Here is a 57,376-nt window from a genome sequence, read left to right as displayed (position 1 = left end):
GTCAATAATGCTGGCTATGCTATCTATGATGATTTTGAGAATTTTTCTAGCCAGCAGGTGCAGGCTATGTTTGACATCAATACCTTTGCTCTGATGACCATGTGCCGTTTAGTAGGCAAGCGTATGAAGGCAAGACGGAGCGGGCAGATGATCAATATCGTTTCCATGTCAGGCTTGATCGCTTCAAGTAAATCGTCAGTTTATTCGGCGACCAAGTTTGCGGCCATGGGATTTTCCAATACTATTCGCTTGGAATTAGCCCGGTATGGTGTGACAGTTACTACGGTCAATCCAGGTCCGATTGCGACTGGCTTTTTCGACCAGGCAGATCCTGATGGAAGCTACCAAGAGAGCGTCAAGGCCTTCCTGCTGCAACCGGACTATGTGGCTCGTAAAATTGTCGCAGCCATGGGAACTAGGAAGCGGGACATCAACCTGCCCTGGACTTTGGCAGTTGCCCATAAACTCTATACGCTTTTTCCAAGACTGGCGGACAATCTAGCCAGAACGGTTTTTAATTATAAGTAGCAGAAAATCTAGGTTAGTCTAGATTTTTTTGAAAATTCCTTGTATAATAATTGAAATTAACTATCATTGGAGGAGATATGAATAAACTTTGGAGATTGATTTATAGTCGAACCTTTATCGTACTGAGTTTAATCGTTCTGACGGTAGTAGCTATATTCTGGGCGGTAGGTTCATTAGCTGTTTATGTTCCGGCTATGTTGACCGTCCTGCAGATTTTTTCTATTATCGTAGCCGTTTCTATCATCAACCGTCCTATGAATGCTAGTTTCAAGCTAACTTGGATTATTTTTGTTGTCGGCTTCCCCATTTTTGGAGCCTTATTCTACTTTATCCTGCAGTCCAATATCGAGACCCGTCGTTATCGAAAAACCTTTCAGCGTCAGGCAGAGATTTTGAGGCAGTATGGTAAGACCTCGGAAAAGGTGATGAAAGGTCTGGCAAAAGAAGACAGGGAGCAGTTGAAGTTGGCTCACTACATGAGCGAGTATGTCGGCTATCCTCTTCATACCAATACCGATGCGGTTTATTTCTCATCAGGAGAAGCTAAGTTTGAGGCGCTCTTGGAGGAGTTGAAAAAAGCAGAGCAGTATATCTTTATGGAGTATTTCATCGTGGATTTCGGCTATATGTGGGAATCGATTTTGGACATACTGAAGGAAAAAGCAGCCCAGGGTGTGGAAGTCCGATTTATGTATGATGGAATGAATTCCCTCAGCACCTTGCCTTATACCTATTACAAGACCCTACGTTCCTACGGTATTAAAACTCGAGTATTCTCGCAGATTATCCCTGCTTTATCGACCGTTCAGAACAACCGTGACCACCGTAAAATTGCGGTCATTGATGGCAAGGTAGCCTTCACGGGAGGTGTCAATATTGCAGACGAATACATCAATAAACGGGAGCGTTTTGGCTACTGGAAGGATGCGGCCATCATGGTCAAGGGCGAAGCAGTATCCAACTTTACCCTTATGTTCTTGCAGATGTGGAACCACAATGAGAAAAAGCCAACTGACGATTTGAAATACCTGAAAGCTGCGCGTGAAGCTGAGGCAGAAGTCGTTGGCGGTGAGGGCTATTTCTTGGCTTATGGAGAAAGTCCATTTGATAATGATGAAGTTGCCAAGCGAGTCTGTCTGGACATGATTCAGTCTGCAACGGACTACATCTATATCATGACCCCTTATTTGGTTTTGGATGATGAGATGATTGACAACCTGACTTATGCCGCTAAACGAGGCGTAAGGGTCAAATTGCTTTTGCCTCATATCTATGACAAGCAGTCAGCCTATCTGGCCGCTCGGACAGATTTTAGAACCTATTTAGAAGCTGGAATTGAAATCTATGAATTCACGCCAGGTTTTGTCCACTCTAAAGTTGTCTTGGTTGATGATAAGAAGGCAACTGTAGGCACAGTCAATATGGATTTCCGTTCCTTCTATCTCAACTTTGAATGCGGCTTGTATGTTTACAACCATCAGCAAGTGCTAGCAGATATTTTACAGGATTTCGAAGAGTCCTTTGCCCAATCCGAGCGAATTACCTTGGTCGGTTTTGAAAATACCTATCCTTGGTATAAGCGACTTGCCGGCGCCTTGATGAATATCATTTCCCCATTACTGTAAGAGTATCTTGAATAGTTGGAGCAAGGATTGATTGATTACATTCAGTCGTCCCCTTGCTCCATTTTTCTTTGAAAATGGTATAATAGTAGGATAGCTTAAAGGAGTGAAAAACGTGATAAAACCCAACTATGACTGGCAATTATTGACCGGTTTTTCTGATGAACAATTTATCAAAGTTGCGAAAAAAGAAGGATTGGACCCTGTAGCCGCAAAGTTACTCTATGAACGCGGCATTCAGTCAGCTGAAGAATTACAGGCCTTTTTACAACCAAGCCTAGAAGATCTTCATGACCCTTACCTACTTCACGATATGGATAAGGCAGTGGAGCGGATTCGTCGGGCTATTGAAGACTACGAGCAAATTTTGATTTATGGAGATTATGACGCAGATGGCATGACTTCAGCATCTATTCTGAAAGAAACTCTGGAGGAAATGGGGGCAGAAGTCCAAGTCTATCTTCCCAACCGTTTCACGGATGGCTATGGTCCCAATCAGTCGGTCTACAAGTATTTTATCGAGCAGCAGGGGATTTCTCTCATTGTGACGGTGGACAATGGCGTAGCGGGTCATGAAGCCATTGCCTATGCCCAGGAAATGGGTGTCGATGTGGTTGTGACAGACCACCATTCCATGCAGGAAACTCTTCCTAATGCCTATGCAATTGTCCACCCAGAACACCCAGAGGGAAATTATCCCTTCAAACATTTGGCTGGTTGCGGTGTGGCCTTCAAATTGGCCTGTGCCCTTCTTGAAACGGTTCATGCAGACCTACTGGATCTGGTTGCAATTGGCACCATCGCTGATATGGTCAGCCTGACCGATGAAAATCGTGTCATGGTCAAGTATGGTCTGTCCCTTCTCAAACAGACCGAGCGAGCAGGTCTTCAGGAATTGATGAAAATTGCAGGAATTGATGTAGATAGCCTTGATGAAGAAACAGTTGGTTTCCAACTTGCTCCCAGATTGAATGCTCTGGGGCGTCTGGACGATCCAAATCCGGCCATCGAATTATTGACTGGTTTTGATGATGAAGAAGCTCATGAGATTGCTCTCATGATTGACAGTAAAAATGAAGAGCGGAAGAATATTGTTCAAGCTATCTATGATGAGGCCAAGTCCATGCTTCGAAATGATAGACCCGTTCAAGTTCTGGCTAAAGAGGGCTGGAATCCTGGTGTTCTAGGAATTGTGGCTGGTCGTCTCTTAGAAGAATTGCATCAACCCGTTATTGTTTTGTCCATTGAAGATGGGAAGGCCAAGGGGTCAGCCCGCTCGGTTGAGGCAGTGGATATCTTCCAAGCTCTAAAAGACCATCCAGATCTTTTTATCGCTTTTGGTGGCCATGCGGGTGCGGCTGGTATGACCTTGGAAGTGGAAAAACTGGACCAGTTGGCAGATATACTAGCAGCCTACATTACTGACAACAAGCTGGACATCTCGAGCAAGTCTTCGCTGATTTTAGATGAAGAATTAGACTTAGAAGAATTGACCCTGGACACTCTCAAGTCCTTTGAAAAACTGGCGCCCTACGGTATGGACAATAAAAAACCAGTTTTCTATGTCAAGGATTTCCAAGTAGAATCTGCACGCACCATGGGGCAGAATAATGCCCACCTCAAACTGCGTATTACCAAAGCTGGCTCTGGTTTTGATGTCGTAGCCTTTGGCAAGGGCAATCTTGCCTTGGAATTTTCTCAAGCTAAAAACTTGGAGTTGGCCGTTACTCTCTCCGTCAACAAGTGGAATGGCAATACCAGCCTCCAGCTCATGCTAGTGGATGCCAGGGTCAATGGTGTTCAACTCTACAACATTCGCGGTAAACAACACCAGCTGCCAGTTGGTATTCCTCTTGTGGATGTGAACAATCCAGCGACGGATATAAAAGCCATTGTCCTAGCTAGTTTGCCAGAGGACATGAGCAGTTTGCGCAGCTATTTCCAAGAAAATGACTTTGAGGCAATTTACTTCAAAAATGAGATTGCCAAGCCTTACTATCTGGATGGCTATGGTAGCCGGGACCAATTTGCCAAATTGTATAAGACCATCTACCAGTTTGATGAGTTTGATGTGCGGTACAAATTGAAAGATTTGGCTGCTTATTTGAAAATCAAGGATACCCTCTTGGTCAAAATGATTCAGATTTTCCAAGAATTGGAATTTGTTACCATCACGGACGGTGTCATGCGGGTTAACAAAGAGGCGCAGAAACGGGAAATCGCAGAAAGTCAGATTTACCAAGACTTAAAGGAAACCGTTATTCAGCAAGAATTGATGGCACTTGGCACGGTTCAGGAAATCTATGACTGGCTATGTGGACGAGCTTGATGTTGCCTGTATTTCTCGGTCTTCTGATTTTATTGCTTATCGTTGCATCTATTCGATATACCAATCGCCGAAAGAAAGGTATGAAAGACTTGGAACAAATTGAACCAGTTCAGCAAGCCGTAAGAAAATTGAGGAAAGGTGGATGGTCGGACAAAGCAATTCAGAAGGCCTTTCTAAGTCATTTGCATCGATTGCCTAAGGAAGACATTTCAATCTTCACTAACAATTTCACAGCAGAAGCGGTAGTGTTTGCCTCAGCTAGCTTCTACCAGTTGCTAAGGGCTGAAAGTCGACATTTGACGAAAGAAAAAGCACAAAGTTTGTTAGAACGAACTATGAAAAACTTAGCTTTTCCAGCGGAACTTGACCACAGTCACTTGCCTGACTTGCTAGAAAAGATAGATTGCGACTGTCCTCCCCATCATCCATTTTGGTGGTATTTTGCTGGGCTAGTTGATCGAGCTTTTCCAGAACAGCAGCTTGCAGAGAATGGAGCTTTAAACCGACAAGTCCATCAATTACGCTATCTGATTTCCTACCAGCAGGCTAGTTGGGTGCGCCAGCATTATGGACAGGGGAAGACAGATTGGCAGGCCTTGGTAGCCTATCTAGCTAGCCTGCCTCGCTGGTCCTATCGCTTGAGGGAATCCGCTCGTCTGCATAATAAGAAAGGTTTTGGTCAATCAAGAGCAGAAACCTTACCGATCAATTTGAAAGTTCTCATCGGCTTTCATAGCGAGTTTATTCTGGCGCAAGATGGTCCATTTGCCTTGATTTTGGATGAAAAACCTTCTAAAAATGGAGTGGTCAATGGTGCTTCCTTTAATTATGCCAGAGCCAACAATAAACGCCATGCCCAACTAGATATGGCTCCAGTTGGCCCCCATGACCCAGCATTTCGGAAGAAAACGATCAGGTCTAAAGCTAGGACCTACCTATCTCCTAGTCGGATTTTTAAGCATCAAGTCAAACATCATCAGACAGCTTGGGAGCAATCCTACTTCAACCCCAATGGTGTTTTTTCCTTTCGGGGAAATAGCAGAGCAGGGCTTGTAGCTGGTTTGAGCAAGCGATTTGCCAAAGATATAAGATTTGAAATGTACCAAAAACTAATTTCATGGTATAATAAAGAGTAAAACTAAAAATTTAAAGAGAGACAAAAATGAATTTAAAAGATTACATCGCAACTATTCCTGATTATCCAAAAGAGGGTATTGAATTCCGTGACATCAGTCCTTTGATGGCTGACGGGAATGCCTACAGCTATGCCGTACGTGAAATTGTTCAATACGCGACGGATAAGCAAATCGATATGATTGTGGGTCCAGAGGCGCGTGGTTTCATCGTTGGTTGTCCAGTTGCCTTTGAATTGGGAATTGGTTTTGCGCCAGTTCGTAAGCCAGGCAAATTGCCACGTGAAGTTATCTCAGCTGACTATGAAAAAGAGTACGGCCTTGATACCTTGACCATGCATGCGGATGCCATCAAACCAGGTCAACGGGTTCTTATTGTAGATGACTTGTTGGCAACTGGTGGTACAGTCAAAGCTACCATCGAAATGATTGAGAAACTTGGCGGTATTGTAGCTGGTTGTGCCTTCTTGATTGAGCTGGATGAGCTGAAGGGTCGTGAAGCAATCGGTGATTACGACTACAAAGTATTGATGCACTACTAATACTAGGGTATAGCCAAATCTTATAACTGGTACTTATTTTATTCTAATTGAATTGTATAACAACCTGTCTTATAATAAAGATAAGAAACTCAGGAGGTTGCTTATGCCAATTAAAATTGAAACATCATTACCAGCCGTAGATATTTTGAGAGAAGAGAATATTTTTGTCATGGACAGTGTCCGTGCCAGCCATCAGGACATTCGTCCCATCAAGATTTTAATTCTCAATCTCATGCCACAGAAAATTGTGACGGAGACTCAGTTGCTCCGTCTTTTGGCGAATACTCCCTTGCAATTAGAAGTGGAATTTCTTTGTATGGCAAGCCATGAATCAAAAAACACTCATTCTGACCACTTGGAGCAGTTTTATAAGACCTTTGAGCAGGTCAAAGATGAGTTTTTTGACGGACTAATTGTTACAGGTGCTCCAGTGGAAAATCTCCCCTTTGAAGAAGTGGATTATTGGCAGGAATTGACACAGGTCTTTGAATGGTCTAAAAGCCACGTTTATTCGACCCTGCACATTTGTTGGGGGGCGCAGGCTGGCTTGTATGCCCGCTATGGTGTGCCCAAGCACTCCATGACAAGGAAGTTGTCGGGTGTCTATCGTCAGGAGGTAACCCATCCTACTTGCTCACTGATGCGAGGGTTTGATGACGAGTTCCGTTCGCCCCATTCCCGTTATACAGAGGTCAAGGAGGCTGATATTGCCCATCTGGATGACCTGCTCATCTTGTCGCAAGGGAAGGAAGTAGGCTTGTCCATTTTAGCCAGCAAGGATTTGAGAGAAGTCTATAGTTTTGGACATTTGGAGTATGACAGAGATACGCTTGCCAAAGAATACCAGCGCGATTGCTTGGCAGGTAAAAATCCTCATATCCCAGAAAATTATTTCAAGCAAGATGACCCAACAAGTAGACCGTCTTTATCATGGAACCTTCCAGCAGCACAATTCTTTACCAACTGGGTCAACTATGCTGTCTATCAGGAAACCCCTTATGATTGGAAAACCTTCGAGCAGTCAGCACTTTCAGCAAGTCTTTAATGTTTAAAGAGGAAATATGAACTATTCACAGCAATTTCGGCAGGGGCATTTGGTCCTTCCAGCAGCCATCCTATTTCATTATCAGGAGCTATTTCCATCAGCAGATGATTTTTTAGTCTGGCAATTTTTCTTTTATCAGAATACGTCCTCGTTGGAGAACTTAGCCCCTAGTGAGATTGCTCAGGCGACGGGCAAAACGGTTGCCCAGGTCAACCAAGCCATTGAAAATTTGCAGGAAGCAGGTCTTCTGGACTTTAAGACCATCAGTATTGCTGGTGAAATTGAAATGATTTTTGATGCGTTGCCAGCACTTGAAAAATTAGATGAATTGCTAGCTCCTAAAGTGGAAGAAGAATTCCTACCAGTCGAAAATGACTTGAAAACCATTGTCGGTGAATTTGAGCGTGAATTAGGTCGTCTATTGTCGCCTTATGAAATTGAGGACTTGCAGAAGACAATCGAAGATGACAAGACCTCTGTTGACTTGGTGCGTGCTGCCCTAAGAGAAGCAGTTTTTAACAATAAAACCAACTGGAAATACATCCAAGCGATTTTGCGTAACTGGCGACGGGAGGGAATTACAACTGTCGCACAGGTAGAAGCTAAACATGCAGAAAGAGAAGCCCAGCAACCTAAAAATGTGACGGTTTCGAGCGACTTTCTGGATGCTATGTGGATGTGGAAAGATTAAAATGGAAACAAAATTATCAAAAAGGCTGGCAGCAGTCGCAGATTATGTGCCCCAAGGGGCTCGATTAGCAGATGTAGGGAGTGACCATGCTTATCTCCCTCTTTTTTTGGTGGAACAGGGCAGGATTGATTTTGCAGTCGCAGGTGAGGTGGTCCAAGGACCTTACCAGTCAGCTCTACAAAATGTAGAGCAGGCTGGTCAGTCAGAAAAGATTTCTGTCCGCCTGGCAAATGGCTTGGCAGCTGTTGAGTTGGCTGACCAAGTAAGCACTGTGACCATTGCAGGAATGGGTGGTCGGTTAATTGCTGAAATCTTGGAAGCAGGGAAAGACAAACTTTGTTCGGTTGAGCGATTGGTTTTACAGCCCAATAACCGAGAAGATGATGTCCGTCGTTGGTTGCTTGCTCATGATTTTCAGTTGGTTGCCGAGGAAATCTTGGAAGAAAATGACAAGATTTATGAAATCTTAGTGGCGGAAAAAGGTCACTCAGACTTGACAGCAGACCAGTTGCGGTTTGGTCTTTATTTGCTGGAAGAGCAGTCAGAAACCTTCCAGAAGAAGTGGCTCAAGGAGCTGGACAAGTTGACTTATGCCTTGGAACAAGTGCCCCTTGAACGCCAGGTGGACCGCTCTGCCATTTCCCAAAAAATCCAACAAATTCAGGAGGTGCTTCATGTTAGCAAGTAAAGTGATCGAGCGGTATCAGGCTTTTTGTCCGCCGACTTTAGCTATGGAAGATGATGTCAAGGGGCTGCAAATCGGCACGCTTAAGAAGGACATCCGTCGGGTCATGGTGGCTTTGGACATTCGTGAAACAACGGTGGCAGAGGCTATTGACAAGCAGGTGGACCTGATTATCGTCAAGCACGCTCCGATTTTCCGTCCGATTAAGGATTTGGTGGCTGACAATCCGCAAACTAAAATGTATCTTGATTTGATTAAGCATGATATTGCGGTCTATGTTAGCCATACGGATATTGATGTGGTAGATGGTGGCCTTAACGACTGGTTCTGCGACCTTCTGGGCATTCAGGATACTACCTATCTGATTGAAACTGCTGAGGGGCAGGGGCTTGGACGTGTGGGGACAATAGCAGAGCAGACCTTGGAGGAATTGGCTTTGAAAGTCAAGGAGGTCTTTGGTCTAGATGCTGTCCGTCTGGTGACCTATGGGCACCAAGCCAAGCAGTATGTCAGTCGTGTGGCGATTTGTGGTGGAAGTGGTGGTTCTTACTACCATGAAGCTCTTGCCAAGGGAGCAGATGTTTACATCACAGGCGATATTTACTACCATACGGGTCAGGATATGCTGACTCAGGGCTTGCTGGCAATTGACCCAGGCCACCATATCGAATCCTTGTTTATCAAAAAAATTGCAGATTTGTTAGAAACGTGGAAAGCAGAAGAAGGCTGGGATGTGGACATTCTTCCTTCAACTGTTTCCACCAATCCATTTAGACACTTGTAAAAGTCACAAAAGTTGTGGCTTTTTCTGTCTTCCTCTTGATTTTTTAGGATAGTTAGGGTATCCTAATTATCATACTATGTGCAGTTAAAAAGGAGATGTGAAATGGCTTGGTTTACGGAACAGTCTGTGGTTCTACAGGCGCTGCTGGGTGGTTTATTTACATGGTTTTGTACTATTCTGGGTTCAGCCATTGTCTTTTTCTTTAAGACGGTCAGTCGTCGCTTGCTGGATACCATGTTAGGTTTTGCAGCAGGTGTCATGATTGCAGCTTCATTTTGGTCCTTGCTGGCTCCGTCTATTGAATATGCTGAAGCTTCCTATGGCAGTCTGGCTTGGATTCCAGCTGCAGTCGGCTTTGCAGTCGGTGGTATTTTCTTGCGCTTGGTGGATGCTTGGGTCCCTCATTTGCACTTGGGACATGACAAAGAGCAGGCAGAAGGTGGCGATGAGAAGAACAGGAAAAACCTATCTAAGACAGCTCTGCTATTTTTGGCTATTACTATCCACAATATTCCCGAAGGCTTGGCAGTCGGAGTGACTTTTGGTGCCTTGGCTTCTAATTACAGTCCAGCTGCCTTTGTAGGTGCTTTAGGGCTTGCGATTGGGATTGGCTTGCAAAACATTCCCGAAGGGGCAGCCTTGGCCATTCCGATTCGGACAGATGGAGCGTCACGTTGGAAGGCATTTTACTGGGGTTCTATGTCAGCCATTGTTGAGCCGATTGCAGCCCTAATAGGTGCGGTGGCGGTGACGTATATGACACCGATTTTACCTTACGCCCTGTCCTTTGCGGCAGGAGCCATGATTTTCGTTGTAGTGGAAGAATTGATTCCAGAATCTCAGACCAATGGCAATACAGATATTGCAACACTTGGGCTCATGGCTGGATTTATCATTATGATGGTCTTGGATGTGGCACTTGGTTAAGGAATAAAAGGAGGAAGTCTGATGTTCAGGCTTTTTTCTTATGACATTATCTCTGAAAATATGGTATAATGAACTGATTATTAAATGAGGGAAGGTACTCTTATATGAAAGGTATTATTCTTGCAGGTGGGTCTGGTACTCGTCTATATCCATTAACTAGGGCAGCATCAAAACAGTTGATGCCCATTTACGATAAACCAATGATTTATTATCCTTTATCTGTACTTATGTTGGCGGGGATTAAAGAAATCTTGATTATCTCAACTCCTCAGGATCTTCCTCGTTTCAAGGATATGTTGGGCGATGGTTCAGAATTGGGGATCTCTCTTTCTTACGCGGAACAACCAAGTCCAGACGGCTTGGCACAAGCCTTTATCATCGGTGAAGACTTTATTGGTGATGACAATGTAGCCTTGATTTTGGGCGACAACATCTACCATGGAAATGGCTTGACCAAGATGTTGCAACGGGCTGCTAGCAAAGAAAAAGGTGCGACAGTATTCGGTTACCAAGTCAAAGATCCAGAACGCTTTGGTGTAGTAGAATTTGACGCTGATATGAATGCCATCTCTATCGAAGAAAAACCAGAAGTGCCAAAATCAAACTTTGCGGTTACTGGTCTCTACTTCTATGACAACGATGTTGTGGAGATTGCCAAAAATATCAAACCGTCCCCTCGTGGTGAGTTGGAAATTACAGATGTCAACAAGGCCTACCTTGAACGTGGCGACTTGTCTGTGGAACTCATGGGACGTGGATTTGCTTGGTTGGATACAGGTACGCATGAAAGCTTACTAGAAGCTGCTCAATACATCGAAACGGTTCAACGCTTGCAAAACGTTCAAGTGGCTAACTTGGAAGAGATTGCCTATCGCATGGGCTACATCACCAAAGAACAAGTGCATGAGTTGGCGCAACCACTTAAGAAAAATGAATACGGACAATACTTGCTCCGTTTGATTGGAGAAGCCTAATGACAGAAAACTTTTTCGGTAAAACACTAGCAGCTCGCCCAGTTGAAGCTATTCCTGGAATGTTAGAATTCGACATTCCTGTTCATGGTGACAACCGTGGCTGGTTTAAGGAGAACTTCCAAAAGGAAAAAATGTTGCCTCTCGGCTTCCCTGAAAGCTTCTTTGCAGAAGGGAAATTACAAAATAATGTTTCCTTCTCTCGCAAAAACGTTCTTCGTGGTCTTCACGCAGAGCCTTGGGATAAATACATTTCAGTAGCAGATGGCGGTAAGGTTTTGGGAACTTGGGTCGATCTTCGTGAAGGCGAGACCTTCGGTAATACCTACCAAACCGTTATCGATGCTTCAAAAGGTATCTTTGTTCCACGTGGCGTAGCCAATGGTTTCCAAGTCTTGTCAGACTTTGTATCCTACAGTTACTTGGTCAACGACTACTGGGCTTTGGAACTCAAGCCTAAGTATGCCTTCGTCAACTACGCTGACCCTAGCCTCGACATCCAGTGGGAAAACCTAGAAGAAGCGGAAGTTTCAGAGGCAGATAAAAATCACCCACTTCTCAAAGACGTCAAGCCTTTGAGAAAAGAGGACCTCTAATGTTTCAAGCCTTTTTGGAAATAGCAGAGCAGTTAAACAAGCTTGGAATCATACCCTTGTTAATGGGCTCAGTTGGTTTAGAAAGGCGCACAGGGAGGGACTGGCAGGCAGGAGATTTAGATATTCATGTTCCGAGTGATCCGCGTGGCTGGGAAGCCCCAGATGACGAACGGATTTATCGTGCTGATGAGCTGATTGCCATGATGAACCAACTAGGCTATGTCCTTGTTGACCGTCATGAACATGAATTTCATAAAGACGGCTTATCTGTTGAATTCGGAGGCCTTCATTCACTTCCTGAATTTGCAGGTGTAGAGCTAGAAGATTTGGAAGAACTAGAAACAGCAGGTGTTCGCTATTACCTACCGACACTTGAACAATACCTAAAAATCTATCAAGCCTCCTCCAAAGATTCCTACCGAGCAGAAAATAACAATCAAAAAGACTTTGCCAAGATTGCTTACTTGAAAGAAATCTTGAGGTAGTCTGATAATGCAAGAGGGCGAGCAAAGCGAGCCAATCGCGATAGTTTCCGCCGTAGTGAAAATAGGAACCTGTATTCATAGTTCAGTACGTTCATCTAAGGCTATTTTTTCAGCTACTCATCGTTAGTTTTTTTCAGAATACAGTCAGTATTCCCTCAAAAAACTGCCTTGATTAGCGAAAAACTATCTCTTATATAAAAGCACTTCACTTGTGAATACAGGTTCCGAGATTACGTTTTACGTAATCTTGCAGGGAAATTTTGAAACCTTAGGTTCAAAATTTAGCCATGAAACCGAAGGTTTGCTGGCGCCCCCCACTACCTAAGCTGACACACAAAAAAGAAAAAACTTTTCGGAGAAAAAAATGTCTCAATTTAAAAATATTATCGTAACTGGTGGAGCTGGTTTCATCGGTTCAAACTTTGTACACTATGTGTATAACAATCATCCAGACGTTCACGTAACTGTTTTGGATAAACTTACTTATGCTGGAAACAAGGCTAACTTGGAAGCTATCCTTGGTGACCGAGTTGAGCTTGTTGTTGGTGATATTGCAGATGCTGAATTGGTGGACAAATTAGCTGCTAAGGCAGATGCCATTGTTCATTATGCGGCAGAAAGCCACAACGACAATTCGCTAAATGATCCAAGTCCATTTATCCATACTAACTTTATCGGTACTTATACTCTTCTTGAAGCGGCTCGTAAATACGATATTCGTTTCCACCATGTATCAACTGACGAAGTATATGGCGACCTTCCTTTGCGTGAAGATTTGCCAGGTCATGGTGAGGGTCCAGGTGAGAAATTCACTGCAGAAACCAACTACAACCCGTCATCACCATACTCATCAACCAAGGCTGCATCAGACTTGATTGTCAAAGCATGGGTGCGTTCATTTGGTGTCAAAGCAACTATTTCCAACTGTTCAAACAACTACGGTCCATACCAGCACATTGAGAAATTTATCCCACGCCAAATCACCAACATCTTGGCTGGTATCAAGCCAAAACTGTACGGTGAAGGTAAAAACGTCCGTGACTGGATTCATACTAATGACCACTCGACTGGTGTTTGGGCAATCTTGACAAAAGGCCGTATGGGCGAAACTTACCTGATCGGTGCTGATGGTGAGAAGAACAACAAAGAAGTGCTTGAATTGATTCTTGAGAAGATGGGTCAACCAAAAGATGCTTACGATCACGTAACTGACCGTGCAGGACACGATTTGCGCTATGCTATTGATGCAAGCAAACTTCGTGATGAGCTAGGCTGGACACCACAATTCACAGACTTCTCTCAAGGTTTGGAAGAAACAATCCAGTGGTACACAGACAACCAAGATTGGTGGAAGGCTGAAAAAGAAGCAGTTGAAGCCAACTATGCTAAGACACAAGAAGTTATTAAATAAGACTATTAAAGGCTAGGGCTCTTGCCCAAGCCTTTCTTGAAATAAGGAGCAAATATGATTTTAATTACAGGTGCAAATGGTCAGTTGGGTACAGAGTTGCGTTATCTCTTGGATGAACGTGGTGTTGAGTACGTTGCCGCCGACGTAGCAGAAATGGACATCACGGATTCAGACAAGGTGGATGCCTTCTTTGCAGAAGTAAAACCAAGCGTTGTTTACCACTGTGCAGCCTACACAGCTGTTGATATGGCTGAAGACGAGGGCAAGGAACTCAACTACAAGATTAACGTAACAGGCTCTGAAAATGTTGCCAAGGCAGCAGCAAAATACGGTGCGACCCTCGTTTATATCTCAACAGACTATGTCTTCAACGGTGAGTTGCCAGTCGGTCAAGAGTGGCAAGTAGATGACCAGCCAGACCCACAATCTGAATACGGTCGTACCAAGCGCTTGGGTGAGGAAGCAGTTGAGAAATTCGCAGACAAGTTCTACACTGTTCGTACAGCTTGGGTCTTTGGTAACTACGGCAAAAACTTTGTTTTCACCATGCAAAATCTTGCAGAAACACGTGATACCTTGACAGTTGTTAATGACCAACACGGTCGTCCAACTTGGACACGTACCCTTGCAGAATTTATGGTTCACTTGGTAGAAACCAATCAAGAATTTGGTTACTACCATTTGTCAAATGATGCAACAGAAGACACCACTTGGTTTGATTTTGCGACGGAAATTCTCAAGGATACCAATACAAAGGTCTTGCCAGTAGATTCTAGCCAATTCCCAGCCAAAGCTAAACGTCCCTTCAACTCAACCATGAACTTGGACAAGGCCAAGGCGACAGGCTTTGATATCCCAACTTGGCAAGAAGCCTTGGAATCATTTTATAACCAAGAAAAGAAATAAGATGAACGGGCAATGGCCCGTTTTTTCTATGATTTTCATAGGATTTGTGGTATAATAGCCTGATTACATTTTTAAGAACTTAGGTACTATGAAACATATTTTTATCATTGGTAGCCGAGGCTTACCTGCCCAGTATGGAGGGTTTGAAACCTTTGTCGAGCAACTGGTTTCCAATCAAGTAAGTCAAGAAATTCGCTACCACGTGGCCTGTCTATCTGACACAAGCCATCACCAACACTCAGAATACAAAGGGGCTGATTGTTTTACCATCAATCCACCCAAAATTGGGCCAGCTCGGGTCATTGCTTATGACATGATGGCGATTTCCTATGCGCTGGACCTAATCAAGGCTCAAGGCATTGAACAACCGATTTTTTATATTTTGGGCAATACCATAGGTGGCTTCATAGCACCATTTGCTAAGAGGATTCACTCTGTGGGCGGGACCTTATTTGTCAATCCTGACGGTTTAGAATGGAAACGGACAAAGTGGTCCAAACCTGTACAGGCCTATCTAAAATATGCTGAAAAGCTCATGGCAAAACATGCAGATTTGCTGATTGCCGATAATGAAGGCATTGAAGACTACATTCAAACTGCTTATCCAGGTACACAGACACGCTTCATCGCATATGGTACTGATTTGACGCCGACAGACTATCAGTCCGACAGTCAGGCAGTTCTTGACTTTTTTGGTCAATGGAATCTGACGGAAAAAGACTATTATTTAATTATTGGTCGCTTTGTTCCTGAAAATAATTATGTGACTGCTATCAAGGAATTTATGGCAAGTTCTACCAAGCGTGATTTGGTCATCGTTGCCAATCATGCAGGCTCTGCCTATTTCCAAAAGCTTGAAGAGGAAACAGATTTTTCGCGTGACAAGCGTATCAAGTTTGTAGGCACTGTCTATGATGGCAATCTACTCAAGTATCTTCGTAATCAATGCCGAGCTTACATCCATGGACACGAAGTAGGAGGCACGAACCCAAGTCTACTTGAAGCACTAGCTCAGACCAACGAAAACTTAGTTCTAGGTGTTGATTTTAACCAGAAAGTTGCCTTGAACGGAGCACGTTATTGGACAAAAGAGCAGGGCAATCTATCCCGATTGCTTGACAGGATTGATGGACAGGCAGAAGCGGTGGAACTTGGGCAAATAGCCAAAGAGCACATGAGAAATGCTTATACTTGGGAAAAAATTGTCCGCGACTATGAGGAATTATTTTTACAATGAAAGTAAACATACTGATGTCGACCTATAATGGTCAACAGTTCTTGGCTGAGCAAATCCGCTCCATTCAGGACCAGACCTACACAGATTGGACGTTATTGGTTCGTGATGATGGTTCCAGTGACCAAACGAAGGACCTGCTACAAGATTTTGCAAGACAGGACAGTCGTATCCGCCTGATAGATGTTGAGGAACAAAACAATCTTGGAGTGATAAAAAGTTTTCATCGCCTGGTTCAGTATGAGAAGGCTGATTATTATTTTTTCAGCGATCAGGATGATGTCTGGTTGCCTGACAAGCTGGAAGTAAGTTTGCAGGAAGCCCGATTATATCCGACTGACCAGCCATTGATGGTCTATATGGATTTGACCGTTGTTGACCAAGACCTGCAAATTATGACGGAGAGCATGATTCGTTCCCAGTCCCACCATGCCAATACCCAGTTGGTGCAAGAATTGACAGAGAATACTGTCACAGGTGGTGTGTCCATGATCAACCATTCTCTTGCAAGCTTGTGGACTAAAACGGAGGATATTATCATGCACGATTGGTATCTTGCCTTACTAGCCTCTGCATTTGGGAAACTGGTATTTATTGATAAGGCTGGAGAACTCTATCGCCAGCATGCTGACAATGTCTTGGGAGCTAGGACCCTATCCAAGCGACTTAAAAAATGGATTCGCCCCCATGTTTTATTTAGGGTCTATTGGGACTTGATTAAAAATAGCCAAAAACAAGCCAGCTTGTTGTTAGAACTGCCCCTCTCTCCCTCAGATAGAGAGTTAGTTGAAGCTTTTGTATCCATTTTGGATAAACCTATGTTCGAACGTTTCAAGGTATTGAAACAATACGGCTTGAGAAAAAACAAGGCTTTTCACACCTTCGTGTTTACAACACTGATTGTGACAAAATTTGCTTATAAGGGATGTGATGAAATATAGGTATACCGAACCTTATTTTTCGTCTATTGTAGTGTTGAAGTAGCAAAAATAAAATATTTCAAAACCATTTCAATTATTTTACGCTCGACTAAGTATTGTCATGTAAATGTAATAAAAAATTTCAAAAACAAGAGATTTTCATAGGAAAATCTCTTGTTTTGTGCTAGAATAATAGATGGAGGTCCGATATGATCAAAATTTTTGGTAAAATTCGTTACCATTGGCAGCCAGAACTTTCCTGGGGTGTCATTTACTGGTCACTTACCTTCATTCCACTTTTCATGAGTATGACGCTATTATTGGAAAAACTACGCGTATCAGGTCTATTTCTTTTGCTAGTATTTCTTTTTTTACTACTAGTAATCCTAGGATTACATAGGTATTTTGAAATAAAAGAAACCCATTTACGTATTGTTACGGCTAATCTATTTGCCATTCAAGATATTGAAATTGCTCAAATAACAAAAGTGGAAGTTTCTTATATCGCGGTTCGCATATTTTCTAACGAATTACCGGATGGTAAGGTCTATTATATGCGGAAATGGCCTAAAAAATTTTTTGTGAATCATTTAGCCCTACATCCTGCATTTTCTGGAGAAGTAATTTTGTCTGATCATCTGATCAAGCAAGATTATTTTGAAATTTATTATGCAAAAAAAGCCAAATCAATCCAGTGAAATGGCTTTGGTAGGACAGGATTTGATGGCTTCGAGTATATCAGGTGTTATGTCGCTCTTTTTTTCCAGATGCTCGCCATCTGAAAAGACCACAATACCATCGTCATCATAATCAAACACAGGTGAATAGGTTTGGCAAAGCCCACAGGCAATGCACCGTTCAGGAATCAGTTTTATATTCATACTATTATTTTAATCATATTTTTAGAAAAAAACAAGGAGTTGTCCCGAGAATGTCACAAGAGCCATGGAATGAAGAAGTGTATCAAACAGCAGAAAGTCGCAAAGACCGCTTGAGTAAGTCAGTAGCAAGTACAAAAGTGTTTACTGTACTGGCGATTATTTTCTTTACTATTGTTATTATTATTGGATTAATTGCGCTTTATTTGTCAGTTGGTGGTAGCAAAACAGATTCGACCAAAGAATTTTACAACCCAAGTACAGTAGCTGTAGTAGCAGAAAGTTCTACAACACCGACGGAAACATCAGTATCAACAGACATGGTAGAGACGGAAACCGCAGATACAACTGAAACAACAGAAACGAGTTCAAGCTTGACAGAAGCAGCAGACGGTTCTACGATTACCGTTCAAGCTGGTGAGGGTGTTGGAGCGCTGGCAGCGCGTGGTGGTATTTCTATTGCTGAGCTAGAACGTTTAAATCCTGAAAAAATGGCAACAGGTTCCTGGTTAGCTCATCCAGGAGATGTTGTCCGAATTAGATAAGAGGTCTTATGAAATCTATTCAAATTGCAATTGACGGACCAGCTTCAAGTGGAAAGTCAACAGTTGCTAAAATTATTGCCAAAGATTTGGGTTATACTTATTTAGACACTGGAGCTATGTATCGTTCAGCTACCCATTTGGCTCTCCAAAATGGTATAGAGGTAACCGACCAGGATGGCATTGTTGCCTTACTTGCTCAGAATCCTATTCGTTTTGGTCGTGATGAGAATGGTCAACAACTTGTATTTGTTGGTGATCAAGATGTTACCTTGCCTATTCGAGATAACCAAGTGACCAATAATGTGTCAGCAGTGGCGGCACTTCCTCTAGTAAGGGAAGAACTGGTTCGCTTGCAGCAGGAAATTGCTCAAGCTGGTGGTATTGTCATGGATGGACGTGATATTGGAACGGTCGTGTTACCACAAGCAGAGCTTAAGATTTTCCTTATCGCATCCGTTGAAGAGCGTGCACTTCGTCGTTTTAAGGAAAATACGGAACGTGGCATTGAGACTGACTTAGAAACTTTAAAAGAGGAGATTGCGGCTCGTGACCTGAAAGACAGTACTCGGGAGGTTTCTCCCTTGAAAGCAGCAGAAGATGCCATTACATTTGATACGACAGGAGTGTCTATCCAAGGTGTAGTGCAATTTATTTCAGAAAAAGCGAAAGAAATTCTTGACAAGTAGTGTTAGACGTGTTAGAATAGTCCTATTGAGAAAAGCAGAAGTGAGAGCTTCTCGCCTTGCGACTAACGTTGTCTGGCTCTACGGATTAAGATTTCTTCGGAAAGAATAATGGTGTAGTGCGGACTTGTGTAGCAAGTCCGTTTCGTTTTTCTCGAAAAATATAAAATGAGGTGAAAAGCCATAGCAAAGCAAGATTTGTTCATCAATGATGAAATTCGAGTGCGTGAAGTTCGTCTTATCGGTCTTGAGGGTGAACAGTTGGGAATCAAACCGCTCAATGAGGCTCAGGCCATTGCTGATAGCGCCAACGTGGATTTAGTATTGATTCAACCGCAAGCTAAACCGCCAGTAGCGAAAATTATGGACTACGGTAAGTTCAAATTTGAATATCAGAAGAAACAGAAAGAACAACGCAAGAAACAAAGTGTTGTCACTGTAAAAGAAGTGCGTCTTAGCCCAGTTATTGACAAGGGGGATTTCGAGACAAAACTTCGTCATGCCCGTAAATTCCTTGAAAAAGGAAACAAGGTCAAGGTTTCGATCCGTTTCAAGGGTCGTATGATTACCCACAAAGAAGTTGGAGCGAAAGTATTAGCTGAGTTCGCCGAAGCAACCCAAGATATTGCCATTATCGAACAACGTGCTAAGATGGACGGACGTCAAATGTTTATGCAGTTGGCCCCAGCTTCAGATAAAAAATAAGCTTTTTAAGCAAAAGGAGAATTAACATGCCAAAACAAAAAACTCACCGCGCATCAGCTAAACGTTTCAAACGTACAGGTTCTGGTGGATTGAAACGCTTCCGCGCTTATACTTCACACCGTTTCCACGGTAAAACTAAAAAACAACGTCGTCACCTTCGTAAAGCAGGTATGGTACATGCTGGTGACTTCAAGCGTATCAAGTCAATGCTTACAGGTTTGAAATAAGCCGACTTACTAGAATTTAGATTATTATTTGGAGGAAAATTAAATGGCACGTGTTAAAGGTGGCGTTGTTTCTCGTAAACGCCGTAAACGTATTTTAAAATTAGCTAAAGGTTACTATGGAGCTAAACATCTCTTGTTCCGCACTGCGAAAGAACAAGTAATGAACTCTTACTACTATGCATACCGTGACCGCCGTCAGAAAAAACGTGATTTCCGTAAATTGTGGATCACTCGTATCAACGCGGCTGCTCGCATGAACGGTTTGTCATACTCACAATTGATGCACGGTTTGAAATTGGCTGAAATCGAAGTAAACCGTAAAATGCTTGCTGACTTGGCAGTAAACGATGCTGCAGCTTTCACAGCTCTTGCTGATGCTGCTAAAGCAAAACTTGCTAAGTAAGTCTTTTATAGATCGCTTTAAAAATTAGAGAGAACGATAGGTTCTCTCTTTTTGCTTTTATGGATTGAAAATGATGTGGGGAAGTTGGAAAGAACTCTACAGGAAGGAAAAAATTTCGTTAGTAATTCAACAACTGCCCTGAGATGGTAACGCGAATATTGAGAAGGAACAAAGGGCTTGAGCTCAGCTTATTTGCTATCTGTATGCAGTAGTGAATAAATGGCGATGTCCACAATACCACGATTATTTCGAGCAGCTTGTCGAAGGGTACCTTCATAGGTCATGTCGACTTTTTCCATAACACGACCAGAAGGACGGTTTTCACTATCATGGACAGCCGTAATCCGTAAACAACCAACTTCTTCCAGCAGAAAGTGAGTAACTGCTTCAAGGGCTTCGGGCATATAGTTCTGTCCCCACCACTTGCTACCCAACACCCAGCCCAATTCAGCAGCCTGTACCCGTTCATCCAGACTGACGACGGAAATATCACCAATGGGTTGCTGACTTTCTTTGAGTTCAATAGCCCACCTGTATGCTTTTGCTTGTGAATAGGATTGAAGACAGAACTGGACATAGTCTTCCGTATCTTGGAGTGTCTGATGAGTTGGCCAAGTCAGATAGGTGGTAACCTTTTCATCTGAAGTCCAATTTTGGAAAACGGACTCAACATCTGTTGCTTGAAAAGGGCGTAAAATCAGACGTTCTGTTTCTAAAATCTGAGTTCCTTTATGTTGCATCTTATTTCCTCCTCAACAAGGCTTCAATCCAGTCGGGTGCGTAGGCAGAAGTACAGCCTTTTGGCACCTTCATATCTGCATAGACTGCCAATTCCTGACCGATAGCAAGGCCTTGTTCAAGGTAGTCAGGATAGGCAACCGCAATCTCCACCAAGCACTGGTTCATGGTCCATTGGACAAGCGGGTTTGCGGTTTGCAAATGCTCGTTAATGTAGGTTAGCGTTTCTTCAATTTCTTGATTTGTTGCTGTTTTTCCAGCAAAATATTTGGCACGAAGGAACCAACCAAGTCGCTGAAAAATAGATTGGTCTTGGATGAGTAAGTATTCCTCCCAGTCTTTGCTATCCTTGCGTTTGCTAAGAATGATGGAAGCTAGCTTATCGAGGATGTTGACCGAAACTTGTTCATTGAGGCAGTTCTCTAGGTCAGCTTGGGTCAGCTGGTCAGGTTTTGTTTTGGCAATTTGAATAGCTAAATATTGTGCCTCGAGGACACCTGTTTGCCAGAGTGGAGCAAACAAGTCCAGTCGATTTTTATAGGCCTTGGCGATACCAGAAATAGCTCCCATCGGAACGCCGTAGTAGGGCTTGGTTTCGCCAATTTTTTCATAACGCTTGAGGGTGCCAGCATGGCTGGCTGCTTCAAGTTGGGTGAGAATGGTGTTTAATTCAGTCATAAATGTCTCCGAAAAAAACTGGATTGCTCCAGTTTTCATATGTAGTCGTTTAGTTTGCTTTTAGTACAAGGCAACGAGCTGCAGGTTGCTAGAACAGCCTAGAGGCTGTTCTAGGTTGGAAATAAGACATGCGAAGCAAGTCACTTTTGTGAAGTACGGCAAAGCGAGTTCAAATAATGATGAGATTATTTGAAGTTAGAAATAAGGAAAGGGAGTTTCCTCATACGTCGAAGTAATCAAAGATAAACTAAATGACTACTTCAACAAGCCACGTTCACGATACCACACATCTGGTGTCCAGACCCACTTGCAACCGTAGCTTTCTAGCAAATCAAAGGCTGCTTCTGGTCCCATTGTACCAGCTGGATAGGTGTGGAGTGGGACTTGGTTGCTTGCCCACAAATCAACAATGCGGTCAATCAAGCTCCAGCTAGCTTTCACTTCTTCCCAATGGCTAAAGTTAGTAGAATCACCATTTAGGACATCGAAAAATAGTTTTTCATAGGCTTCAGGTGAATTTCCAAGAGCAGTAGCATTGTGGCGGAAATTGAGCTTAGCAGGAGTAAGAGCAAAATGGGAACCAACTTCCTTACCGTTGATAGAGAGCATAAAGCCTTCAGTTGGTTGAATAAAGATGGTCAAGACATTAGCTTCGGAAGGCTGATCAAAAATATCTTCCGCATGCTTGAAGGTGATGGTCACGCGTGTGCCCTTTTCTGTCAGGCGTTTACCTGTACGGAAGAAGAAAGGAACATCACGGAAACGGTCAGTATCAACGAAGAAGACCCCTCCAGCAAAGGTTTCTGTCTGAGAACCTTCGGCAATATTTGGTTCATCCAAGTAGCTAACGTAGTCTTTTCCGTCGATGGAACCTGCTGCATATTGACCACGGATGAAGTTGCGTTTGAGGTCCTCATCAGAAGGCTGACGAAGGTGTTGGAAAACCTTGATTTTTTCAGCTCGGACATCTTCCTCCTTGAAGCTAGCTGGCTTATCCATTGCCAAGAGTGAAAGGACTTGTAAGGCATGGTTTTGCACCATGTCTTTTAAGGCGCCAGAGTTGTCGTAGTAACCTCCGCGATCTTCAACGCCAATCGATTCGGCAAACGTAATCTGAATATTGTCAATAAAATCACGATTCCAGATATGCTCAAAGATAATGTTGGCGAAGCGAACCGCAAAGATATTTTGCACCATTTCCTTACCAAGATAATGGTCGATACGGTAGATTTGGTCTTCATTGAAGGCTTCTGCCAATTCATCATTGAGTTTGGTAGCTGTAGCAAGGTTAGTTCCGAAAGGTTTTTCAATAATCAAGCGTTCAAAACCTTGTCCATCAACGATTTGCTCAGATTTGAGGTGTTTGGCAATGGTTCCGAAAAATTCTGGAGCCATGGACAGGAAGAAGACCTTGTTGTGCTGGGTATCGTATTTTTCACATAAGTCGTCCTGTAATTTCCGAAGGGCAACATAATGCTCGGTGTCATTGACATCATGGCTTTGATAGTAGAAATGACTTGCAAATTCATGGGCCTGACGCGGTGTATCAGGTAAATCGCCTAAAGATTCGATGACAGTTTGCTCAAAAAATTCCTTGGTCCAAGGTCTGCGGGCTGTTCCAATAACAGCAAAATTTTCTCGGATATGTCCTGCCTTGTACAGACGGAAAAGGGATGGATAAAGTTTGCGTTTGGCAAGGTCGCCACTGGCACCAAAAATGGTAAACAATACATGTGATGACATAATTTTATTCCTATTCTGTTGAGTATAAACACTATTATAGCATAAATTGTCAGAAAATTCATTTTTAAATCCCATTTATTAGAAAACGCGGTAAACGTAGGGATTTTCAGGTTGTTGGATTTCTTCTATCTGCTCCAGTTCTATAGTTGGCAGGCTTTGTTGTAAGGAATGATGGTAGTCAATCTTAATTTTTCCACTGACTTTGACCCAGCTATTGTCAGGAAAATGACTTGGAGCTCCAGTAGATAGCAAGCCATATACACCCGAATCGGCGATGCAATGAATAATGCCAAAACGGAAGATAAATTGTTGGTCAGTCTTGTCGGGGTCATTATAAACGAAACCGACCATTGTTATCCTTTTTCCAGAAAATTCATTGGGATAGTCATAGATGGCCTCCATAACCTCCATGTAATTATCGCTGGTCACTTCTATCTCATCTTGGGCTAGATAGCGGTCTGCCACCTTTCTCATCTCTGTCTGGTAGCTTGACTTAGTAAAATAGATGGATGTATCAGGCTTGAGGTATTGGACGCTGGTCCCTTCCTGAGCTTGAGTAGCGGTGTCGTTTTCGGCTGCTAGGGGAAAATGATAGCCCTTAGCCGCTACAGCAGTAGCATCCAGACTGACGGTCGGAAAGAGCCAGGCAACTGCAAGCGGGAGGATTAGGAGAAAAATACTTGTAAACTGAGCTGATTTTTTTGTCAAATGACGATGTGTTTCACTGTCTTTTACCCAAACATAGAGTTGAACTATAGCTAGAATAAAGGACAGAACCATGGACAGATAGGCAAGGTAGGTGTAATGCAGGTTGATATACTGGTCCAATTTTCCAGAAATATAGAGATACATGGTCATTTCAAAATACCCTGCGAGAATTAAAAATCGAATCATAGCAAGCCTCCTAGTAGTAGACTATAGCTCAGGATGACCAAGCTGACAATGGCTATAAACGTAAGAATGAATCTGCCTGTGAAGTAACGCTTCATCATCAGGAGATTTTTGACATCTACCATTGGTCCAATGACAAGGAAGGCCATGACGGGAGCTAGACCAAAGCTGGATAGAAAGGATGCACCGATGAAGGCATCTGCTTCGGAGCAAAGGGAGAGCAAGAAAGCAAGGACCATCATGAGCAAGATAGCAGATAAGGGGCTGTGACCAATAGAAGTCAGGAATGTGGTCGGCACGTAGACTTGGACTAGACTAGCAAATAAAGAACCAAAGACCAAATAGCGACCCGTATCAAAAAATTCATCGATGGCATGAATGAGGGCATGACCAATTTTTTGCCAGACGGATTTATCTGAAGTATCCTGCTGATGAGAATGTGTCACATGATTTTTGGTAATCGGCTCTTTGACCAAGAAGCCGAGAACAAGACCGAGAACGAGAGCCACTAGCATGGAGCCGATAACACGGTATAAGGCAACCGTCCAAGAATTTCCAAAAGCCGTGTAGGTTGCAAAAAGAACGATGGGATTGATAAGGGGAGCCGTTACCAGAAAGGGAAGGGCCGTATAGCTAGGAAGCTTCTTTTCCAACAGTCTATTCACAATGGGGACAATACCACATTCACAAGAGGGGAAAATAAAGCCTAAAAAACTTCCGAAGAGGATGGCTAGAAAGGTATTCTTGGGAAGAAATTTCACAAGCTTATCTGGTGTAATAAAGACCTCTATAAGCCCAGAAATGATTGCTCCAATTAAGACAAAGGGGAGGGCTTCGATGATAATGGACAGGAAAATAGCCCCCACCTGTAAAACAGAGGAGGGCAGTTGATTAAAGCCAAACATCCTTATTTGTTGTCAACTTTCTGTGTATGTTTTTCAGTAGATGATGGTTCTGGGAACTCAATTTCTTCTAGTTTGTCAAAGGATGCAAACTCTTCCAGCATTTTTTCCAAATCATCTTGTCGTTTAAATGTAATAGCCATAGGGCACCTCCAAAAATCTTATATACCTATTATACCCTTTTTGCTCAAATATATCTAAATTTTCCCTATTTCATTCAAAACTAAAATCTTCAGCTGCTTTCTCAAGTCGTGGTATAATGGTCTTATGGAAAAAAGAATAACAGAATTAGTGGGCTTACTTAACCAGTATGCCAAGGAATATTATCAATTAGACAAACCTAGTGTGTCAGATGCTGAATACGATAAGCTCTATCGAGAGTTAGTGGAGTTAGAAACAGCCCATCCAGAACTCGTCTTACCAGATAGCCCTACTCATAGAGTAGGTGGTAAAATCTTGGACGGCTTTGAAAAATACAGCCATGTCTATCCTCTTTTTAGCTTGCAGGATGCCTTTTCGCGTGAAGAATTAGATGCTTTCGACCAGCGGGTTCGTAAGGAATTTCCACAGGCGACCTACATCTGTGAACTCAAGATTGACGGCCTGTCCATTTCCCTGACCTATGAAGCGGGCAATCTGGTGGTTGGTGCCACACGTGGCGACGGCAGCGTCGGTGAGAATATCACGGAAAACCTCAAGCGTGTTGCGGACATTCCCCTGACCTTGCCTCAGGCGATTGATGTCACTGTCCGAGGCGAGTGCTACATGCCAAAAGCTTCTTTTGACCGCGTTAACCAGCAGCGACAGGAAGCAGGTGAGGCAGAATTTGCCAATCCACGAAATGCAGCGGCAGGCACCCTTCGCCAGCTGGATACGGGAGTAGTGGCTCAGCGCGGTCTTGCTACTTTCCTCTACCAAGAGGCTAGTCCGTCTGAGGCGACCAGCCAGTCGCAAGTACTGGAAAAGCTGGATAGTCTAGGCTTTGTGACCAACCACGACTACCAGTTGGCTGACAGCATGGATGAAGTTTGGGCTTTTATTGAAAAAATGGCAGAGCGACGAGATGATTTGCCTTATGAAATCGACGGTATCGTCATTAAGGTCAATGACCTTGCTATCCAAGAAGAATTGGGCTTTACCGTGAAAGCACCTCGTTGGGCAGTGGCTTACAAGTTTCCAGCAGAGGAAAAAGAAGCGCAAATCCTATCAGTTGATTGGACCGTTGGTCGCACAGGCGTGGTGACTCCGACAGCTAACCTAAGTCCTGTCCAGCTAGCAGGAACGACTGTTAGCCGTGCTACCCTGCACAATGTGGACTACATCGCTGAAAAAGACATCCGCATTGGCGATACGGTCATTGTCTACAAGGCAGGAGACATTATTCCAGCCGTTCTGAAAGTGGTTGACAAGTATCGGACTGACCAAGAAGTTATGCCTGTTCCAAACCAGTGTCCGTCTTGTCAGAGCGACTTGCAGCATTACGAAGATGAAGTTGCCCTCCGTTGCATCAATCCCATTTGCCCTAGCCAGTTGATGAGCAAGTTGGAGCATTTTGCCAGTCGCGATGCTATGAATATCGCAGGTCTGGGATCTTCTATTGTAGAAAAACTCTTCCTAGCAGGTTTGGTTAAGGATGTGGCAGATATTTACAAACTAACAGTCGATGACCTCTTGACCCTAGACGGCTTCAAGGAAAAATCCGCAGATAAGCTCTACCAAGCTATTCAGGCATCAAAAAGTAATTCAGCAGAACTGCTCTTGTTCGGTCTGGGCATTCGCCATGTCGGCAGCAAGGCCAGCAAGATTTTACTAGAGAAGTTTGGTGATTTGGAAACCCTAGCTCAAGCCAGCCAAGACGAGATTGCCTCTCTAGAAGGATTGGGCCAGGTTATTGCCAAGTCACTGACCAGCTTCTTTGCCAGCTCAGGAGCCCAGCAGCTTTTAGCTGAACTTAAGGAAAATGCCGTAAACTTGACCTATCTAGGACAGGTGGCCGATGAAAATGCTGCCCTGTCTGGTCTGACAGTTGTGTTGACAGGTAAGTTGGAACGGATGAAGCGGGGCGAAGCCAAAGCCAAGCTGGAAGCCTTAGGTGCTAACGTAGCAGGCTCGGTTTCCAAAAAGACCAATCTCGTGGTCGCAGGAGCTGACGCGGGAAGCAAGCTGGCCAAGGCACAGGAATTAGGAATTGAAATAAAAGACGAGGCTTGGTTAGAAAGCCTTTAAGGTATAGGATATGGAAGAACGCAAGCGAGCACGATTGATTTACAACCCGACCTCTGGTCAGGAAATCATGAAGAAAAATGTGGCAGAAGTGTTGGATATTTTAGAAGGATTCGGCTACGAAACTTCTGCCTTTCAAACAACGCCTGAAAAAGATTCGGCTAAAAATGAAGCCAGAAGGGCTGCCTTAGCAGGTTTTGACTTAGTCATTGCAGCAGGTGGAGATGGCACTATTAACGAGGTGGTCAACGGCATTGCACCGCTCGAAAAACGACCGAAAATGGCTATTATTCCAACTGGGACAACCAATGACTATGCGCGTGCTCTTAAGGTTCCACGAGGCAATCCAGTTGAGGCAGCCAAGCTGATTGGTAAAAATCAGACGATTTTGATGGATATTGGTCTGGCAAAGAATCAAAAGAATGGTATTCATCAAGAACATTATTTCATCAATATCGCTGCTGCTGGAACACTGACAGAACTGACCTACAGTGTGCCAAGCCAACTCAAAACCATGTTTGGCTATTTGGCTTATGTGGTCAAGGGGGCTGAACTCTTACCTCAAGTTCAGTTTACACCCGTACGGGTAAGGCATGATGGTGGAGTGTTTGAAGGGTCAGTTTCGATGATTTTCGTCGCCCTGACTAATTCTATTGGTGGTTTTGAGCAAATTGTTCCAGATGCCAAGTTGGATGACGGGAATTTTACCCTGTTAATGGTAAAGACAGGCAATCTATTTGAAATCCTCCACTTAATTGGTCAAGTTTTAGATGGTGGCAAGCACATCGAAAGTGATTTGATAGAATACATTAAAACACAACATCTCACCATTGAGAATCTTGATCCAGATAGTCGTCTCCTGATTAACTTGGACGGAGAATTTGGAGGAGATGCACCTGTCGAACTTGATAACCTACAAAACCATATTGAATTCTTTGCGGATACAGACCTTGTTTCTGATGAAGCCATTACCTTGGACACGGAACAAGTAAACAGGGAAAACATGACAAAACGTTTCATTGAAGAAAGTAGTCATATACACTCTACAATATAAATAGGAAGAAAAGACGACAAGGTCTTTTCTTTTTATTTTTCAATAACGAATTAAACGCTTCCAATAGCGGTATTTTCTTGACAAATAGATGTTTTAGGAGTATTCTTACATGGTATTAAATTTTAAAAGGAGAATTCGTTATGAGTTTAGGCGCATTGGCCTTAGGTTTGGCCTGTCTTGGTGTTAGTATTGGTGAGGGTTTGTTGGTAGCTTCTTACCTTAGCGCAACTGCACGTCAACCTGAAATGCAAAGCAAGTTGATGGCTGGTGTATTCTTGGGTGTTGCCTTTATCGAGGGTACTTTCTTCGTTACCTTGGCTATGGCATTTGTTTTGCGTTAGTACATCAAGAGAATTAGAAAAGGGGGGAACCTCCATTGGAAGAACATTTAAGTCCAACCCTTACCCTTGGTCCCGTAACCTTTGACTTGACCATGGTATTGGTTTCTGTCATTACCATTCTCACTATTTTCTTACTTGTTTTTTGGGCTAGTCGTAAGATGGAACTCAAACCCAAGGGCAAACAAAATGTCCTTGAGTATGTTTATGAGCTGACCATCAATTTTACAAAAGGAAACTTGGGTGACGAAGATGCTAAAAGGTATGCCTTGTTCTTCTTTACCGTCTTTACCTTTCTTTTGGTAGCCAATAACTTGGGATTGATGACCAAGTTGGAAACCGCAGAGGGACACAATTTGTGGACCTCACCGACAGCCAATATGGCCTACGATTTTGGACTAGCAACCATCGCAACTGTATTTTGTCATGTTGAGGGCATTCGCCGCAGAGGGTTTAAGCAATATATAAAAGATTTTGTAACTCCCTGGGCAATGACACCGATGAACATTTTAGAAGAGATTACCAACCTTGCATCACTTGCTTTACGTTTATACGGTAATATTTATGCAGGTGAGGTATTGGTTTCACTTCTTCTTCAATTATCACAACAAAGTGCAGTGGCCTATCCAATCGCCTTTGCTCTAAACATTGTTTGGACAGCATTTTCTGTCTTCATTTCGTGTTTGCAAGGCTATGTATTTGTCATGCTAGTGTCCATGTACTTGAATAAAAAAATCCATGGTCATGGTTAGATAAGAAAGGGAATGAAAAATATGGCAACAATTTTAGCAATGCAATCTAGCACTGTTCTTGGAAACTTCATCTTAGTAACTGCATCGTTTGCGATATTGATTATCCTCATTCGTGTCTTTGCTTGGAATAAGATTACGGGCATTTTTGAAGAACGTGCCAACAAGATTGCAAATGATATTGATGCAGCAGAAGAAAAATTGACTGCTGCCTCAAACCTGGTTCAACAACGGGAACAGGAATTGGTTCAAGGTCGTGTTGAAGGACAAAAAATCATTCAAGACGCTATTGAGCGAGCGAAACTAGAGAAAAAACGACTTCTTGAACAGGCAGAAGTTGAAATCCAAGGCTTGAAACAAAAAGCGCAGATGGAAATCGAAGCTGAGAAGCGTGAAGCCCAAGAAAACTTGCGTGTTCAAGTCGCTGAATTAGCTGTTGATTTGGCAGGTAAAATCATTTTAGAAGACCTAGACCAGGCAGCCCACAGCAATTTGATTGATCGTTATTTGGATAAGCTGGGAGAAAAGTAGATGAACGCTAGAGAAAATGCCCTTGTGCAAAAATACGCTCTATCATTTGTTGAAAAAGTCAGTGATCATGCAGAAATTTGGGAAATGTATGACCAGCTTTCTGAATTGATTACGATTATCCATGATAGCAAGCTTAATCGTCTCTTGTTGTCTGCTACGGTATCAAGAGAGGAAAAAGCTGCATTCGTACGAACCGTTCGCCAATCAAGTTTCTGGCAAATCAATGATTTGATTGAGGATATTATTCGTGATGGGCATGCAGACTTGCTACTGGAAACACTAGAGCGTGTCCGTTTACAAATCAGTAAATTTAAAAATGAATTTGAAGCCCATGTGGTTTCCGTTTATCCCTTGACTGAGGTGCAAAAAGATCGACTACGTCAGTTAGTGGAAGAACGATTCTCCTTGCGTGTACGAACTATCATCGAAGAATTAGACCAAAGTCTACTTGGTGGTTTCATTGTGAGTGTTAACCACAAGGTCATCGATGCAAGTGTTCGGACACAATTGAAGGATGTTAGAAAAAAACTTTAGAAAATAGAAAGTGGTGTTCTTTTGATAAATGCACAAGAAATTAGCGCTTTACTAAAACAACAAATTGAAGGCTTTCAGCCTGACTTTGACTATACAGAAACTGGTGTCGTAACCTACATTGGTGACGGTATCGCCCGTGCGCAAGGTCTTGACAATGCCATGAGTGGAGAGCTTTTGGTATTTGAAAATGGCACCATTGGTATGGCCCAAAACTTAGAAACCAACGATGTTGGTATCATCATTCTTGGTGAATTTACAGATATCCGTGAGGGTTCTGTTGTTCGTCGGACTGGTAAAATCATGGAAGTGCCAGTTGGCTCAGCCTTGATTGGTCGTGTCATCAATCCACTTGGGCAACCAGTGGATGGTCTTGGTGACATTCGTACGACTAAAACCCGTCCAATCGAGTACCCAGCGCCAGGTGTTATGCAACGGAAATCAGTAAATGAGCCGTTGCAAACTGGTCTGAAGGCTATTGATGCTTTGGTTCCAATTGGTCGAGGTCAGCGTGAATTGATCATCGGTGACCGTCAGACAGGGAAGACATCTGTAGCCATTGATGCTATTCTCAACCAAAAAGGCAAGGATATGATTTGTATCTACGTTGCCATTGGTCAGAAAGAATCAACAGTTCGTACGCAGGTTGAAACCCTTCGCCAATATGGTGCCTTGGATTACACAATCGTCGTGACGGCATCTGCTTCTCAACCTTCTCCATTGCTTTTCTTGGCTCCTTATGCCGGCGTTGCCATGGCAGAAGAGTTCATGTATGAAGGCAAGCACGTTTTGATTGTCTACGATGATTTGTCAAAACAAGCGGTTGCTTATCGTGAATTGTCCCTCTTGCTTCGTCGTCCTCCAGGTCGTGAAGCCTACCCAGGTGATGTATTCTACTTGCACAGCCGCTTGCTTGAGCGTTCAGCCAAGGTTTCAGATGAGTTAGGTGGTGGATCGATTACAGCTCTGCCATTTATCGAAACCCAGGCAGGTGATATTTCAGCCTATATAGCGACTAACGTGATTTCAATCACGGATGGACAAATCTTCTTGAAGGATGACTTGTTTAACTCTGGTATCCGTCCAGCCATTGATGCGGGTTCTTCCGTATCGCGTGTTGGTGGCTCTGCACAGATTAAGGCCATGAAAAAGGTTGCTGGTACCCTTCGTATCGACTTGGCTTCTTACCGTGAATTAGAGGCGTTTACGCAATTTGGTTCCGATTTGGATGCGGCTACTCAGGCTAAACTCAACCGAGGTCGTCGGACTGTCGAAGTCTTGAAACAGCCCTTGCATAAGCCACTTCCAGTTGAAAAACAGGTCTTGATTTTATATGCTTTGACAAACGGCTTCTTGGATTCAGTGCCAATTGATGATATTTTGGCATTTGAAGAAGAGCTATACGTATATTTTGATTTGCATTATGATAGTCTTTTGGATGTCATTCGTACGACGAAGGACCTTCCCGATACAGATGAGTTGAATGCTGCTATTCAAGCCTTCAAAGACCAGTCTGTCTTTAAGTAAAGGAGTGAATAATGGCAGGTTCTCTCAATGAAATCAAGTCAAAAATTGCATCTACTAAGAAAACCAGTCAAATCACCGGTGCCATGCAGATGGTTTCGGCATCTAAACTAGCCAAATCAGAGCAATTAGCGCAATCCTTTCAAATCTACGCTAGCAAGGTTCGTCAGATTACAACGGACCTCTTGCGTGGAGAATTGATGGCTTCTGACACTAGCAATCCAATGCTGATTCGCCGTCCAGTTCAAAAATCAGGTTATATTGTCATCACATCGGACAGTGGATTAAAGGGTTCTTATAATTCCAGCATTTTAAAAGCTGTTATGGGTATGATTGAACAGGACCACGATTCAAAAGATGAGTATGAGATTATTGCTATTGGTAGCATGGGGGCTGATTTCTTCCGTGCGCGTGGTATCAATCCCGTCTTTGAATTGCGTGGTCTGGCGGACAACCCAAGCTTTGAAGAGGTTCAAAAAATCATTTCTAAGTCTGTTGAAATGTATAAGAATGAACTTTTTGATGAGTTGTATGTTTGTTATAACCACCATGTCAATAGCTTGACCAGTCAGGTGCGTGTCCAGCAGATGCTTCCTGTTGAGGATTTGGACCATAATGAAGCAGATGGTTATACATCTACTTTCGAATTGGAGCCAAACCGTGAAGTCATTCTGGAGCAATTGTTGACGCAATATGCTGAATCAACTATTTACGGAGCGATTTTGGATGCCAAAACTGCTGAAAATGCGGCTGGTATGACAGCCATGCAGACAGCGACGGATAATGCTAAGAATGTCATTAACGATTTGACAATTCAATACAATAGGGCTCGTCAGGCAGCTATCACTCAGGAAATTACTGAGATTGTAGCAGGTGCTTCAGCCCTTGAGTAATAGAAATAGAGGAAATAGAATGAGTTCAGGCAAAATTACTCAGGTTGTCGGACCAGTTGTAGACGTTGCGTTTGCAGCAGAAGATAAACTTCCTGAGATTAACAACGCACTCGTTGTATATAAAAATGATGATTCCAAGCAAAAAGTTGTGCTTGAAGTTGCTTTGGAACTTGGTGATGGCGTTGTTCGGACCATTGCCATGGAATCAACTGATGGATTGACTCGTGGCATGGAAGTCCTTGACACTGGTCGTCCAATCTCCGTTCCAGTCGGTAAGGAAACTCTAGGGCGTGTCTTCAACGTCTTGGGAGATACCATTGACCTTGATGAGCCTTTCCCAGCTGATTTTGAACGTGAGCCAATTCATAAAAAGGCACCAGCTTTTGATGAGTTATCTACATCAAGCGAAATTTTGGAAACAGGTATCAAGGTAATTGACCTCCTAGCACCCTATCTAAAAGGTGGTAAGGTTGGTCTCTTCGGTGGTGCCGGTGTTGGTAAGACCGTTCTTATCCAAGAATTGATTCATAACATTGCCCAAGAACACGGTGGCATTTCTGTATTTACCGGTGTTGGTGAGCGTACTCGTGAGGGGAACGACTTGTATTGGGAAATGAAAGAGTCAGGTGTTATTGAAAAAACGGCCATGGTATTTGGTCAGATGAATGAGCCACCAGGTGCCCGTATGCGGGTTGCCCTTACTGGTTTGACCATTGCGGAATACTTCCGTGATGTGGAAGGTCAGGATGTTCTGCTCTTCATCGACAATATTTTCCGTTTCACGCAGGCTGGTTCAGAAGTATCTGCTCTCTTGGGTCGTATGCCGTCAGCCGTTGGTTACCAGCCAACACTTGCTACGGAGATGGGACAATTACAAGAACGGATTACCTCAACCAAGAAAGGTTCTGTTACATCTATTCAGGCTATCTATGTGCCTGCCGATGACTATACGGACCCTGCCCCAGCGACTGCCTTCGCTCACTTGGATTCAACGACTAACTTGGAGCGTAAATTGACCCAGCTTGGTATTTATCCAGCAGTAGATCCTTTGGCATCCTCATCTCGTGCCCTTTCTCCACAAATCGTAGGGGAAGAACACTATGTAGTTGCTATGGAAGTCAAACGTGTTCTTCAGCGTTACCAAGAATTACAAGATATTATTGCTATTCTTGGTATGGATGAATTATCTGACGAAGAGAAGACCTTGGTTGGTCGCGCACGTCGTATTCAATTCTTCCTATCTCAAAACTTCAACGTTGCTGAGCAATTTACAGGTATGCCAGGTTCTTATGTGCCAGTGGCTGAAACAGTGAAAGGCTTTAAGGAAATCTTGGACGGTAAACATGACCATCTACCAGAAGATGCCTTCCGAAATGTCGGTTCGATTGAGGATGTAGTCGCAAAAGCTGCAAAAATGAGATTCTAAGAGGTGGCCTATGGAACAAATGACTGTTCAAATTGTGACACCGGATGGAATGAAATATGACCACCATGCAGCCTTTGTCTTGGTAAAGACAGTTGAGGGGGAAATGGGAATCTATCCTGGGCATGAGGAATTGATTGCCGTTTTAGAAATTGATGAAATGAAAGTTCGTCGTGTTGATGATGAAAATCACGTGGACTGGATTGCAGTCAATGGTGGGATTATTGAAATCAATAAAAATATGATTACGGTAATTTCGGACTCAGCAGAGCGTGAGCGTGATATTGACATCAGTCGTGCAGAACGAGCTAAGTTGCGTGCCGAAAGAGAGCTTGAAGAAGCTTATAAGGCCCACAATGCTGATTTGGAAAAACGTGCTACAGTTGCACTTCAAAGGGCCATTAACCGTATTCGAGTTGGTAAACATTAACACACTAAAAGAGATGGGATTGGACTTGGTTCAATCTCATTTTTTGTTTTCATGGTATAATGAAAATATGATTATTTCAATTTTACAATTTTTTAGTCACATACTGTTTATCTATCTGGCCCATCATCTTTTGGTGACAACAGTTGACTGGTCACGGTGGTTAAAGGTTACAGGAGAAAATCAGCAGAAAATTAACCTGCTCATTCTCTTTTTAGCCATTGCTCTGGGCTACCTGGTATCCAACTTTTTCTTGGAATTGTTGGTGGTGGGGCGCTCATTTGCAAGTATGTGATTTAAGTAAGAAAAGGATAGTAAATGGACACAATTATTGTTAAAGGTAGTAAAACTGGCTTGAAGGGTCAGGTAGAAATCGAAGGTGCAAAGAATGCTGTTCTGCCTTTATTGGCAGCGACGGTATTAGCTAGTCAAGGACAGACCAAATTAACTCAAGTGCCTATTTTGTCAGATGTCTATACCATGAACAATGTCGTTCGTGGTTTAGGAGTTCGGGTCAAATTTGACGAGGAAACAAAGACTATAGCTATTGATGCAACAGGTAAACTTGGTAGCGAAACACCTTATAAGTATGTAAGCCAGATGCGTGCTTCTATTGTCATTCTGGGGCCAATTTTGGCTCGCAATGGTTATGCTAAGGTATCCATGCCGGGTGGGTGTACCATCGGTAGTCGTCCAATTGATTTGCATTTGAAGGGCTTGCAGGCACTTGGTGCCAAGATAAAGCAACGTGCGGGTTATATTGAGGCGAGTGCAGAGAAATTGCAGGGGGCTCATATCTATCTTGATTTCCCAAGTGTTGGGGCTACGCAAAACTTAATGATGGCTGCAACGCTTGCTCAAGGTACGACTGTTTTGGAAAATGCTGCGCGGGAACCAGAAATCGTTGACTTGGCTATTCTCCTCAATAAAATGGGTGCCAAGGTCAAGGGTGCTGGTACAGAAACCATTACCATTACAGGTGTTGACCAGCTGCATGGAGCTGAACACCAAGTAGTACAAGACCGAATTGAAGCAGGGACCTTTATGGTGGCTGCTGCAATGACAGGCGGAGATGTCTTGGTCAAGGATGCTGTCTGGGAACACAACCGTCCTCTCATATCTAAGATGCTAGAAATGGGTGTTGAAGTGACAGAAGAAGAAGGGGGCATCCGAGTTCGTTCGCAAGTGGATAAACTTAAACCCGTAACTGTAAAAACCTTGCCTCATCCAGGTTTCCCAACAGATATGCAGGCTCAATTTACAGCCCTTATGGCAGTTGCTAAGGGGGAATCAACCATGATTGAAACAGTATTTGAAAATCGTTTCCAGCATCTAGAAGAGATGCGTCGGATGGACTTGCATTCGGAAATTTTGCGTGATACAGCTATCATTACAGGTGGTCAGACCTTGCAGGGTGCTCAGGTGATGTCAACGGATTTGCGGGCAAGTGCAGCTTTGATTTTGGCTGGTTTGGTCGCTGAAGGTGAAACGATTGTTGGGAAATTGTCCCACTTGGACCGAGGTTATTATCGGTTCCATGATAAATTGGCAGGACTTGGCGCTGACATCAGACGTGTAAGTGGAGAAAGTGAAAATGTTTAAGGAAAATCTGAACTATGTTGGAAAAAATCTGCTTTTGGTTGCTATCGTAGCACTTTTAGCCCTACTGGTTTTTGCTTTAGGACTTATGGTAGGCTATGGTGTCATTGGTGATGGGGATAATTTGTTTGCAGTCCTATCCCCTGCAAAATGGCAGGATTTAATCAATAAATTTACAGGAAAGTAGGGTAACCTACTTTTTTGATGGGAGATTTTATGGCGAAGAAAAATGTAAAGAAACAGGCTATGAGCCTACTAAGTTTGTTAGCTACTATTGTTGTAGTTGGTGGTGGCTACTTTTTAAATAATACGAGCAGCGACAATGCTGCAAACTATTCTTATTATGTCAATCAGTCGCAAGCAAGCGAGTTTACACCTAGCCAGGAGCTGGCTAGTTCGGTATTGACGGAGAAAGTAAGGAAACAACTTGGGAATTCCATTGAATGGAATGGAGCTGGAGCTTTTCTAATCAACGGCAATAAGACTGATTTAGATGCTTCGGTCGCTAGTGCACCTTATGGGGATAACAAGACTAAGACAGTGCAGGGAGAAACGGTTCCAACCGTAGCCAATGCCCTATTGGCTAAGTCAACACGTCAGTATAAGGATCGTGAAGCAACTGGTAATGGGCGTACATCATGGACTCCTGCTGGCTGGCACCAAATTCATGATTTGCCAGGGGAATATGATCATGCAGTTGATCGTGGACATCTGCTTGGCTATGCTTTGATTGGTGGTCTAGCTGGATTTGATGCCTCAACAAGCAATCCAAAAAACATAGCGGTTCAAACAGCCTGGTCTAACCAAGCCAATGATCCTACCTCAACAGGTCAGAATTACTTTGAAACCTTGGTACGAAAAGCCTTGGACAAGAACAAGCGTGTCCGCTACCGTGTTACCCTAATCTATGCAGAAAACAATGACTTGATTCCAGTAGGAAGCCATCTAGAAGCAAAAGCAGCTGATGGTAGCTTAGAGTTCAATGTATTTGTCCCAAATGTGCAGAGTGGCTTGAGTATAAACTACCATAGTGGGGAAATCCATGCTAACTAGGCGAAAAGTTCTCAGATGATTTAATATTTTTAAATTGGAATATATCAGACGATTTTTTACAAATAATCGTCTTTTTTTGTCTATTATTAAAAAATTTTACAAAAACTATTGACAAATCATCAGATGAATATTAGAATATACTTAAAGAAAACGCTTACGATTTTATCGTAGAAAAATTTAGGAGGACTTTCCGATGGAAAAACATGTTGAGCAACGTGTCGAAGACGTTACTTATAACAAGGCTAAATTATGGCAGATTATATTGTTTGCAATGAATAATTCGTCGACCAATATCTACCTAGTTGCCTTCACTTTTGTGACATATTTATCGACAGGGGTACTTGGTTTAGCAGCGCTATTTGTTAGTCAGCTCATGGGATATATTCGTATCTTCGATGGATTTATTGATCCATCAATTGGTGTTCTCATTGACAAGACTGATACTAAGTTTGGTAAGTACCGTCCAATCTTAGTTTTAGGGAATATTATTACAGCTTCCTCACTCTTTATGATGTTAGGCTTAAGTGGAGTTAGCGAAAATTTGCGTCTACCATTGTTCCTAGTTGTTTTAATTATTCATAAAATTGGTTATTCATTGCAACAAACGATTACCAAAGCAGGGCAAGTTGCGCTTACCAATGATCCAAAACAACGTCCGATTTTTAACATTGTTGATGGTATCGCCACAACTGTGTTAATGACTGGTAGTCAGGTTGTTGTGTCTGGAACCTTGGTTCCAAAACATGGTGGGTTTACCCCGGGATTCTTCCAAGAGTTATTCCTTGGTGTAGTCATTATTTCAGCTGTTCTGGGTATTCTTGCTATTATCGGTATTTGGGAGAAAGACAATAAGAAATACTTTGGTCTTGGTGAGAAGACACAAGAAACTAAGTTGAAAGACTACTGGAAAGTTATCAAAGGAAACAAACCTTTGCAGGTTCTTTCAATCTCTGCAGCTTTTGTAAAATTTGTTGCTCAACTGTTTGGAGATTCCGTTATCGGGGTTATGCTGTATGGTATTATCTTCGGTGACTATGCTCTTTCTGGAAAAATGTCTATGCTCTTGATTTTGCCAGGTATTCTTGTAACAGTTGGTGCAGCGCAATTGGCTCGTCGGAAAGGTTTGCGTTTTGCATATGTAACGGCCCTTCAACTGGGAATTACAGGCTTGATTATTCTTGCTGTTATGCTTCTGTCTGCTGAACCTGGAATGTTAGATTTAACGAATTGGAATCTCTATACAATCGGATTCTTTGTTGTCTATATTGTTGCACGCTATGCATCTAGTGCTCCATCTGGCTTAGTATTGACCATGGGTGCAGATATTACAGACTATGAAACTTCAGTATCTGGTCGTTACTTGTCAGGTATGATTGGGACTATCTTCTCATTGACGGACTCAATTGCTTCTTCATTTGCTCCGATGGTGGTTGGTTTTGTATTAGCAGCTATTGGATTTGGCAAAGAATACCCAACTGTTGAAACTGCCTTCTCTACAGATTTGAGAATGGCCTTGATTGTCCTGTTGACAGTGATTCCAGTAGCGGTTTTGAGCCTATCCTTGTTCTTGATGAAATTCTACAAACTAGACCGTGAAGAAATGGCTCGTATTCAAGAGAAAATCCATGTTATGAAAGCGGCTAAAGATGAAGAACGTGTGCGTGCGATTGCGAAAAACGTTCCATTATCTGATATGGATTATGTTGATGTAACTAAGTACAAAGTAGACCAGTACGATGGTAAGTAATAAGTAACAAATAACTGACCTAGTTGGAGGATTCCAGCTGGGTCTTTCATCTAGGAGGCGGTATGAAGAAAATTTTGGCTTTTGGGGAAGTTTTATTGCGACTATCTCCTCCTCATTATCAGACCTTAACACAGGCATCTAGTTTAGAATGTCAATTTGGTGGCTCAGAGTTGAATGTCTTGGCTAGTTTAGCCCAGTTGGGGCATTTAGTTGAGTTGGTGACGGCACTGCCTAAGAATGAAGTGGGAAAAATGGCAGAACACTTTCTCTTTGCACGGCAGATTGGACAGAAGCATCTGATTCGAAAAAAAGGAAGGCTTGGACTTTATTACTACCAAAAAGGTTTTTCGCTTAGGCCTAGTCAGGTGACCTACGACCGTGATTATTCTGCCTTTAGCTTATCCAAGGAAGAAGAGTATGATTTGGAAGGCATGTTTGACGGTATCGATTGGTTTCATGTCAGTGGTATAACGGTCGCTTTGAATCCAAATATTTATCGACTGGCCTTTCGTTTGATGGAAATAGCAAAGGGGCAGGGTGTTAAGGTTTCCTTTGACTTGAATTATCGCGAAAGTTTGTGGTCTTCTTTTGAAGAAGCGAGGGAAAAACTATCTCCCTTTGTGCAATTGGCGGATGTCTGCTTTGGCCTAGAGCCTATTCAACTTTTAAATGAATCTGGAAAAGATCTGAAGGATGAATTGGGACTAGAACGTCCTTATGAAGATAAGGATACCTTGCTGAAGGTTGTTAAAGGATTAGCAGAGAACTATTCTTTGCAGGGTCTTGCTTTTACCCAGAGGGAAATGACCTACAATAATGAATATTTGTTGAAGGCATACTTGTATCAAGATGGTATTCTATATGAAACGGAAAAAGAATCCATTCAAGTTTTGGACCGTGTTGGGACAGGGGATGCTTTTACAGCAGGAATTATTTTTGGCTATTTACAGGAAAAATCTCCACGGGAAATACTCGACTTGGGGATGGCTAGTTTTCAATTCAAACATACCATTGAAGGGGACATTAATGTCATCAGTCAATCAGATATTGATTTGCTATTGAAAAAAGGGTCACGTGAAATAAAACGATAGAAAGAAGGAAAAAGTATGTTGTATCCGATACAAACAAAAACACGCTCAGTCTATTCCTTAAATGGAATATGGAAATTTAAGCAAGGGAACAATGATGTTCATACTCTGTTAGATACAGATGAAGTAATGGTTGTACCGAGTTCTTTCAATGATCTTGTTGTCGATAAAGCAAAGCGTCGTTTTGTCGGTGATAATTGGTATGAACTCACGGTGGCTCTTCCTGTCGTATCAGCTGATGAAGAGTTGGTTGTGCGTTTTGGTTCGGTGACGCATCAGGCAAAAGTCTATGCAGATGGTCAGCTAATCGGGGAGCACAAGGGTGGTTTCACACCTTTTGAATGCTTGATTCCCTCAAACTTATACGATGCTGACCAATTCCGTTTGACAGTCTGTGCCAATAATGAGTTGAATTACACAACCCTTCCAGTAGGGAATTATAGCGAAGAAGTGGATGAGAATGGTCAAGTTGTGAAGACAGTCAAGGAAAATTTTGACTTTTTCAACTATGCTGGTATTCAGAGAACCGTACATCTCTATAAACGTCCCCGAAATAGGATTGAAGATATTGTTATTCGGACGGAGCTAAATCAAGATTTGACTCAGGCGGTAGTGAATGTTGATGTGAAGACAGTTGGGCAGTACGATTCCATCCGTATGTCTATTTTAGATCAAGAGGGGCAGGAACTAGGTCTTCTTGAAAATGGACAAATGGTCATTGAACATCCACGCCTTTGGGAGGTCTTGGATGCCTATCTCTATACTGCTAAAGTTGAATTAGTTGACGGAAAAAACTTGCTCGATACCTACTCAGAACAATTTGGTATTCGTAGTGTAGCAGTTGAAAATGGGCAATTTTTCATCAACGGAAAACCTTTCTATTTCAAGGGATTTGGTAAACATGAAGATACCTTTATTAATGGTCGTGGTTTCAATGAAGCAGCCAATCTGATGGATTTGAATTTACTGAAAGATATTGGTGCTAATTCCTTTAGGACCTCCCATTATCCCTATTCTGAGGAAATGATGCGTTTGGCAGATCGTTTGGGAATTGTCGTCCTTGATGAAGTGCCTGCAGTCGGTTTGTTCCAACAATTTAATGCTGCCTTGAATTTGACTGGGGAATCTGAAGAAGTAAAAAGCACCTGGGAAGTTATGCAAACCAAGGAGGCTCATGAGCTGGTGATTGATGAATTGATAGCACGTGACAAAAATCATCCATCCGTAGTGATGTGGGTCGTCGCCAATGAGCCAGCAGGGCATGAAAAAGGTGCGCGTGCATACTTTGAACCTCTGATTCAGCGCATGAGGGACAGAGATCCTTCTAAACGTCCTGTAACCTTGGTCAATATTATGACAGCCACACCTGACAAGGATGAGGTTATGGATTTGGTCGATGTTATCTGCCTTAATCGTTACTATGGCTGGTATGTTGCTCATGGTGACTTGAAGACGGCGGAGAAGGGCTTGAGACAGGAATTAGAGACCTGGCAAGGACTTTATCCAGACAAGCCGATTTTGATTACAGAATATGGTGCAGACACCTTGCCGGGCCTACATTCGATGTGGGATATTCCTTATACTGAGGAATTTCAGGTGGATTACTACGATATGAACCATCGCGTTTTTGACTCTATTCCGAATTTAGTGGGTGAACAAGTCTGGAATTTTGCAGATTTTGAAACTACAGTTGGTATCATTCGCATTCAAGGAAATCACAAAGGATTGTTCTCGAGAAATCGACAACCCAAGCAAATTGTAAGAGAAATTAAGAAACGTTGGACTGCCATTCCGAACTACCATTATAAGAGGAAATGAGCTATAATAGTAGCAAATAGAAAGTTGTAATGGAGGACCAAGCACATGGCGAAACCCTTGGTAGAAAAAGCATCAGAACGCTTATTGGAATTGATTTTGGAAAGAGGATATGAAGTTGGAGACAAGCTCCCAAATGAGTATGAATTGGCCCAAGATTTAGCGGTTGGCCGTTCGACTGTTCGTGAAGCTGTTCGGAGTTTGGCTACTCGAAATATTCTGGAGGTACGCCAAGGGTCAGGAACTTACATTAGTTCCAAAAAAGGAGTATCTGAGGATCCTTTAGGTTTTTCTTTGGTCAGAGACCGTGTGAAGTTGACGACAGATTTGTTTGAAGTGCGGTATTTGCTTGAACCGAGAATTGCGGAGCGTGTTGCACAGTTTGCCTCGGATGAAGATATTGCAAGGTTGGAAGACATTGTCGTAGCTATTGAAGATGCGGTAGCTGCTGGAGATTCGAAACATCTGGAATTGGATGTACAATTCCACTGTATGTTAGCTGAGATGAGTGGGAATCTGGCTATGACAAGTCTCATGCCTGTCATTAATCAATCTATTCATCTGATCAATGAAAATTATTCAAATCGTCAGATGAAATCGGATAGTTTACAGGCCCATAGGAATATCTTAATGGCTATCAAACAACGCCATCCTGTTGCGGCCTATGATAGCATGCTAGCACATATTATAGCAGTAAGACAGGTTGTGTTAAGTGAATGGTTCGATAAAGATATGACCATGCATGGTCTCAATGATCATAAATAGAAATAAAAAATATACTGCCCAGAATAATTTTCTGGGTATTTTTTGCATTTTCCTTGACAAATCATCTGATGAATTATATACTATATCTATAAATGACAACGCTTTCTAATTGGAGGTCAAGATGTTAAGACAATTAAAAGAAAATTATTTTTTTGCAGTGATTCGCGGAAAAGATGAAAACGATGCGAAAGAAATCGCTCGCCATGCGATTTTGGGAGGTATTCGAAATATTGAGATTACATTTTCGACTCCAAATGCAGCGACAGTTATCAAAGAATTACAGGAAGAGTTCTCAGACGATTCTTCCGTAGTCATTGGTGCAGGAACTGTAATGAATGTATCTCTCGCACAAGAGGCCATTGATGCTGGTGCTAGTTTCCTGGTTAGTCCCCATTTTGATAGGGAAATTCAAGACTTGGCACAAGAGGCTGAGGTGCTCTATTTCCCAGGCTGTGCAACTGCAACAGAGATTGTCACAGCCAGTCAAGCGGGATGTCCTATTATCAAGCTTTTCCCTGGTGGCGTGTTGGGGCCTGGATTTATCAAGGATATTCACGGCCCGGTGCCTCAAGTGGATTTGATGCCTTCAGGTGGCGTATCAGTTGATAATGTTGCAGATTGGAAAAAAGCCGGTGCTTGTGCTGTTGGAGTCGGTTCGGCTTTGGCAAGTCGAGTACAGGCTGAAGGCTATGAAAGTGTAACGACGATTGCTCGCAGTTTTGTTGCAGCTTTGGAGGGATGAAATGAGTTTTAATGACAAAAATTTTATGCTAAAAAATGAGCCTGCTAAGGAGCTTTACGGGAAAATAGCAGAGCTTCCTGTCTATGATTTCCATTGCCATCTTGATCCGAAGGAAATTTTTGAAGATAAGGTTTATGAAGATATTGTTGATCTGTGGCTGGGGGGTGACCATTATAAGTGGCGCTTGATGCGGGCAAATGGTATCCCAGAAGAAGAAATTACAGGTTCAGCAAGTAAACTAGATAAGTTTAAAGCCTGGGCAAGAACCTTGGAACGGGCTTTCGGAAATCCTCTCTATCATTGGAGTCATTTGGAATTGCGACAGGTTTTCGATGTTGAAGAATTGTTGACCGCAGAAAATGCAGAGCGACTCTACCATCAGCTCAATGCTTATTTGCAAGAACATCAAGTTAGTCCACGTAAGCTGATTGCGGATGCTAGGGTGACCTTTATTGGGACTACTGACCATCCATTAGATACACTAGAATGGCATAAGCGCTTGGCTGAGGACTCGACCATAGATACTGTAGTGGCACCGACTTTCCGCCCAGATGAAGCCTTTATCGAGCATCGAAATTTCACTCCATTTATGAAACGCTTGGAGGAAGTAACAGGGGTAGCAGTAAGAGACTTTGCAAGTTTTGTAGAGGCACTAGGTCAGCGTGTTTCCTATTTTGCTCAACACGGTTGCCGAGCAAGTGACATTAGTTTTACGGCTATTTCATATGAAGAAGCAAGCCTTGAAGAGTTGGATGAAATTTTACTAGCACGACTTACAGGTAAAGAAGCTGGTCAATCCAGTATCAATAAATGGCAGACTGCTATCTTTAGAGAATTGTGCCGATTGTACAAGAAACATGGCTTTGTGACACAAGTTCACTTTGGTGCCTTACGGAACAACCATACCGGACTGTTTGAAAAACTTGGAGCAGATGTAGGTGTGGATTCGATTGGAGACCAGACATGTCTGACTGTGAATTTGAATCGTTTGTTAGATAACTTGGTCAAGGAAAATGCCCTTCCAAAAATGATTTGGTACAATCTCAATCCAAGTTACAACATTGCTCTGGCCAATACTTTGGCGAATTTCCAGTCCAATGAGGAAGGGCGCCGTAGTCAGCTACAATTTGGTGCTGGTTGGTGGTTCAATGATACCAAGTTGGGCATGATTGACCAGATGAATGCTTATGCAGAACAGGGCATGCTTGCCAATTTCGTTGGTATGTTGACAGATTCGCGTAGCTTTTTATCTTATCAACGGCATGATTATTTCAGACGCATTTTAGCGACCTATGTTGGTCAATGGATAGTTGATGAGGAAGTGCCAGAAGATTACAATCGTTTAGGCCAGTTTGTAGAAGCCATATCCTATTACAATGCCAAAGAATTTTTTGAACAATAAAGGAGAGTAAATCATGAAAATGTCATTTCGATGGTACGGGAAAAAAGATCCTGTGACACTGGAAGAGATTAAAGCAATCCCTGGTATGCAGGGAATCGTAACAGCTGTCTATGATGTGCCAGTTGGTCAAGCTTGGCCACTAGAAAACATTCTAGAACTGAAAAAAATGGTCGAAGAGGCAGGACTTGAAATTACTGTTATTGAATCCATTCCTGTCCATGAAGACATCAAACAAGGGAAGCCAAATCGTGATGCCTTAATCGAAAACTATAAAACATCCATCCGTAATGTCGGGGCTGCAGGTATTCCAGTTGTATGCTATAATTTCATGCCTGTGTTTGACTGGACCCGTTCAGACTTGCACCACCCACTTCCAGATGGTTCAACTTCTTTAGCTTTCCTTAAATCTGATTTGGCAGGTGTTGATCCTGTGGCGGATGATTTGAACTTACCGGGTTGGGATTCGTCCTACTCCAAGGAAGAAATGAAGGCGATTATTGAAAATTATCGTCAGAATATCTCTGAAGAAGATTTATGGGCGAATTTGGAGTATTTTATCAAAGCGATTCTACCAACGGCTGAGGAAGCTGGAGTCAAAATGGCCATTCACCCTGATGACCCTCCGTATGGAATTTTTGGATTGCCACGTATTATTACTGGTCAAGAAGCCGTTGAACGATTTTTGAATCTCTATGATTCAGAACACAATGGAATTACCATGTGTGTCGGATCCTATGCTTCTGATCCGAAAAATGATGTCCTTGCCATGACGGAATATGCTCTCAAACGCAATCGCATCAATTTTATGCATACGCGCAATGTGACGGCAGGTGCTTGGGGCTTCCAAGAAACAGCACATCTGTCACAGGCTGGTGACATTGATATGAATGCTGTTGTTAAATTATTGGTGGACTATGACTGGGCTGGAGCCTTACGTCCAGACCACGGCCGCCGTATCTGGGGAGATCAGACGAAGACACCTGGTTATGGTCTGTATGATCGTGCACTTGGCGCAACCTACTTTAACGGTCTATATGAAGCCAATATGCGAGCAGCGGGTAAGACACCAGATTTTGGAATTACAGTCAAAACAGTTGGAAATAAGGAGAGCTAATATGTCACGTGTTATTGAGTTTAAGGATAAGGTTGTTGTTATTACAGGTGCAGGAGGCGTTCTCTGTGGCTATTTGGCAAAAGAATTTGCTAAGGCAGGCGCAAAGGTTGCGCTTTTGGACTTAAATGAAGCTGCGGCTCAGGTATTCGTTGATGAGATTGAAGCAGTAGGTGGTGTTGCAAAAGCTTACAAATCTAACGTTCTTTCTAAGGAAAATTTGGAAGAAGTTCGCCAGCAAGTCCTAGCAGATTTTGGCCCTGTAGATATTTTAATCAATGGTGCTGGAGGCAATAATCCCAAAGCAACAACGGACAATGAATTCCATGAGATTGGTCTGCCAGCTGAGACCAAGACTTTCTTCGACTTGGATGAGGCAGGTATCAACTTTGTATTCAATTTGAATTATCTTGGAACCTTATTGCCAACACAGGTCTTTGCACAGGATATGATCGGTCGTCCAGGTGCCAATATTATCAATATTTCCAGCATGAATGCCTTTACTCCTTTGACAAAAATTCCAGCCTATTCAGGTGCCAAGGCTGCTATTAGTAATTTTACCCAATGGTTAGCAGTCCATTTTTCAAAAGTTGGCATCCGTTGTAATGCGATTGCGCCTGGATTCTTGGTTACCAACCAAAACCGTGGTTTGCTATTTGACGAGTCAGGTCAACCGACCGCACGTGCCAACAAGATTTTGACCAATACACCAATGGGACGGTTTGGTGAAGCCGAAGAGCTGGTCGGCGGAGTCTTCTTCTTGGCAGACGAGAATTTGGCAAGTTTTGTCAACGGTGTTGTTTTACCGATTGACGGTGGCTTCTCAGCCTATTCAGGAGTTTGATGATGAAAACGGATTACGTATTTTGTGTGGACTCTGATGGCTGTGCCATGGACACCATGACCTACAAACATAAACTTTTTTTCGGCCCCTTAGCTGCGGAAGTTTTTGGTGTTGAAGATAAAGAACCGTTTTTAGCTGAATGGAATCGAGTCAATCTCTACTCACGAGAACGTGGCATTAACCGCTTTGTAGGCTTGGTTAAAGGTCTAGAATTTGCAGGTGTGACTGGTATAGATAACTTGAAAAATTGGGTTGCTACAACAGATTCTTTGTCAAATGCTTCTCTAGAAAAGTTGATAGAGGAGCAACCATCAAAAGACTTGGAATTAGCCTTAAAATGGTCCAATCAAGTCAATCAAGCCATTAAGAAGTATAGTGGTCCTGTTTTAGCCTTCATCGGCGTTCACAAGGGCTTGGAAAAATTGAGCCAGTTAGGAAAAGTCTACGTGGTTTCTTCTGCTAATAAAGAAGCAGTAGAAGAAGAGTGGACAGACCAGGGGTTGATGGACTTTGTTACAGAATTGTACTGTCAAGACCGTGGCAAGAAAGAAGATGTCATCAAACTGTTAATAGAGGAAGGGTATTGTCCTGATAAGATTATGATGATTGGTGACTCGCCTGGTGATTTGAAGGCGGCGGAATTGAACGGTGTCCATTTCTATCCTATTTTAGTAGGACGAGAGATGCAATCTTGGGCAGATTTGACAGAAACGATTGCAGATGAATTTGCTCATCAAGCATTCACAGGTGAGAAAGAAACAGAATTGATACAGGCATTTTGGAATAATTTAGACGACTAGAGAAGGGCTAGAGGCGCTATGCCCTCTAGCTTTTTTGGAGGCAAACATGACACATTTAGTAGATTTACGGAAGAAACCTTACAGCCTTGATGAAGAGGCTATTTCTTGGATTGAAGAAACCATTGCTCAGATGACCTTGGATGAAAAAATCGGTCACCTCTTTGTCAACATGGGTAGCCAGCGGACGGAAGAATATCTGACTGGAGTATTAAATGATTATAAGATTGCTGCTGTTCGTTACAATCCTGGACCTGCTGCAGATATTTGGGAGCAAAACTATATTTTGCAGACCAAGTCTAAAATTCCTCTCTTGATTGCAGCCAATACCGAATCTGGTGGGAATGGCGCTGTTACGGACGGAACGAAAATTGGGGATGAAATCAAGATTGCTGCGACAGCCGAACCTCGCTATGCTTATGAAATGGGGAAAGTTGCAGGACTTGAAGCAGCTGCGGTAGGCTGCAATGCCTCCTTTGCACCGATTATGGACCTAAGCCGTAATTGGCGCAATCCAATCATTGCAAACCGAACTTGGGGAGCTAATGTAGACCAAGTCATTGAATTATCCAAAGAATACATGCGTGGCATTATGGAGCATGGCATTGTGCCGTTTGCTAAGCATTTCCCAGGCGATGGTATTGATGAACGTGACCATCATCTCTCTTTTGCTTCGAATCCCATGACCAAGTCTGAATGGATGGAAACATTTGGACGGATTTACGGTGAAATGGCTGACGCAGGTCTTCCAGGTATCATGGCTGGACATATTCATTTGCCAAATGTTGAGAAAGAAATGCACCCAGAACGTGAATTGGATGACATGTTACCAGCTTCGCTGAATAAAACCCTCTTGGATGAATTGCTTCGTGGAGAGTTAGGCTACAATGGAGCCATCGTCACGGATGCCAGTCACATGATCGGTATGACTGCTTCTATGTCCCGTCGTGAGCTATTGCCTACAGCTATTGAAGCAGGTTGTGATCTTTTCCTTTTCTTCAACGATCCAGAAGAAGATTTGCAATGGATGAAAGAAGGATTGGAAAATGGTCTGCTTTCTGAGGAACGCCTCCATGATGCTCTTCGTCGTACCTTGGGCTTGAAAGCTAAACTTGGTCTTCACTTGTTTGAAGGTCGTCGTCAGGAAATCATGTTACCAAAAGAAGAAGCACTGGCTTTGATTGGTAGAGATGAGGCGAAACAGCTTGCAAAAGAAGTAGCTGACAAGGCGATTACCTTGATAAAAGCCAAACAAGAAGGAATTTTCCCAGTCAATCCAGAACGCTACAAACGGATTTTGTTGGTAGAAGTAGATGGCTATAAGGGTGGTTTTGGCGCCGTGATCAATGCTGGCAAGAAGAGAGCAGCCGATACGCTGAAAGAACTATTAGAAGCTCGGGGACACCAAGTATCCATCTGGGAAAACACAGAAGCACGGATTGCCAAATTGCCAGAAGAAGAAAGACCAGCAGCGATTGCAAATGTCTATGCTTCCAAGCGTCCAATTGCCGAAATCACAGATAACTATGATTTGATTATCAATTTAGTCGATGTCAACTCAGGAGGAACAACTCAGCGGATTATTTGGCCAGCTGCCAAGGGAACACCAGACCAGCCTTTCTATGTTCACGAAATTCCAACCATTGTTGTTTCAGTTCAGCACCCATTTGCACTTGCAGATATGCCACAGGTTGCAACCTATATCAATGCCTACGATGGCTTGCCTGTCACTTTAGAAGCCTTGGTTGCTAAACTAGCAGGAGAGTCAGCCTTTACAGGAGTATCGCCTGTTGATGCCTACTGTGGTTTGCTAGATACACGTATTTGGCGCGGAAAATAAGGAGGAAATAATGCCTAGATTGGTTGATTTGCGGAAGAAACCCTATTGTTTGAATGAAGAGCAGATTGCTTGGGTAGAAAACACCTTGGCTCATCTGACAGATGAGGAAAAAATCGGTCAACTGTTTGTCAATCTATTCTTCTTCGGAGGGGATGCCTTTAGTGGAAATAATCTGAGTAATCAGGAATTGATAAAACGATACCACATAGGTGGCGCCCGTTATATGAATGGCAGTCCAGAACAGGTACAAGGACTGATTAACGAGTTGCAAAGCTATTCAAAAGTACCTCTCTTGGTTGCAGCGAACTGTGACTCAGGTGGAGATGGAGCTGTGAAAGGAGGGACCTATATTTCTTCAGGCGCTCAATCTGAAGCCAGTCGGGATCCTCGTATTCCCTACCTAGCAGGTCTCGTATCTGCGCGCGAGGAGACTGCATTAGGTGTAAATGTCAACTTTGATCCTTGCGTGGATATTGTTCAGAACTGGCGCAATACCATTGTCAATACCAGAGCCTACGGCACAAATGCGGATGATGTTATTGCTTATACCAGTGCCTATCTAGAAGGATTGACTGCTGAAAGAGATGTTATTCAATGTATCAAGCATTTCCCAGGAGATGGTACAGAAGAACGTGATCAGCACCTAGTCCTCGGTGTCAATGAACTCTCTCCAGAAGAATGGGACAAGAGTTTTGGTCGTGTCTATCGTCATCATATTGAAGCTGGTGTTGAGATGATTATGGCGGGTCATATAGCCTTGCCATATTACCAGAAAGAACTGAATCCAAGTTTGATGGACGAAGACATTTTGCCTGCAACCCTGGCTCCCGAATTGATCCAAGATTTATTGAAAGAAAAACTGGAATTCAATGGCTTGGTCATAACAGATGCCAGCCACATGTTGGGTATGACAGCAGCCATGCGTCGTGAAGACTATGTCCCCGCAGCTATTGCTGCGGGTTGTGATATGTTCTTATTCTTCAATAACTTAGAAGAAGATTTTGAATTCATGCTCAATGGCTACCGCAAGGGAGTGATTACTGAGGAACGCCTTCATGATGCTCTCCGTCGCATTTTAGGTCTGAAAGCCAAACTCAATCTGCATATCAAGCAAGCGGAAGGAACCTTGCTAAAATCAGCTGATGAATTGGCTATTATCGGCTGTGAAGAACACTTGGCTTGGCAACGTGAAGCAGCAGATAAAGCAATTACGTTGTTGAAGGATACCCAGAAAAATCTTCCAATTAGTCCAGAAACCCATCGCAGAATCCGTTTGTATTACCTAGAAGGTGAAAAAGAAGGCATTATGGCGGCAAGTACAGAAGTGGTTGATAACCTTAAAGCTGCCTTGGAAGCGCGTGGTTATGAAGTGACTGTCAATGATGGTACGACTCGAATCAAAGGTAAAACGCTGCAATACCGAGAAGAAGTTGATTTAGCCTTGACTGTTGCCAATGTCATTGGATATGGAGCGCAGAATAATTACCGCATCCAGTGGAAAACGGCCATGTCCAATGAAGTTCCTTGGTATGTACATGAAGTTCCAACCATTTTCGTTTCACTAAACTATACAACTCACCTTCACGATGTTACCATGGTCAAAACTGCTGTCAATGCCTACCATCATAATAAAAACACGATTGAATCCCTCCTTGATAAATTAGAAGGAAAAGATGACTTCTATGGTGTGCCAAATGAGAATGTTTGGGCCAATAAATGGCAGGCAAAACTATAAAACTAAACTCCTTTCTATCCTAGATAGAGGGAGTTTTTCTAGGGATATTTATTGCCAAACTTTCTTATTTTTGATAGAATATTCTTAATTGAATAGAAGTCTGTGAGACTAGTACACCTATGGAAACTGTCCAGGGAGTTGAGCCGTGACTGTAAGCTCAATCAGTGAAAGTTGGTCGAATTCACTCACACAAGGACTTAGAACCTGTATTCACAGTTCAGCACTTCCATCTAAGGCTAGTTTCTCAGCTACTCATCGTTAGTTTTTTTCAAAATACAGTCAGTATTCCCTCAAAAAACTGCCTTGATTAGCGAAAAACTATCTCTTATGTGCAAGCACTTTACTTGTGAATACAGGTTCATAGAACTAAGGTCTGCCTAGCAGATGAAAACGGATGGTACCGCGTGACAACGCTCCGATACGAGTGGTGTCATGCGTTTTTTTATTGGAGGAATTATGTCAAATATTGAACAACAGTTGGCCGATTTGCGCCAAACGACACTAGAAAAGCTAAAAGAAATCCAGCACCAGGGAGAAAAAGAACTACAAGACCTGCGTGTTGCGGTTTTGGGTAAAAAAGGGTCCTTGACTGACTTGTTGAAAGGTTTGAAAGACCTATCTAACGAAATGAAACCAATCGTTGGTAAGCAGGTCAATGAAGTGCGTGATGTGCTGACGGCTGCTTTTGAAGAAACAGCTCAGAAGGTTGCGGCAGCAAAAATCCAACAACAATTAGCATCAGAAACTATAGATGTGACCCTGCCAGGTCGTCAGGTCAAGGTTGGAAAACGCCATGTCTTGACTCAAACTTCTGAGGAAATCGAAGATATTTTCTTGGGCATGGGCTTCCAAATCGTTGACGGATTTGAAGTGGAAAAAGACTACTACAACTTTGAGCGCATGAATTTGCCAAAAGACCACCCAGCACGTGATATGCAGGATACCTTCTACATCACAGAAGAAATCCTTATGCGGACCCATACCTCACCTGTTCAGGCGCGTACCATGGACCAGCATGATTTCTCAAAAGGTGCCTTGAAGATGATTTCGCCAGGACGTGTTTTCCGTCGTGATACGGACGATGCGACCCACAGCCACCAGTTCCACCAGATTGAAGGCTTGGTTGTCGGTGAAAATGTATCCATGGGTGACCTCAAAGGTACGCTTGAAATGATCATCAAGAAAATGTTTGGTGAAGAGCGTCAAATTCGTCTCCGTCCATCATACTTCCCATTCACTGAGCCTTCTGTTGAGGTGGATGTTTCCTGCTTCAAGTGTGGTGGTGACGGCTGTAACGTATGTAAGAAAACAGGCTGGATTGAAATCCTCGGTGCCGGCATGGTCCACCCACAAGTATTGGAAATGAGTGGGATTGACTCAACCAAGTACTCTGGATTTGCCTTCGGTCTTGGTCAAGAACGGATTGCCATGCTTCGCTACGGTATCAACGACATTCGTGGTTTCTACCAAGGTGATGTACGCTTCTCGGAGCAGTTTTAATCCGATACTCATAAATGGTGCTGAAGCACCTATTTATGAGACAACAGTCGCTATGGCGAACTGTCTAATCGTCTCACTAGTTCTAAGGTTGAAAAAATATCGTTTTCAACCTTAGAACGTCGTAATCTCGCACTATTTAAGGTGTGGGAATCGCTGCTCTGCGACTTTCCTAGCTACCTTACTAGGCTTTCAAGCAAAAAATATCGTTTTGCTTGAAAGCCGTCGTAATCAGATAAAGTTAGTAGACTGTTGATTGAGAGAAAGGGGAGCCGCTCTAGCAGTTTACTTAACCCAGTTAGAAATGAGAGGCAATGAGATGCAGATTGATCCTATACGTTTGGATGAGGTTTCTGTTTTGCAGGAGCTAGCTAAGCAGACTTTTGCAGAGACCTTCGCTCACGATAATGACCCGAAGGAGCTGGAGGCTTTCTTCGAGGAGGCTTATTCCGTGGAGGTTTTGACAAGGGAATTGTCTGATCCCAATTGCCAGCATTATTTTTTAAGAGTTGATAAACAGATAGCTGGTTATCTTAAGCTCAACCAAGGCCCTGCCCAGACGGAGCAGGAGTTGGAAAATGCCTTTGAAATCCAACGTATCTATCTCTTGCAGGCTTTTCAAGGTCGCGGTCTTGGGAAGGTCTTGTTTGAATTTGCTTTGGAAAAAGCAGAGCAGTCTAGTTGTGACTGGGTCTGGCTGGGAGTTTGGGAACACAATTACAAGGCTCAGCAATTCTATGTAAAATACGGATTTGAAAAATTTGGCCAGCATGAATTTGCGGTCGGTGATAAGATTGATGTGGATTGGCTATTAAAACGGCCTTTGCACCAGAAAGGATAATATGTTAGTAAGTTACAAATGGTTAAAAGAACTCGTTGACTTTGATGCGACAAGCCATGACTTGTCTGAAAAAATGTCAACAACAGGGATTGAAGTAGAAGGGGTTGAGCAAAAGAGTGCTGGCCTGTCTAAGTTGGTTGTTGGGCAGGTTGTGTCTGCTGAGCCAATTCCAGATACCCACCTCAACATCTGCCAGGTCAATGTGGGTGAGGAAATCACGCAAATCGTTTGCGGAGCTCCAAATGTCAAGCCAGGCATCAAGGTGATCGTCGCTCTGCCAGGAGCTCGTATCGCTGGCAACTACAAAATCAAGAAAGGCAAGATCCGCGGAGTTGAGTCCTTGGGGATGCTCTGCTCATTGAGCGAAATCGGCGTGTCCGACTCTGTGGTACCAAAAGTCTATGCGGACGGAATCTACCACCTGCCTGAAGATGCAGTCGTGGGTGAGCCAGTCTTTTCATACCTGGACATGGACGACGAGATTATCGAGCTGTCCATCACACCAAACCGTGCCGACGCTCTCTCTATGCGTGGCGTGGCTCACGAAGTGGCAGCTATCTATGACAGCAAGGTCAACTTCAAGCCTGTTGTCTTGGAAGAAAGCGACAAGAAGGCCAGCGATGTGATTGAAGTGGCTATTGAGTCAGACAAGGTGACTGCCTACACGGCCCGTGTCATTGAAAATGTGACCATCGCACCAAGTCCACAGTGGTTGCAAAATCTGCTCATGAACGCAGGTATCCGCCCGCTTAACAACGTGGTTGACATCACCAACTACATCTTGCTCTACTTTGGTCAGCCAATGCACGCCTTTGATTTTGACAAGTTTGACGCTAAGAAAATCGTGGCTCGCCAGGCAAAAGAGGGTGAGAACTTGGTAACTCTTGACGGCGAAGAACGTGACTTGATTACCGATGATATCGTCATTTCCGTTGCGGACAAGGCGGTTGCTCTAGGTGGTGTCATGGGTGGTGCCAATACAGAGATTGACAATAGCTCTAAGACCGTCGTGCTGGAAGCGGCCCTCTTTGATGGCAAGTCTATCCGCAAGACCTCAGGTCGCCTCAACCTTCGGTCTGAGTCCTCTTCTCGCTTTGAAAAAGGCATCAACGTAGCAACTTTGACGGAGGCTATGAACACAGCGGCTGCTATGATTGCAGAGCTGGCTGGCGGTCAGGTCTTGTCTGGCATCGTTTCTGCGGGTAGCGTGGACACATCGGATGTCCCAGTCACAGCAACCATTGATTACGTTAACCGCTCGCTCGGGACCAACCTCGACTATGCTCAAATCGCAGACATTTTCCGTCGTTTAGGTATGGAAACAACTGGCGATGCAAGTCAGTTTACAGTCGCAGTACCACGTCGCCGTTGGGACATTCGCATTCCAGCGGACTTGGTAGAGGAAATCGCTCGTATTTATGGTTACAATAATCTGCCGACCACTCTTCCGAAAGAGGACGGAACAGCAGGTGAGTTGACCCTGACCCAGAGCATCCGTCGCCAAGTTCGTAGCCTGGCAGAAGGTGCAGGTCTGACAGAAATCATTTCCTATGCCTTGACAACGCCAGAAAAGGCTGTGGAGTTTGCGGCTCGTCCAACCACTGTGACCGAACTCATGTGGCCAATGACCGTTGACCGCTCAGCCCTCCGTCAGAACATGGTGTCTGGTATGTTGGAAACAGTGGCCTACAACGTGGCTCGTAAGAACAAGAACTTGGCTCTCTACGAAATTGGTAAAATCTTTGAACAGTCTGGCAATCCAAAAGAAGACCTGCCACAAGAAATCAACAAGTTTGCCCTTGTCTTGACTGGCTTGGTAGCTGAAAAGGACTTCCAAACACCAGCTGTGCCTGTTGATTTCTTCCATGCCAAAGGAATTTTGGAAGCTATCTTTGCTCATTACAAGTTGGCAGTTGACTTTGTGGCGACTAGTGAGATTGCAGCCTTGCACCCAGGTCGTACAGCTGAAATCCATTTGAATGGGGCTGTGATCGGCTTTGTCGGTCAGGTACATCCTCAAACGGCTAAGGACTACGGTATTCCTGAGACCTATGTGGCTGAAATCAATCTGGATGCGATTGAAGAAGCTCTCCAGCCTGCTCAGCCATTTACCGAAATCTCCAAATTCCCAGCGGTTAGCCGTGATATTGCCCTGCTTTTGAGCAGTGATGTCAAGCATCAGGATGTCCTGAATGCTATTGCCGGTGCTGGCGTCAAACGCTTGACCAAGGTGACCCTCTTTGATGTCTATGCGGGCAGCAATATTGAGGCTGGCAAGAAGTCTATGGCTTATAACCTGACCTTCCAGAATCCTGCGGATAGCTTGACGGATGAGGAAGTGGCTAAGTACATGGAGAAAATTAGTAAGTCGCTCGAAACACTTGGAGCTGAGATCCGTTAATTTGTAAATCTTATCAAATCCTAGCCTGCGGGCTAGGATTTTTGGGAGGGAAATATGAACACTCAAGATATTCACGAAAAATTTTTCCGAGATGCGAAGTTGCTTGTCATTCCGAAAAAGCTGAAAAGTAAGCAGGTCTTGTTTGCCTACTTGCAGGAGGAATTGGCTAAGAAGGGCTCGACATTTACAGAAAAAGATGTCAATGCCTTTCTAGCTGAGATCTATGACGATTATGCTATTTTAAGACGTTACTTGGTAGATTATGGCTACCTATCGCGTGATCAGTATGGTTTGGAATACAGAATAGAAGAACAGAACTGATGTCATCGAGTAGAGAAAGGATGGTAATCTGATTTTATCAAGAGGATGGGCAAAAACTAGCCGCTCACATATAAAAAAACGAGCAATTCCAATTAGGAGTTGCTCGTTTTCCATTTCATGCTTTATAATTATAATAACGACAAAACAACTAGAAAGGCATGAAAATGTATAAACAGTATAACACAAATCAGTTAAGTTTGGAATTAAATATTGCTTGGGATTTACCTGCAACGCATGAGGCTCGTCTGATTAGTCAGTTTGTGGATACTATTCCTTTATCCGTTCTGTTAGAAGAAACTTCCCACACAGGTCGTCCTGCCTTTCATCCAGCCATGTTGCTCAAAATGACCCTATTTGCCTACGCTCGTCAGGTCTTCTCTGGTCGGAAAATCGTTCAAATGAATGAAGAAGTTATCCCTATGAAATGGCTGAGTCAGGATACCTATGTCTGTTATCGGACCATAAACAGTTTTCGGGCTAGCACACACGCCAATCAGCTCATCAAAACTGCCTTCATCTACTTCACCCTCCTCCTCAGAGAGAATGGCTTGATTGAAGATGAGGCTCTCTTCATTGATGGGACTAAGGTAGAAGCTGATGCCAACAAGTATTCTTTCACATGGAGAAAGGCCGTTAAACGCTATGAAGATGCCTTGAATGGAAACATTTCAGCCCTCTATGACAAACTAGTCCAAGAAGGGGTGAATACTGCCTTGTCCAAGGAAGAATGCCTCACTAGCGAGGGACTAAACCAACTCCTACAAGAAACCGAACAAGTATTGGACGAGGTGGAAGAAGCTATCTCACAAGAGCCTAAAGTCATCAAAGGTGGATCAGCCAACAAACAGAAACGAAGAAGAATTAAGAAACTCAAGAGAAAGTT

Annotated in this window: 60 protein-coding genes and 1 other annotated feature (1 of these 61 cut by a window edge); of the genes, 53 read left to right on the top strand and 7 right to left on the bottom strand. The window is 43.2% G+C overall.

The window, feature by feature from the left end; translation table 11 throughout:
* The 18 genes from C1G57_RS04765 to C1G57_RS04680 form a co-directional block, all read left to right on the top strand.
* Window positions 1–528, top strand: the 3' portion of a protein-coding gene (locus C1G57_RS04765; protein WP_105113967.1) for an SDR family NAD(P)-dependent oxidoreductase. 228 nt of this gene lie to the left of the window's left edge; only the last 528 of its 756 coding nucleotides appear in the window; the start codon falls outside the window, past its left edge; it ends in the stop codon at window positions 526–528.
* Window positions 529–605: 77 nt separating this feature from the next.
* Window positions 606–2,153: a cardiolipin synthase gene (gene cls / locus C1G57_RS04760; RefSeq protein WP_105113966.1), complete on the top strand. Its 1,548-nt coding sequence runs from the start codon at window positions 606–608 to the stop codon at window positions 2,151–2,153.
* 112 nt (window positions 2,154–2,265) lie between these two features.
* Window positions 2,266–4,479 carry a single-stranded-DNA-specific exonuclease RecJ gene (gene recJ, locus C1G57_RS04755; RefSeq protein WP_105113965.1) on the top strand — a complete coding sequence of 738 codons (2,214 nt, stop codon included), beginning with the start codon at window positions 2,266–2,268 and terminating at the stop codon, window positions 4,477–4,479.
* Entirely contained in the window at window positions 4,479–5,615 is a 1,137-nt protein-coding gene (locus tag C1G57_RS04750) for a DUF3114 domain-containing protein (protein ID WP_105113964.1), read from the top strand. Before recJ ends, C1G57_RS04750 begins: the two co-directional genes overlap by 1 nt.
* A gap of 26 nt (window positions 5,616–5,641) precedes the next feature.
* Window positions 5,642–6,154: an adenine phosphoribosyltransferase gene (locus C1G57_RS04745; RefSeq protein WP_105113963.1), complete on the top strand. Its 513-nt coding sequence runs from the start codon at window positions 5,642–5,644 to the stop codon at window positions 6,152–6,154.
* Window positions 6,155–6,257: 103 nt separating this feature from the next.
* On the top strand, window positions 6,258–7,199 hold the full coding sequence (metA, locus tag C1G57_RS04740) for a homoserine O-acetyltransferase MetA (RefSeq protein ID WP_105113962.1): 942 nt from the start codon (window positions 6,258–6,260) through the stop codon (window positions 7,197–7,199).
* Between the two features lie 16 nt (window positions 7,200–7,215).
* On the top strand, window positions 7,216–7,890 hold the full coding sequence (locus C1G57_RS04735) for a DnaD domain-containing protein (RefSeq protein WP_105113961.1): 675 nt from the start codon (window positions 7,216–7,218) through the stop codon (window positions 7,888–7,890).
* A 1-nt stretch (window position 7,891) separates the two neighbouring features.
* Window positions 7,892–8,578 carry a tRNA (adenine(22)-N(1))-methyltransferase gene (locus C1G57_RS04730; RefSeq protein WP_105113960.1) on the top strand — a complete coding sequence of 229 codons (687 nt, stop codon included), beginning with the start codon at window positions 7,892–7,894 and terminating at the stop codon, window positions 8,576–8,578.
* Window positions 8,565–9,359 (top strand): Nif3-like dinuclear metal center hexameric protein, encoded by a 795-nt coding sequence (locus C1G57_RS04725; protein ID WP_105113959.1) that lies wholly within the window; start codon window positions 8,565–8,567, stop codon window positions 9,357–9,359. The genes C1G57_RS04730 and C1G57_RS04725 overlap by 14 nt, the downstream gene beginning before the upstream one ends.
* 102 nt (window positions 9,360–9,461) lie before the next feature.
* Window positions 9,462–10,286: a ZIP family metal transporter gene (locus C1G57_RS04720; RefSeq protein WP_105113958.1), complete on the top strand. Its 825-nt coding sequence runs from the start codon at window positions 9,462–9,464 to the stop codon at window positions 10,284–10,286.
* A gap of 104 nt (window positions 10,287–10,390) precedes the next feature.
* Window positions 10,391–11,260, top strand: coding sequence for a glucose-1-phosphate thymidylyltransferase RfbA (gene rfbA / locus C1G57_RS04715; protein WP_029180067.1), 870 nt, complete (start codon window positions 10,391–10,393; stop codon window positions 11,258–11,260).
* Window positions 11,260–11,853 carry a dTDP-4-dehydrorhamnose 3,5-epimerase family protein gene (locus C1G57_RS04710; RefSeq protein WP_105113957.1) on the top strand — a complete coding sequence of 198 codons (594 nt, stop codon included), beginning with the start codon at window positions 11,260–11,262 and terminating at the stop codon, window positions 11,851–11,853. The genes rfbA and C1G57_RS04710 overlap by 1 nt, the downstream gene beginning before the upstream one ends.
* On the top strand, window positions 11,853–12,338 hold the full coding sequence (locus C1G57_RS04705; protein ID WP_105113956.1) for a phosphoribosylanthranilate isomerase: 486 nt from the start codon (window positions 11,853–11,855) through the stop codon (window positions 12,336–12,338). The genes C1G57_RS04710 and C1G57_RS04705 overlap by 1 nt, the downstream gene beginning before the upstream one ends.
* 364 nt (window positions 12,339–12,702) lie before the next feature.
* Window positions 12,703–13,749 carry a dTDP-glucose 4,6-dehydratase gene (gene rfbB / locus C1G57_RS04700; RefSeq protein ID WP_002937117.1) on the top strand — a complete coding sequence of 349 codons (1,047 nt, stop codon included), beginning with the start codon at window positions 12,703–12,705 and terminating at the stop codon, window positions 13,747–13,749.
* A gap of 54 nt (window positions 13,750–13,803) precedes the next feature.
* Window positions 13,804–14,655, top strand: a complete 852-nt coding sequence (gene rfbD / locus C1G57_RS04695; protein ID WP_105113955.1) for a dTDP-4-dehydrorhamnose reductase — start codon at window positions 13,804–13,806, stop codon at window positions 14,653–14,655.
* An 88-nt stretch (window positions 14,656–14,743) separates the two neighbouring features.
* Window positions 14,744–15,892: a beta 1-4 rhamnosyltransferase Cps2T gene (gene cps2T / locus C1G57_RS04690; protein ID WP_105113954.1), complete on the top strand. Its 1,149-nt coding sequence runs from the start codon at window positions 14,744–14,746 to the stop codon at window positions 15,890–15,892.
* On the top strand, window positions 15,889–16,830 hold the full coding sequence (locus C1G57_RS04685; protein WP_105113953.1) for a glycosyltransferase family 2 protein: 942 nt from the start codon (window positions 15,889–15,891) through the stop codon (window positions 16,828–16,830). The genes cps2T and C1G57_RS04685 overlap by 4 nt, the downstream gene beginning before the upstream one ends.
* A 188-nt stretch (window positions 16,831–17,018) precedes the next feature.
* Window positions 17,019–17,507 carry an EbsA family protein gene (locus C1G57_RS04680; protein ID WP_105113952.1) on the top strand — a complete coding sequence of 163 codons (489 nt, stop codon included), beginning with the start codon at window positions 17,019–17,021 and terminating at the stop codon, window positions 17,505–17,507.
* Here the strand turns inward: C1G57_RS04680 and C1G57_RS04675 are convergent.
* A complete protein-coding gene (locus C1G57_RS04675; protein WP_105113951.1) occupies window positions 17,496–17,690 on the bottom strand; it encodes a ferredoxin in 195 nt (64 codons plus the stop codon). The genes C1G57_RS04680 and C1G57_RS04675 overlap by 12 nt on opposite strands.
* A 50-nt stretch (window positions 17,691–17,740) precedes the next feature.
* Between C1G57_RS04675 and C1G57_RS04670 the strand changes: the two genes are divergently transcribed.
* The 5 genes from C1G57_RS04670 (at window position 17,741) to rplT (ending at window position 20,250) form a co-directional block, all read left to right on the top strand.
* Window positions 17,741–18,232 (top strand): SAG1386/EF1546 family surface-associated protein, encoded by a 492-nt coding sequence (locus tag C1G57_RS04670; protein WP_105113950.1) that lies wholly within the window; start codon window positions 17,741–17,743, stop codon window positions 18,230–18,232.
* Window positions 18,233–18,240: 8 nt separating this feature from the next.
* The gene (gene cmk / locus C1G57_RS04665; RefSeq protein WP_105113949.1) at window positions 18,241–18,918 is read left to right on the top strand and encodes a (d)CMP kinase; all 678 of its coding nucleotides are present in this window, start codon (window positions 18,241–18,243) and stop codon (window positions 18,916–18,918) included.
* A 26-nt stretch (window positions 18,919–18,944) separates the two neighbouring features.
* Window positions 18,945–19,073: a sequence feature (ribosomal protein L20 leader region), on the top strand.
* 40 nt (window positions 19,074–19,113) lie between these two features.
* Entirely contained in the window at window positions 19,114–19,620 is a 507-nt protein-coding gene (gene infC, locus C1G57_RS04660) for a translation initiation factor IF-3 (protein ID WP_002940606.1), read from the top strand.
* Window positions 19,621–19,646: 26 nt separating this feature from the next.
* Complete coding sequence (gene rpmI / locus C1G57_RS04655; protein ID WP_012027223.1) at window positions 19,647–19,847, top strand: 50S ribosomal protein L35; 201 nt, start codon at window positions 19,647–19,649, stop codon at window positions 19,845–19,847.
* A gap of 43 nt (window positions 19,848–19,890) precedes the next feature.
* Window positions 19,891–20,250, top strand: a complete 360-nt coding sequence (gene rplT / locus C1G57_RS04650; protein ID WP_012028296.1) for a 50S ribosomal protein L20 — start codon at window positions 19,891–19,893, stop codon at window positions 20,248–20,250.
* 188 nt (window positions 20,251–20,438) lie between these two features.
* On the opposite strand, the gene C1G57_RS04645 is transcribed toward rplT, so the two are convergent.
* The 6 genes from C1G57_RS04645 to C1G57_RS11235 form a co-directional block, all read right to left on the bottom strand.
* Window positions 20,439–20,990, bottom strand: coding sequence for a GNAT family N-acetyltransferase (locus C1G57_RS04645; RefSeq protein WP_105113948.1), 552 nt, complete (start codon window positions 20,988–20,990; stop codon window positions 20,439–20,441).
* Between the two features lies 1 nt (window position 20,991).
* Window positions 20,992–21,666: a DNA alkylation repair protein gene (locus C1G57_RS04640; protein WP_105113947.1), complete on the bottom strand. Its 675-nt coding sequence runs from the start codon at window positions 21,664–21,666 to the stop codon at window positions 20,992–20,994.
* A gap of 255 nt (window positions 21,667–21,921) precedes the next feature.
* The gene (gene zwf, locus C1G57_RS04635) at window positions 21,922–23,409 is read right to left on the bottom strand and encodes a glucose-6-phosphate dehydrogenase (protein WP_105113946.1); all 1,488 of its coding nucleotides are present in this window, start codon (window positions 23,407–23,409) and stop codon (window positions 21,922–21,924) included.
* A 78-nt stretch (window positions 23,410–23,487) separates the two neighbouring features.
* Window positions 23,488–24,303 carry a TIGR03943 family putative permease subunit gene (locus C1G57_RS04630; protein ID WP_105113945.1) on the bottom strand — a complete coding sequence of 272 codons (816 nt, stop codon included), beginning with the start codon at window positions 24,301–24,303 and terminating at the stop codon, window positions 23,488–23,490.
* Window positions 24,300–25,205, bottom strand: a complete 906-nt coding sequence (locus C1G57_RS04625; RefSeq protein WP_105113944.1) for a permease — start codon at window positions 25,203–25,205, stop codon at window positions 24,300–24,302. Before C1G57_RS04625 ends, C1G57_RS04630 begins: the two co-directional genes overlap by 4 nt.
* A gap of 2 nt (window positions 25,206–25,207) precedes the next feature.
* Window positions 25,208–25,345 carry an SPJ_0845 family protein gene (locus tag C1G57_RS11235; RefSeq protein WP_193434480.1) on the bottom strand — a complete coding sequence of 46 codons (138 nt, stop codon included), beginning with the start codon at window positions 25,343–25,345 and terminating at the stop codon, window positions 25,208–25,210.
* A gap of 124 nt (window positions 25,346–25,469) precedes the next feature.
* Between C1G57_RS11235 and ligA the strand changes: the two genes are divergently transcribed.
* The 30 genes from ligA to C1G57_RS04475 all read left to right on the top strand — a co-directional run.
* Window positions 25,470–27,428 (top strand): NAD-dependent DNA ligase LigA, encoded by a 1,959-nt coding sequence (ligA, locus tag C1G57_RS04620; RefSeq protein WP_105113943.1) that lies wholly within the window; start codon window positions 25,470–25,472, stop codon window positions 27,426–27,428.
* A gap of 10 nt (window positions 27,429–27,438) precedes the next feature.
* The gene (locus C1G57_RS04615) at window positions 27,439–28,479 is read left to right on the top strand and encodes a diacylglycerol kinase family lipid kinase (protein ID WP_105113942.1); all 1,041 of its coding nucleotides are present in this window, start codon (window positions 27,439–27,441) and stop codon (window positions 28,477–28,479) included.
* Window positions 28,480–28,619: 140 nt separating this feature from the next.
* Window positions 28,620–28,820 carry a F0F1 ATP synthase subunit C gene (locus tag C1G57_RS04610; protein ID WP_105113941.1) on the top strand — a complete coding sequence of 67 codons (201 nt, stop codon included), beginning with the start codon at window positions 28,620–28,622 and terminating at the stop codon, window positions 28,818–28,820.
* A 35-nt stretch (window positions 28,821–28,855) separates the two neighbouring features.
* Window positions 28,856–29,569, top strand: a complete 714-nt coding sequence (gene atpB / locus C1G57_RS04605; protein WP_105113940.1) for a F0F1 ATP synthase subunit A — start codon at window positions 28,856–28,858, stop codon at window positions 29,567–29,569.
* A 21-nt stretch (window positions 29,570–29,590) separates the two neighbouring features.
* On the top strand, window positions 29,591–30,097 hold the full coding sequence (gene atpF, locus C1G57_RS04600; protein WP_105113990.1) for a F0F1 ATP synthase subunit B: 507 nt from the start codon (window positions 29,591–29,593) through the stop codon (window positions 30,095–30,097).
* The gene (locus C1G57_RS04595) at window positions 30,098–30,631 is read left to right on the top strand and encodes a F0F1 ATP synthase subunit delta (RefSeq protein WP_105113939.1); all 534 of its coding nucleotides are present in this window, start codon (window positions 30,098–30,100) and stop codon (window positions 30,629–30,631) included.
* 3 nt (window positions 30,632–30,634) lie between these two features.
* Window positions 30,635–32,155, top strand: a complete 1,521-nt coding sequence (gene atpA, locus C1G57_RS04590; RefSeq protein WP_161941105.1) for a F0F1 ATP synthase subunit alpha — start codon at window positions 30,635–30,637, stop codon at window positions 32,153–32,155.
* An 11-nt stretch (window positions 32,156–32,166) separates the two neighbouring features.
* Window positions 32,167–33,045: a F0F1 ATP synthase subunit gamma gene (locus tag C1G57_RS04585; RefSeq protein ID WP_024398204.1), complete on the top strand. Its 879-nt coding sequence runs from the start codon at window positions 32,167–32,169 to the stop codon at window positions 33,043–33,045.
* 19 nt (window positions 33,046–33,064) lie between these two features.
* Window positions 33,065–34,471, top strand: a complete 1,407-nt coding sequence (atpD, locus tag C1G57_RS04580) for a F0F1 ATP synthase subunit beta (protein ID WP_105113937.1) — start codon at window positions 33,065–33,067, stop codon at window positions 34,469–34,471.
* Window positions 34,472–34,481: 10 nt separating this feature from the next.
* On the top strand, window positions 34,482–34,898 hold the full coding sequence (locus tag C1G57_RS04575; protein ID WP_105113936.1) for a F0F1 ATP synthase subunit epsilon: 417 nt from the start codon (window positions 34,482–34,484) through the stop codon (window positions 34,896–34,898).
* 67 nt (window positions 34,899–34,965) lie between these two features.
* Window positions 34,966–35,190 (top strand): DUF1146 family protein, encoded by a 225-nt coding sequence (locus C1G57_RS04570; protein WP_105113989.1) that lies wholly within the window; start codon window positions 34,966–34,968, stop codon window positions 35,188–35,190.
* 23 nt (window positions 35,191–35,213) lie between these two features.
* Window positions 35,214–36,497: a UDP-N-acetylglucosamine 1-carboxyvinyltransferase gene (murA, locus tag C1G57_RS04565; RefSeq protein WP_105113935.1), complete on the top strand. Its 1,284-nt coding sequence runs from the start codon at window positions 35,214–35,216 to the stop codon at window positions 36,495–36,497.
* Window positions 36,490–36,681, top strand: coding sequence for a DNA-directed RNA polymerase subunit beta (locus C1G57_RS04560; protein WP_105113934.1), 192 nt, complete (start codon window positions 36,490–36,492; stop codon window positions 36,679–36,681). Before murA ends, C1G57_RS04560 begins: the two co-directional genes overlap by 8 nt.
* Window positions 36,682–36,710: 29 nt before the next feature.
* Window positions 36,711–37,547: a DNA/RNA non-specific endonuclease gene (locus C1G57_RS04555; RefSeq protein ID WP_105113933.1), complete on the top strand. Its 837-nt coding sequence runs from the start codon at window positions 36,711–36,713 to the stop codon at window positions 37,545–37,547.
* Between the two features lie 193 nt (window positions 37,548–37,740).
* Window positions 37,741–39,294 (top strand): MFS transporter, encoded by a 1,554-nt coding sequence (locus tag C1G57_RS04550; protein ID WP_105113932.1) that lies wholly within the window; start codon window positions 37,741–37,743, stop codon window positions 39,292–39,294.
* 62 nt (window positions 39,295–39,356) lie between these two features.
* Complete coding sequence (locus C1G57_RS04545; RefSeq protein WP_105113931.1) at window positions 39,357–40,385, top strand: sugar kinase; 1,029 nt, start codon at window positions 39,357–39,359, stop codon at window positions 40,383–40,385.
* A gap of 15 nt (window positions 40,386–40,400) precedes the next feature.
* A complete protein-coding gene (gene uidA / locus C1G57_RS04540; protein WP_105113930.1) occupies window positions 40,401–42,200 on the top strand; it encodes a beta-glucuronidase in 1,800 nt (599 codons plus the stop codon).
* Window positions 42,201–42,245: 45 nt separating this feature from the next.
* On the top strand, window positions 42,246–42,962 hold the full coding sequence (locus C1G57_RS04535) for a FadR/GntR family transcriptional regulator (RefSeq protein ID WP_105113929.1): 717 nt from the start codon (window positions 42,246–42,248) through the stop codon (window positions 42,960–42,962).
* A 121-nt stretch (window positions 42,963–43,083) separates the two neighbouring features.
* On the top strand, window positions 43,084–43,704 hold the full coding sequence (locus tag C1G57_RS04530; RefSeq protein ID WP_105113928.1) for a bifunctional 4-hydroxy-2-oxoglutarate aldolase/2-dehydro-3-deoxy-phosphogluconate aldolase: 621 nt from the start codon (window positions 43,084–43,086) through the stop codon (window positions 43,702–43,704).
* Window position 43,705: 1 nt separating this feature from the next.
* Window positions 43,706–45,106 carry a glucuronate isomerase gene (gene uxaC / locus C1G57_RS04525; protein WP_105113927.1) on the top strand — a complete coding sequence of 467 codons (1,401 nt, stop codon included), beginning with the start codon at window positions 43,706–43,708 and terminating at the stop codon, window positions 45,104–45,106.
* 13 nt (window positions 45,107–45,119) lie between these two features.
* Window positions 45,120–46,220 carry a mannonate dehydratase gene (locus C1G57_RS04520; RefSeq protein WP_024398210.1) on the top strand — a complete coding sequence of 367 codons (1,101 nt, stop codon included), beginning with the start codon at window positions 45,120–45,122 and terminating at the stop codon, window positions 46,218–46,220.
* A gap of 1 nt (window position 46,221) precedes the next feature.
* Entirely contained in the window at window positions 46,222–47,061 is an 840-nt protein-coding gene (locus C1G57_RS04515; protein ID WP_105113926.1) for an SDR family oxidoreductase, read from the top strand.
* Window positions 47,061–47,861 (top strand): HAD family hydrolase, encoded by an 801-nt coding sequence (locus C1G57_RS04510; protein ID WP_105113925.1) that lies wholly within the window; start codon window positions 47,061–47,063, stop codon window positions 47,859–47,861. The genes C1G57_RS04515 and C1G57_RS04510 overlap by 1 nt, the downstream gene beginning before the upstream one ends.
* Before the next feature lie 46 nt (window positions 47,862–47,907).
* Entirely contained in the window at window positions 47,908–49,698 is a 1,791-nt protein-coding gene (locus C1G57_RS04505) for a glycoside hydrolase family 3 protein (RefSeq protein WP_105113924.1), read from the top strand.
* 10 nt (window positions 49,699–49,708) lie between these two features.
* Entirely contained in the window at window positions 49,709–51,433 is a 1,725-nt protein-coding gene (locus C1G57_RS04500; RefSeq protein WP_105113923.1) for a glycoside hydrolase family 3 protein, read from the top strand.
* 456 nt (window positions 51,434–51,889) lie between these two features.
* Window positions 51,890–52,933 (top strand): phenylalanine--tRNA ligase subunit alpha, encoded by a 1,044-nt coding sequence (pheS, locus tag C1G57_RS04495; protein WP_044677533.1) that lies wholly within the window; start codon window positions 51,890–51,892, stop codon window positions 52,931–52,933.
* 316 nt (window positions 52,934–53,249) lie between these two features.
* Window positions 53,250–53,771, top strand: a complete 522-nt coding sequence (locus C1G57_RS04490; RefSeq protein WP_105113922.1) for a GNAT family N-acetyltransferase — start codon at window positions 53,250–53,252, stop codon at window positions 53,769–53,771.
* Between the two features lies 1 nt (window position 53,772).
* Window positions 53,773–56,172, top strand: a complete 2,400-nt coding sequence (pheT, locus tag C1G57_RS04485; protein WP_105113921.1) for a phenylalanine--tRNA ligase subunit beta — start codon at window positions 53,773–53,775, stop codon at window positions 56,170–56,172.
* A 54-nt stretch (window positions 56,173–56,226) separates the two neighbouring features.
* Entirely contained in the window at window positions 56,227–56,493 is a 267-nt protein-coding gene (locus tag C1G57_RS04480) for a DUF2087 domain-containing protein (protein ID WP_105113920.1), read from the top strand.
* A 164-nt stretch (window positions 56,494–56,657) separates the two neighbouring features.
* Window positions 56,658–57,376: transposase (locus C1G57_RS04475; protein WP_161941104.1), on the top strand; the 719-nt coding region annotated here is incomplete at its 3' end.

The organism is Streptococcus suis, from assembly GCF_002960425.1.
Lineage (GTDB): Bacteria > Bacillota > Bacilli > Lactobacillales > Streptococcaceae > Streptococcus > Streptococcus suis_S.
Note: the sequence above shows the minus strand (reverse complement) of the source record. Positions and strands in the feature narration are given on the sequence as shown.

What these genes read in the sequence shown, in the direction of transcription:
- rpmI (WP_012027223.1), top strand. Translation starts at nt 19,647, where the DNA reads ATGCCAAAACAAAAAACTCACCGCGCATCAGCTAAACGTTTCAAACGT.
- C1G57_RS04735 (WP_105113961.1), top strand. Translation starts at nt 7,216, where the DNA reads ATGAACTATTCACAGCAATTTCGGCAGGGGCATTTGGTCCTTCCAGCA.
- murA (WP_105113935.1), top strand. Translation starts at nt 35,214, where the DNA reads ATGGACACAATTATTGTTAAAGGTAGTAAAACTGGCTTGAAGGGTCAG.
- rfbB (WP_002937117.1), top strand. Translation starts at nt 12,703, where the DNA reads ATGTCTCAATTTAAAAATATTATCGTAACTGGTGGAGCTGGTTTCATC.
- atpD (WP_105113937.1), top strand. Translation starts at nt 33,065, where the DNA reads ATGAGTTCAGGCAAAATTACTCAGGTTGTCGGACCAGTTGTAGACGTT.
- C1G57_RS04510 (WP_105113925.1), top strand. Translation starts at nt 47,061, where the DNA reads ATGATGAAAACGGATTACGTATTTTGTGTGGACTCTGATGGCTGTGCC.
- C1G57_RS04530 (WP_105113928.1), top strand. Translation starts at nt 43,084, where the DNA reads ATGTTAAGACAATTAAAAGAAAATTATTTTTTTGCAGTGATTCGCGGA.
- C1G57_RS04500 (WP_105113923.1), top strand. Translation starts at nt 49,709, where the DNA reads ATGCCTAGATTGGTTGATTTGCGGAAGAAACCCTATTGTTTGAATGAA.
- C1G57_RS04750 (WP_105113964.1), top strand. Translation starts at nt 4,479, where the DNA reads ATGTTGCCTGTATTTCTCGGTCTTCTGATTTTATTGCTTATCGTTGCA.
- C1G57_RS04670 (WP_105113950.1), top strand. Translation starts at nt 17,741, where the DNA reads ATGTCACAAGAGCCATGGAATGAAGAAGTGTATCAAACAGCAGAAAGT.
- C1G57_RS04710 (WP_105113957.1), top strand. Translation starts at nt 11,260, where the DNA reads ATGACAGAAAACTTTTTCGGTAAAACACTAGCAGCTCGCCCAGTTGAA.
- C1G57_RS04675 (WP_105113951.1), bottom strand. Translation starts at nt 17,690, where the DNA reads ATGAATATAAAACTGATTCCTGAACGGTGCATTGCCTGTGGGCTTTGC.
- ligA (WP_105113943.1), top strand. Translation starts at nt 25,470, where the DNA reads ATGGAAAAAAGAATAACAGAATTAGTGGGCTTACTTAACCAGTATGCC.
- C1G57_RS04685 (WP_105113953.1), top strand. Translation starts at nt 15,889, where the DNA reads ATGAAAGTAAACATACTGATGTCGACCTATAATGGTCAACAGTTCTTG.
- C1G57_RS04640 (WP_105113947.1), bottom strand. Translation starts at nt 21,666, where the DNA reads ATGACTGAATTAAACACCATTCTCACCCAACTTGAAGCAGCCAGCCAT.
- C1G57_RS04490 (WP_105113922.1), top strand. Translation starts at nt 53,250, where the DNA reads ATGCAGATTGATCCTATACGTTTGGATGAGGTTTCTGTTTTGCAGGAG.
- metA (WP_105113962.1), top strand. Translation starts at nt 6,258, where the DNA reads ATGCCAATTAAAATTGAAACATCATTACCAGCCGTAGATATTTTGAGA.
- C1G57_RS04595 (WP_105113939.1), top strand. Translation starts at nt 30,098, where the DNA reads ATGAACGCTAGAGAAAATGCCCTTGTGCAAAAATACGCTCTATCATTT.
- C1G57_RS04725 (WP_105113959.1), top strand. Translation starts at nt 8,565, where the DNA reads ATGTTAGCAAGTAAAGTGATCGAGCGGTATCAGGCTTTTTGTCCGCCG.
- pheT (WP_105113921.1), top strand. Translation starts at nt 53,773, where the DNA reads ATGTTAGTAAGTTACAAATGGTTAAAAGAACTCGTTGACTTTGATGCG.
- C1G57_RS11235 (WP_193434480.1), bottom strand. Translation starts at nt 25,345, where the DNA reads ATGGCTATTACATTTAAACGACAAGATGATTTGGAAAAAATGCTGGAA.
- C1G57_RS04520 (WP_024398210.1), top strand. Translation starts at nt 45,120, where the DNA reads ATGAAAATGTCATTTCGATGGTACGGGAAAAAAGATCCTGTGACACTG.
- C1G57_RS04610 (WP_105113941.1), top strand. Translation starts at nt 28,620, where the DNA reads ATGAGTTTAGGCGCATTGGCCTTAGGTTTGGCCTGTCTTGGTGTTAGT.
- C1G57_RS04720 (WP_105113958.1), top strand. Translation starts at nt 9,462, where the DNA reads ATGGCTTGGTTTACGGAACAGTCTGTGGTTCTACAGGCGCTGCTGGGT.
- C1G57_RS04705 (WP_105113956.1), top strand. Translation starts at nt 11,853, where the DNA reads ATGTTTCAAGCCTTTTTGGAAATAGCAGAGCAGTTAAACAAGCTTGGA.
- cps2T (WP_105113954.1), top strand. Translation starts at nt 14,744, where the DNA reads ATGAAACATATTTTTATCATTGGTAGCCGAGGCTTACCTGCCCAGTAT.
- rfbA (WP_029180067.1), top strand. Translation starts at nt 10,391, where the DNA reads ATGAAAGGTATTATTCTTGCAGGTGGGTCTGGTACTCGTCTATATCCA.
- C1G57_RS04570 (WP_105113989.1), top strand. Translation starts at nt 34,966, where the DNA reads ATGATTATTTCAATTTTACAATTTTTTAGTCACATACTGTTTATCTAT.
- C1G57_RS04680 (WP_105113952.1), top strand. Translation starts at nt 17,019, where the DNA reads ATGATCAAAATTTTTGGTAAAATTCGTTACCATTGGCAGCCAGAACTT.
- C1G57_RS04745 (WP_105113963.1), top strand. Translation starts at nt 5,642, where the DNA reads ATGAATTTAAAAGATTACATCGCAACTATTCCTGATTATCCAAAAGAG.
- C1G57_RS04625 (WP_105113944.1), bottom strand. Translation starts at nt 25,205, where the DNA reads ATGTTTGGCTTTAATCAACTGCCCTCCTCTGTTTTACAGGTGGGGGCT.
- cls (WP_105113966.1), top strand. Translation starts at nt 606, where the DNA reads ATGAATAAACTTTGGAGATTGATTTATAGTCGAACCTTTATCGTACTG.
- pheS (WP_044677533.1), top strand. Translation starts at nt 51,890, where the DNA reads ATGTCAAATATTGAACAACAGTTGGCCGATTTGCGCCAAACGACACTA.
- rfbD (WP_105113955.1), top strand. Translation starts at nt 13,804, where the DNA reads ATGATTTTAATTACAGGTGCAAATGGTCAGTTGGGTACAGAGTTGCGT.
- zwf (WP_105113946.1), bottom strand. Translation starts at nt 23,409, where the DNA reads ATGTCATCACATGTATTGTTTACCATTTTTGGTGCCAGTGGCGACCTT.
- uidA (WP_105113930.1), top strand. Translation starts at nt 40,401, where the DNA reads ATGTTGTATCCGATACAAACAAAAACACGCTCAGTCTATTCCTTAAAT.
- C1G57_RS04505 (WP_105113924.1), top strand. Translation starts at nt 47,908, where the DNA reads ATGACACATTTAGTAGATTTACGGAAGAAACCTTACAGCCTTGATGAA.
- C1G57_RS04560 (WP_105113934.1), top strand. Translation starts at nt 36,490, where the DNA reads ATGTTTAAGGAAAATCTGAACTATGTTGGAAAAAATCTGCTTTTGGTT.
- C1G57_RS04630 (WP_105113945.1), bottom strand. Translation starts at nt 24,303, where the DNA reads ATGATTCGATTTTTAATTCTCGCAGGGTATTTTGAAATGACCATGTAT.
- C1G57_RS04585 (WP_024398204.1), top strand. Translation starts at nt 32,167, where the DNA reads ATGGCAGGTTCTCTCAATGAAATCAAGTCAAAAATTGCATCTACTAAG.
- C1G57_RS04480 (WP_105113920.1), top strand. Translation starts at nt 56,227, where the DNA reads ATGAACACTCAAGATATTCACGAAAAATTTTTCCGAGATGCGAAGTTG.
- atpF (WP_105113990.1), top strand. Translation starts at nt 29,591, where the DNA reads ATGGCAACAATTTTAGCAATGCAATCTAGCACTGTTCTTGGAAACTTC.
- C1G57_RS04515 (WP_105113926.1), top strand. Translation starts at nt 46,222, where the DNA reads ATGTCACGTGTTATTGAGTTTAAGGATAAGGTTGTTGTTATTACAGGT.
- C1G57_RS04615 (WP_105113942.1), top strand. Translation starts at nt 27,439, where the DNA reads ATGGAAGAACGCAAGCGAGCACGATTGATTTACAACCCGACCTCTGGT.
- C1G57_RS04545 (WP_105113931.1), top strand. Translation starts at nt 39,357, where the DNA reads ATGAAGAAAATTTTGGCTTTTGGGGAAGTTTTATTGCGACTATCTCCT.
- C1G57_RS04550 (WP_105113932.1), top strand. Translation starts at nt 37,741, where the DNA reads ATGGAAAAACATGTTGAGCAACGTGTCGAAGACGTTACTTATAACAAG.
- cmk (WP_105113949.1), top strand. Translation starts at nt 18,241, where the DNA reads ATGAAATCTATTCAAATTGCAATTGACGGACCAGCTTCAAGTGGAAAG.
- C1G57_RS04730 (WP_105113960.1), top strand. Translation starts at nt 7,892, where the DNA reads ATGGAAACAAAATTATCAAAAAGGCTGGCAGCAGTCGCAGATTATGTG.
- C1G57_RS04645 (WP_105113948.1), bottom strand. Translation starts at nt 20,990, where the DNA reads ATGCAACATAAAGGAACTCAGATTTTAGAAACAGAACGTCTGATTTTA.
- C1G57_RS04535 (WP_105113929.1), top strand. Translation starts at nt 42,246, where the DNA reads ATGGCGAAACCCTTGGTAGAAAAAGCATCAGAACGCTTATTGGAATTG.
- C1G57_RS04555 (WP_105113933.1), top strand. Translation starts at nt 36,711, where the DNA reads ATGGCGAAGAAAAATGTAAAGAAACAGGCTATGAGCCTACTAAGTTTG.
- C1G57_RS04575 (WP_105113936.1), top strand. Translation starts at nt 34,482, where the DNA reads ATGGAACAAATGACTGTTCAAATTGTGACACCGGATGGAATGAAATAT.
- rplT (WP_012028296.1), top strand. Translation starts at nt 19,891, where the DNA reads ATGGCACGTGTTAAAGGTGGCGTTGTTTCTCGTAAACGCCGTAAACGT.
- uxaC (WP_105113927.1), top strand. Translation starts at nt 43,706, where the DNA reads ATGAGTTTTAATGACAAAAATTTTATGCTAAAAAATGAGCCTGCTAAG.